Origin of the sequence: Actinophytocola sp., assembly GCF_049647105.1 — a bacterium.
Taxonomy (GTDB): Bacteria; Actinomycetota; Actinomycetes; order Mycobacteriales; family Pseudonocardiaceae; genus Actinophytocola.
In genome coordinates, this window is the sequence record NZ_JBARWZ010000009.1 from 1 (window position 1) to 57,671 (window position 57,671).

General features: G+C 69.6%; 48 protein-coding genes and 2 pseudogenes (1 of these 50 running past the window's edge). 17 read left to right on the plus strand and 33 right to left on the minus strand.

Annotation, left to right across the window (positions count from 1 at the left end):
- A pseudogene (locus tag WBA97_RS00555) lies at nt 1-103 on the plus strand (IS5/IS1182 family transposase); the annotation flags it as partial.
- A gap of 63 nt (nt 104-166) precedes the next feature.
- On the opposite strand, the gene WBA97_RS00560 reads toward WBA97_RS00555, so the two are convergent.
- From WBA97_RS00560 to WBA97_RS00600, 9 genes are all read right to left on the minus strand, one after another.
- Entirely contained in the window at nt 167-349 is a 183-nt protein-coding gene (locus tag WBA97_RS00560; RefSeq protein ID WP_424228618.1) for a hypothetical protein, read from the minus strand.
- A gap of 35 nt (nt 350-384) precedes the next feature.
- Entirely contained in the window at nt 385-687 is a 303-nt protein-coding gene (locus tag WBA97_RS00565; RefSeq protein ID WP_424228619.1) for a hypothetical protein, read from the minus strand.
- Between the two features lie 78 nt (nt 688-765).
- Nucleotides 766-1,128 carry a DUF1330 domain-containing protein gene (locus WBA97_RS00570; protein WP_424228620.1) on the minus strand — a complete coding sequence of 121 codons (363 nt, stop codon included), beginning with the start codon at nt 1,126-1,128 and terminating at the stop codon, nt 766-768.
- Nucleotides 1,129-1,345: 217 nt separating this feature from the next.
- A complete protein-coding gene (locus WBA97_RS00575; protein ID WP_424228621.1) occupies nt 1,346-2,716 on the minus strand; it encodes an NAD(P)(+) transhydrogenase (Re/Si-specific) subunit beta in 1,371 nt (456 codons plus the stop codon).
- Nucleotides 2,713-3,030, minus strand: a complete 318-nt coding sequence (locus WBA97_RS00580) for an NAD(P) transhydrogenase subunit alpha (protein ID WP_424228622.1) — start codon at nt 3,028-3,030, stop codon at nt 2,713-2,715. The genes WBA97_RS00575 and WBA97_RS00580 overlap by 4 nt, the downstream gene beginning before the upstream one ends.
- A complete protein-coding gene (locus WBA97_RS00585; protein WP_424228623.1) occupies nt 3,031-4,161 on the minus strand; it encodes an NAD(P) transhydrogenase subunit alpha in 1,131 nt (376 codons plus the stop codon).
- A gap of 208 nt (nt 4,162-4,369) precedes the next feature.
- Nucleotides 4,370-5,800: a hypothetical protein gene (locus WBA97_RS00590; RefSeq protein WP_424228624.1), complete on the minus strand. Its 1,431-nt coding sequence runs from the start codon at nt 5,798-5,800 to the stop codon at nt 4,370-4,372.
- Nucleotides 5,797-6,672, minus strand: coding sequence for an ABC transporter ATP-binding protein (locus tag WBA97_RS00595; RefSeq protein ID WP_424228625.1), 876 nt, complete (start codon nt 6,670-6,672; stop codon nt 5,797-5,799). Before WBA97_RS00595 ends, WBA97_RS00590 begins: the two co-directional genes overlap by 4 nt.
- On the minus strand, nt 6,660-7,235 hold the full coding sequence (locus WBA97_RS00600) for a TetR family transcriptional regulator (protein WP_424228626.1): 576 nt from the start codon (nt 7,233-7,235) through the stop codon (nt 6,660-6,662). Before WBA97_RS00600 ends, WBA97_RS00595 begins: the two co-directional genes overlap by 13 nt.
- A gap of 145 nt (nt 7,236-7,380) precedes the next feature.
- Between WBA97_RS00600 and WBA97_RS00605 the strand changes: the two genes are divergently transcribed.
- Complete coding sequence (locus WBA97_RS00605) at nt 7,381-7,800, plus strand: hypothetical protein (RefSeq protein WP_424228627.1); 420 nt, start codon at nt 7,381-7,383, stop codon at nt 7,798-7,800.
- A gap of 193 nt (nt 7,801-7,993) precedes the next feature.
- On the opposite strand, the gene WBA97_RS00610 is transcribed toward WBA97_RS00605, so the two are convergent.
- The 5 genes from WBA97_RS00610 to WBA97_RS00630 form a co-directional block, all read right to left on the minus strand.
- Complete coding sequence (locus WBA97_RS00610; RefSeq protein ID WP_424228628.1) at nt 7,994-8,242, minus strand: hypothetical protein; 249 nt, start codon at nt 8,240-8,242, stop codon at nt 7,994-7,996.
- Nucleotides 8,242-8,841, minus strand: coding sequence for a VOC family protein (locus WBA97_RS00615; protein WP_424228629.1), 600 nt, complete (start codon nt 8,839-8,841; stop codon nt 8,242-8,244). Before WBA97_RS00615 ends, WBA97_RS00610 begins: the two co-directional genes overlap by 1 nt.
- Nucleotides 8,820-10,502 (minus strand): (2,3-dihydroxybenzoyl)adenylate synthase, encoded by a 1,683-nt coding sequence (locus WBA97_RS00620; RefSeq protein ID WP_424228630.1) that lies wholly within the window; start codon nt 10,500-10,502, stop codon nt 8,820-8,822. The genes WBA97_RS00615 and WBA97_RS00620 overlap by 22 nt, the downstream gene beginning before the upstream one ends.
- A complete protein-coding gene (locus WBA97_RS00625; protein ID WP_424228631.1) occupies nt 10,499-15,739 on the minus strand; it encodes a beta-ketoacyl synthase N-terminal-like domain-containing protein in 5,241 nt (1,746 codons plus the stop codon). Before WBA97_RS00625 ends, WBA97_RS00620 begins: the two co-directional genes overlap by 4 nt.
- Before the next feature lie 96 nt (nt 15,740-15,835).
- Entirely contained in the window at nt 15,836-16,921 is a 1,086-nt protein-coding gene (locus WBA97_RS00630; RefSeq protein ID WP_424228632.1) for a cation:proton antiporter, read from the minus strand.
- Between the two features lie 19 nt (nt 16,922-16,940).
- On the opposite strand from WBA97_RS00630, the gene WBA97_RS00635 reads away from it, so the two are divergent.
- Entirely contained in the window at nt 16,941-17,195 is a 255-nt protein-coding gene (locus WBA97_RS00635; RefSeq protein WP_424228633.1) for a hypothetical protein, read from the plus strand.
- Nucleotides 17,196-17,203: 8 nt separating this feature from the next.
- Here WBA97_RS00635 and WBA97_RS00640 read toward each other — a convergent pair whose 3' ends face one another.
- Together WBA97_RS00640 and WBA97_RS00645 are read right to left on the minus strand one after the other, a co-directional pair.
- The gene (locus WBA97_RS00640; RefSeq protein ID WP_424228634.1) at nt 17,204-18,553 is read right to left on the minus strand and encodes an NAD(P)/FAD-dependent oxidoreductase; all 1,350 of its coding nucleotides are present in this window, start codon (nt 18,551-18,553) and stop codon (nt 17,204-17,206) included.
- Between the two features lie 183 nt (nt 18,554-18,736).
- A complete protein-coding gene (locus WBA97_RS00645; protein ID WP_424228635.1) occupies nt 18,737-20,155 on the minus strand; it encodes an MFS transporter in 1,419 nt (472 codons plus the stop codon).
- A 163-nt stretch (nt 20,156-20,318) separates the two neighbouring features.
- On the opposite strand from WBA97_RS00645, the gene WBA97_RS00650 reads away from it, so the two are divergent.
- Complete coding sequence (locus WBA97_RS00650; RefSeq protein ID WP_424228636.1) at nt 20,319-21,227, plus strand: LysR family transcriptional regulator; 909 nt, start codon at nt 20,319-20,321, stop codon at nt 21,225-21,227.
- On the opposite strand, the gene WBA97_RS00655 is transcribed toward WBA97_RS00650, so the two are convergent.
- Complete coding sequence (locus WBA97_RS00655) at nt 21,224-23,104, minus strand: FAD-dependent monooxygenase (RefSeq protein WP_424228637.1); 1,881 nt, start codon at nt 23,102-23,104, stop codon at nt 21,224-21,226. The genes WBA97_RS00650 and WBA97_RS00655 overlap by 4 nt on opposite strands.
- A 453-nt stretch (nt 23,105-23,557) precedes the next feature.
- Here WBA97_RS00655 and WBA97_RS00660 point away from each other — a divergent pair, with 453 nt between their 5' ends.
- Together WBA97_RS00660 and WBA97_RS00665 are read left to right on the plus strand one after the other, a co-directional pair.
- Nucleotides 23,558-25,417, plus strand: coding sequence for a BTAD domain-containing putative transcriptional regulator (locus WBA97_RS00660; protein WP_424228638.1), 1,860 nt, complete (start codon nt 23,558-23,560; stop codon nt 25,415-25,417).
- A gap of 100 nt (nt 25,418-25,517) precedes the next feature.
- A complete protein-coding gene (locus WBA97_RS00665; RefSeq protein WP_424228639.1) occupies nt 25,518-26,033 on the plus strand; it encodes a hypothetical protein in 516 nt (171 codons plus the stop codon).
- Here WBA97_RS00665 and WBA97_RS00670 read toward each other — a convergent pair.
- The 4 genes from WBA97_RS00670 to WBA97_RS00685 all read right to left on the minus strand — a co-directional run bounded on the left by WBA97_RS00670 (nt 26,000) and on the right by WBA97_RS00685 (nt 29,581).
- Entirely contained in the window at nt 26,000-26,236 is a 237-nt protein-coding gene (locus tag WBA97_RS00670) for a hypothetical protein (RefSeq protein ID WP_424228640.1), read from the minus strand. The two genes, WBA97_RS00665 and WBA97_RS00670, sit on opposite strands and share 34 nt — an antisense overlap.
- A 302-nt stretch (nt 26,237-26,538) precedes the next feature.
- Entirely contained in the window at nt 26,539-27,840 is a 1,302-nt protein-coding gene (locus WBA97_RS00675) for an FAS1-like dehydratase domain-containing protein (protein ID WP_424228641.1), read from the minus strand.
- A complete protein-coding gene (locus WBA97_RS00680; RefSeq protein ID WP_424228642.1) occupies nt 27,837-28,817 on the minus strand; it encodes an NAD(P)H-dependent flavin oxidoreductase in 981 nt (326 codons plus the stop codon). The genes WBA97_RS00675 and WBA97_RS00680 overlap by 4 nt, the downstream gene beginning before the upstream one ends.
- Nucleotides 28,814-29,581 (minus strand): enoyl-CoA hydratase-related protein, encoded by a 768-nt coding sequence (locus tag WBA97_RS00685; protein WP_424228643.1) that lies wholly within the window; start codon nt 29,579-29,581, stop codon nt 28,814-28,816. Before WBA97_RS00685 ends, WBA97_RS00680 begins: the two co-directional genes overlap by 4 nt.
- A 108-nt stretch (nt 29,582-29,689) precedes the next feature.
- Here WBA97_RS00685 and WBA97_RS00690 point away from each other — a divergent pair, with 108 nt between their 5' ends.
- Complete coding sequence (locus tag WBA97_RS00690; RefSeq protein ID WP_424228644.1) at nt 29,690-30,505, plus strand: enoyl-CoA hydratase/isomerase family protein; 816 nt, start codon at nt 29,690-29,692, stop codon at nt 30,503-30,505.
- Nucleotides 30,506-30,508: 3 nt separating this feature from the next.
- Nucleotides 30,509-30,976, plus strand: coding sequence for a PaaI family thioesterase (locus WBA97_RS00695; protein ID WP_424228645.1), 468 nt, complete (start codon nt 30,509-30,511; stop codon nt 30,974-30,976).
- Between the two features lie 54 nt (nt 30,977-31,030).
- Here the strand turns inward: WBA97_RS00695 and WBA97_RS00700 are convergent, their stop codons facing one another.
- On the minus strand, nt 31,031-32,092 hold the full coding sequence (locus tag WBA97_RS00700) for an LLM class F420-dependent oxidoreductase (protein ID WP_424228646.1): 1,062 nt from the start codon (nt 32,090-32,092) through the stop codon (nt 31,031-31,033).
- A 114-nt stretch (nt 32,093-32,206) separates the two neighbouring features.
- Between WBA97_RS00700 and WBA97_RS00705 the strand changes: the two genes are divergently transcribed.
- A complete protein-coding gene (locus WBA97_RS00705; protein WP_424228647.1) occupies nt 32,207-33,358 on the plus strand; it encodes a thiolase family protein in 1,152 nt (383 codons plus the stop codon).
- A 29-nt stretch (nt 33,359-33,387) separates the two neighbouring features.
- Complete coding sequence (locus WBA97_RS00710) at nt 33,388-33,987, plus strand: TetR family transcriptional regulator (protein WP_424228648.1); 600 nt, start codon at nt 33,388-33,390, stop codon at nt 33,985-33,987.
- Nucleotides 33,988-33,999: 12 nt separating this feature from the next.
- Here the strand turns inward: WBA97_RS00710 and WBA97_RS00715 are convergent, their stop codons facing one another.
- Nucleotides 34,000-35,112, minus strand: a complete 1,113-nt coding sequence (locus WBA97_RS00715) for a CaiB/BaiF CoA transferase family protein (protein ID WP_424228649.1) — start codon at nt 35,110-35,112, stop codon at nt 34,000-34,002.
- A 133-nt stretch (nt 35,113-35,245) separates the two neighbouring features.
- On the opposite strand from WBA97_RS00715, the gene WBA97_RS00720 reads away from it, so the two are divergent.
- The 3 genes from WBA97_RS00720 to WBA97_RS00730 are packed head-to-tail and all read left to right on the plus strand — an operon-like array spanning nt 35,246 to nt 38,004.
- The gene (locus WBA97_RS00720; RefSeq protein WP_424228650.1) at nt 35,246-36,406 is read left to right on the plus strand and encodes an acyl-CoA dehydrogenase family protein; all 1,161 of its coding nucleotides are present in this window, start codon (nt 35,246-35,248) and stop codon (nt 36,404-36,406) included.
- Between the two features lie 42 nt (nt 36,407-36,448).
- On the plus strand, nt 36,449-37,216 hold the full coding sequence (locus WBA97_RS00725; RefSeq protein ID WP_424228651.1) for an SDR family NAD(P)-dependent oxidoreductase: 768 nt from the start codon (nt 36,449-36,451) through the stop codon (nt 37,214-37,216).
- On the plus strand, nt 37,213-38,004 hold the full coding sequence (locus WBA97_RS00730; RefSeq protein WP_424228652.1) for a crotonase/enoyl-CoA hydratase family protein: 792 nt from the start codon (nt 37,213-37,215) through the stop codon (nt 38,002-38,004). The genes WBA97_RS00725 and WBA97_RS00730 overlap by 4 nt, the downstream gene beginning before the upstream one ends.
- Before the next feature lie 18 nt (nt 38,005-38,022).
- Here the strand turns inward: WBA97_RS00730 and WBA97_RS00735 are convergent, their stop codons facing one another.
- Genes WBA97_RS00735 through WBA97_RS00770 form a run of 8 tightly spaced genes read right to left on the minus strand, consistent with a single transcriptional unit; the run spans nt 38,023 to nt 49,388 of the window.
- Complete coding sequence (locus WBA97_RS00735; protein WP_424228653.1) at nt 38,023-38,979, minus strand: acyl-CoA dehydrogenase family protein; 957 nt, start codon at nt 38,977-38,979, stop codon at nt 38,023-38,025.
- A 20-nt stretch (nt 38,980-38,999) separates the two neighbouring features.
- The gene (locus tag WBA97_RS00740; RefSeq protein ID WP_424228654.1) at nt 39,000-40,172 is read right to left on the minus strand and encodes an acyl-CoA dehydrogenase family protein; all 1,173 of its coding nucleotides are present in this window, start codon (nt 40,170-40,172) and stop codon (nt 39,000-39,002) included.
- Nucleotides 40,173-40,175: 3 nt separating this feature from the next.
- A complete protein-coding gene (locus WBA97_RS00745; protein ID WP_424228655.1) occupies nt 40,176-41,681 on the minus strand; it encodes a class I adenylate-forming enzyme family protein in 1,506 nt (501 codons plus the stop codon).
- Nucleotides 41,678-43,756 carry an acetate--CoA ligase family protein gene (locus WBA97_RS00750; protein ID WP_424228656.1) on the minus strand — a complete coding sequence of 693 codons (2,079 nt, stop codon included), beginning with the start codon at nt 43,754-43,756 and terminating at the stop codon, nt 41,678-41,680. Before WBA97_RS00750 ends, WBA97_RS00745 begins: the two co-directional genes overlap by 4 nt.
- A 53-nt stretch (nt 43,757-43,809) precedes the next feature.
- Nucleotides 43,810-45,426 carry an ABC transporter substrate-binding protein gene (locus WBA97_RS00755; RefSeq protein ID WP_424228657.1) on the minus strand — a complete coding sequence of 539 codons (1,617 nt, stop codon included), beginning with the start codon at nt 45,424-45,426 and terminating at the stop codon, nt 43,810-43,812.
- Nucleotides 45,427-45,463: 37 nt separating this feature from the next.
- Nucleotides 45,464-46,507 (minus strand): oligopeptide/dipeptide ABC transporter ATP-binding protein, encoded by a 1,044-nt coding sequence (locus WBA97_RS00760; protein ID WP_424228658.1) that lies wholly within the window; start codon nt 46,505-46,507, stop codon nt 45,464-45,466.
- Nucleotides 46,504-48,450, minus strand: coding sequence for a dipeptide/oligopeptide/nickel ABC transporter permease/ATP-binding protein (locus tag WBA97_RS00765; protein WP_424228659.1), 1,947 nt, complete (start codon nt 48,448-48,450; stop codon nt 46,504-46,506). The genes WBA97_RS00760 and WBA97_RS00765 overlap by 4 nt, the downstream gene beginning before the upstream one ends.
- Nucleotides 48,447-49,388, minus strand: coding sequence for an ABC transporter permease (locus WBA97_RS00770; protein ID WP_424228660.1), 942 nt, complete (start codon nt 49,386-49,388; stop codon nt 48,447-48,449). The genes WBA97_RS00765 and WBA97_RS00770 overlap by 4 nt, the downstream gene beginning before the upstream one ends.
- Nucleotides 49,389-50,072: 684 nt before the next feature.
- On the opposite strand from WBA97_RS00770, the pseudogene WBA97_RS00775 reads away from it, so the two are divergent.
- Nucleotides 50,073-50,222 (plus strand): annotated as a pseudogene (locus WBA97_RS00775) (transposase); the annotation flags it as partial.
- Nucleotides 50,223-50,330: 108 nt separating this feature from the next.
- The gene (locus tag WBA97_RS00780) at nt 50,331-51,101 is read left to right on the plus strand and encodes a hypothetical protein (protein WP_424228661.1); all 771 of its coding nucleotides are present in this window, start codon (nt 50,331-50,333) and stop codon (nt 51,099-51,101) included.
- A gap of 39 nt (nt 51,102-51,140) precedes the next feature.
- Here WBA97_RS00780 and WBA97_RS00785 read toward each other — a convergent pair whose 3' ends face one another.
- Nucleotides 51,141-51,290: a hypothetical protein gene (locus WBA97_RS00785; RefSeq protein ID WP_424228662.1), complete on the minus strand. Its 150-nt coding sequence runs from the start codon at nt 51,288-51,290 to the stop codon at nt 51,141-51,143.
- 224 nt (nt 51,291-51,514) lie between these two features.
- On the opposite strand from WBA97_RS00785, the gene WBA97_RS00790 reads away from it, so the two are divergent.
- Nucleotides 51,515-52,675 (plus strand): MFS transporter, encoded by a 1,161-nt coding sequence (locus WBA97_RS00790; protein ID WP_424228663.1) that lies wholly within the window; start codon nt 51,515-51,517, stop codon nt 52,673-52,675.
- Nucleotides 52,676-52,978: 303 nt separating this feature from the next.
- Complete coding sequence (locus tag WBA97_RS00795; RefSeq protein WP_424228664.1) at nt 52,979-55,804, plus strand: AAA family ATPase; 2,826 nt, start codon at nt 52,979-52,981, stop codon at nt 55,802-55,804.
- 658 nt (nt 55,805-56,462) lie between these two features.
- Here the strand turns inward: WBA97_RS00795 and WBA97_RS00800 are convergent.
- Nucleotides 56,463-57,671, minus strand: partial view of an IS4 family transposase gene (locus WBA97_RS00800; RefSeq protein ID WP_424228665.1) — the 3' portion only. It continues 120 nt past the right edge of the window; only the last 1,209 of its 1,329 coding nucleotides appear in the window; its start codon lies off the right edge, out of view; it ends in the stop codon at nt 56,463-56,465.

Genomic DNA, 57,671 nt, shown 5'->3' on the forward strand with positions numbered 1-57,671 from the left:
CCTCCACCTCGCCGCAGCCTTCGTCACCGTCCGCTGCCTCATCCAAGCCGCCCGCCACACCCACCGCTGGGACACCCGCCCCACCGTCCGCCGCCTCAAGTAACCCCTATTGCCGGAGCCTCTAAGCCCGGCAATCTTGCCGGACGACGCGAAAGTGGCCCCGGTATCAGGGGCGGCGCCCGGCGAACCGGAGCACGAACGCGACCAGGAGGAAGCCGCCGATGAGCAGGATCACCGGTATCAGTCCCGACATGGGAACCCTCCTGACAACGTTGGCAGACAGGAAATCATGGTATCGCGTCAGCTGACGTGCCCGGAGCGGGAGGAGGTCGAAGTCGTCGGCGGGCACCTGTGGAACGCCACGAGCAAGACCCACGGGCAACGTCAGGCCGGAGCGGTGGCGTTGTTCTGTTTCAGGGCGTTGAGGGCGCGCCAGAAACCGTCGAACAGGTCGCGGAGCTGGACGAGCCAGGTGAGTGCGCTGGCCAGTGCCTTGCCGAGCGCCTTCATCATGCTCGCGACGATCCGGACCACCTGGGCGATCTTCGAGGTGGCCTGGGCGACGACGAGCGGTGCGGCCGCTCCCACCGTGCAGGCGAGTTCGATCGCCCAGCTGACCAGCGCGCCCGCGAGCGTCGAGAGCAGGTCGCGGACCGCGACCCGGATCCCGCCGACGACCTCAGCCATGGCCATGGTGATGCCCGCGATGCCGTGCGCACCCGCGACAAGGGCTGGCGAACGGTCAGCGCGACCTCGAGAACCCGCTCAACGCCACGGAGTGGTCGCCTGCAACACGGTCTCCGTCAGCGCTTGGGCACGCAGACGGGCCACGTCGAGGTACCCGGGATCGGCGACCATCCGGCCGAAAGTGTCCCGGTCGGGATACCGCACGACGACCACCGCGTCCCAGGTCTGGTCGGGCTCACCGACCAGCACCGTCGACGCGCTGCCCGCGTAGAGGACCTTGGCGCCGTAGCGCGGCAGGATGTCACGCAGCCGCCGCGCGTACTCCTGATAGGAGGCGAACCCGCCGTCACCGAAGCGCAGGAGGTTCAGCATCACCACCGGACCGCCCGGGTCCTCGTCGTGGAACCGCGTCAGGCCGATGTCATCAGGGTCGACTGCCACCCGTCGAGCCTCGCGTCCCATCCTCGTGCCAGGCATCGGCGATTTCACCAGTCTCCGGGTTGTCTCCAACCGCGACGCCGCGGCCACGCGGAAATTGTCGGGGGGTCGCGGTACAACCCGGAAGACGTGCCGCTGATCCGCGGTATCGCGAACGGCTGGTGCGAAGCCATGTCCGCCCTGTATGACAGATCGCCCGCTCGCGGACACCCAGGCCGGCTCACAACGCTTTGACCGCCGCGACGAGCGTGCCGAGTGAGTCCTTGGCGTCGCCGAACAGCAGCGTGGTCTTCTGGTCGAAGAGCAGTTCGTTCTCGATGCCCGCGAAACCGGGCCGCATGGAACGTTTGAGGAACACGACCGCGTCGGCGTGGGCCACCTCGAGGATCGGCATGCCGTAGATGGGCGAGCCCGGCGCGGAGTGCGCCGCCGGGTTCACCACATCGTTGGCCCCCACCACGAGCGCGACGTCCGCGGTCCGGAACTCGGGATTGACCTCGGCCATCTCCTTCAGCTTCTCGTACGGCACGTCCGCTTCGGCCAGCAGCACGTTCATGTGCCCGGGCATCCGGCCCGCGACCGGGTGGATCGCGTACACGACCTCGATGCCGCGCCGCTCCAGTTCGTCGGTGAGGTCGCGCAACGTGTGCTGTGCCTGCGCGACCGCGAGCCCGTAGCCGGGCGCGACGATCACCTTGCGGGAGTATCCGAGCAGGATCGCGACGTCCTGCGGGCCTGCGGACCGCACCGGCCGGTCCGACTCGGCGGTGCTGCCCAAGGTGGACCCGCCCGCGAACGCACCGAACATGATGTTGAGCAGCGACCGGCCCATCGCGTCGGCCATCATCTTGGTCAGCAACGTGCCGGACGCACCGACGAGCGTGCCCGCCACGATCAGCAGCGTGTTGCCCAGCACGTAACCGCTGGCGGCGACGGTGATCCCGCTGAACGCGTTGAGCAGCGAGATGACGATCGGCACGTCCGCCCCGCCGACCGGCAGCACCAGGAGCAGCCCGAGCCCCAGCGTCAGCACCGCGAGCACCATGGCACCGGGCACCGAGCCGGACATCGCGACCCAGACACCGGCGGCGAGCGAGCCCGCGACCGTCGCCACGGCCACCCACCGCATGCCGGGGAAGATCATCGGCCGGCCGGTGACCAGTTCCTGGAGCTTGGCGAAGGTGAGCAGCGAACCGGAGAACGTGATCGCCCCGATGAGGATGGTGAACGCCGTCACCGCGAGGTGCGCCAGCCCGTCGCCGGTCCCCTCGGCCAACTCCAGCAGCGCGACCAGTGCGCCCGCCGCGCCGCCGACACCGTTGAACAGCGCCACCATCTGTGGCATCTGGGTCATGGCGACCCGTTGCGCGGCAACGGTGCCGATCGCCCCGCCGACCGCGATCGCCACGAGGACCCACACCAGCCGGTCCGGGCGCTCGGCGGCGAACACCACGAGCACCGCCACCACGGCGCCGGCCGCGCCGATCAGGTTGCCGAGCCGAGCGGTCTTCGGCGAGGACAGTCCTTTGAGCGCGATGATGAAGCAGACGGCGGCGACCAGGTAGAGCAGCGCGGTCCAGGTCTCGTTCATGCACGGGGCTCCCTGTCCTCGGCGGTGGCGCCCTTCCGTCCCCGGGAGCGGAACATCCCCAGCATCCGGTCGGTCACCACGAACCCGCCGACCAGGTTGACCGTGGCGAGGACGATCGCGACCAGCTCGAGCACGAAGATCGTCGTCGACTCGGTGTGGGCGGCGACCGCGATGGTCCCGACCAGCACGATGCCGCTGATCGCGTTGGAGCCGGACATCAGCGGGGTGTGCAGTGTGCTGGAGACCTTCGAGATCACCTCGTAGCCGACGAAGATCGCCAGCACGAAGATCGTCAGCAGCGCGATACCATCCACTTAGGACAGCTCCTCTCCGAGTAGTGCGCGGGTGGGTGCGTGCCGGACCTCGCCGGCGTGGGCGACGCAGCAGGCGGCGATGATCTCGTCGTCGAAGTCCGGGCTCAGCTCGCCGTCGGAACGCATGAGCAGCGACAACAGGTTCACCACGTTGGCGCTGTAGAGCTGACTGGCCTGTGCCGGCAGCTGGCTCGGCACGTCGCGGCCGCCCCACACGAGCACGTCGCCGACGATGACCTCCTCCCCCGGCTTCGCACCTTCGACGTTGCCACCGGACTCGGCCGCCAGGTCCACCACGACCGAGCCCGGCCTCATCGCGGCCACCATCGGCCCGGTGACGAGCAGAGGCGCCGGCCTGCCGGGCACCGCGGCGGTGGTGATCAGCACGTCCGCGTCGGCGACGTGCGGAGCGAGCAGCTCACGCTGCAGCCGGGACCGTTCTTCGGTCATCTCCCTGGCATACCCGCCCGCACCGTCCAGCGCCGGCAGTTCCACATGGACGAACTCCGCGCCGAGACTGCGCACCTCCTCCGCCGCGGCGGAGCGGACGTCGTAGGCACGCACGACCGCACCAAGCCTGCGCATCGTGGCGATGGCCTGCAGTCCGGCGACACCCGCGCCGAGTACGAGCACGGTGGCGGGCCGGATGGTGCCGGAGGCGGTCATGGACAGTGGCAGGAACCTCGGCAACCGTTCCGCCGCCACCAGCGCGGCCCGGTAGCCCGCGACGAAAGCCTGTGAGGACAACGCGTCCATGGCCTGTGCCCGGGAGATGCGCGGCACCAGCTCCATCGCGAACGCGGTGTGGCCCGCGTCGCGCACCGCGCGGACGTGATCCAGCTCCTGGCCCGTCGGCAGGAAGGAAACGGTGATCGCGTGCGGCGCGAGCTCCGCCACCCTCCGCGCGTCGAACGGCTGCACGGACAGCACCACCCCGGCGCCCGCAAGGGCCTCGGGGGTCACGACGGCGCCGGCCGCCCGGTACTCGTCGTCGGCGAACCCCGAGGACACTCCCGCACCCGGTTCGACCGCGACGTCAAGGCCCGCACCGGTCAGGCGCTCGACAAGACCGGGGACGAGCGCGACGCGCCGCTCACCAGACCTCGTCTCGGCAACCACGGCGATCTTCACTGTCGCTCCCCCTTTGGTCAGGCGGCACCAAGACCATGAGGAACGCCGTCACGAAGGACGGTCCGGGAAGTGAGCGCCACCGACACGCCGTCCACTCCGAACCGACCCACCGTCCCGGCGGGTGCCGACCAGACTTCCCGGCGCTCCTCCGATCAACATGCCGCACCGCGACGTTTCACGCAACCGCCGTACGCGGCAGGCTTGCCCGTCAGCCGCCGCCGAGCCGGCGCAGGGCCTGCCTCGCCATCAGTGTCGCGGCGAGTGTGGTGAGTCCGGTGCCGATGAGCAGCCCGGTCAGGTTGGGGTGCCAGAGGGTGTCGACGGTCCAGTAGTGCGGCAGGGCTCGCAGGGGCCGGTGGACGGGGCCGGGCAGCCACCACATGGCGGGCGCGATCCCCGTGGGGAGCAGGCCGAGGATCTTCAGCCATGCCAGGCCTTCCACCTTGTTGGCCGCGATCGCGGTGGTGGCGAGGGTGATCAGTGGCGCCTGGGCCGCAGCCAGCGCCAGTGCGGGCAGGATGCCCGGCAGGCTCGGCGCGAGACCGGAGACGGGTACGGCGACGACGAGCATGAGCATGGCCACCGCGGCGACCGCGATCGCCCGGTAGGCGAGGTAGCGCGGCGCCCCGACCGGGCTCACGCGCAGGACCAGTACTGTGCGGTCGTCGAGGTCGTCGAGGACCAGCAGCGCACCGACCATGCCGATGATCAGCGGTACGTGCAACACGACCAGTGCGGCGAGCAGGATCGGCTGGTACGGCGTGACGTCGAACCCGAAACGGGCGTGCACGTAGGCCACCAGCGGCGGATAGCCCAGCCGCAACGCGATCGCGAGCAGGACCGGCCCGGCGAGCACCACTGTCACCAGCGCACTCCGCACCGAGGTACGGCGGTCGATACCCGCCAGCGCGGCGAGCCATCCGTGCGGACGCCACCGCGTCCGGTGTCCGTGTATCCGGCTGGTTCGCACCCGGTCCGTGCCTGCCGTTCCGCTGGCGAAGCGTCGGCGGGCGAGCCAGAGGGCACCGGCGATGGCCGCCAGCAGATAGCCGATCATGACGGGATCGAGCCCGGCACGGATGATCTCCGCGGCCCCGGTGGTGGGCACGATGAACAGCAGCGGATGGTCACCGACGCCGGTCAGGTGGGCCAGCGGCGCCGCGATGAGCGGCGCGAGCGGCAGCGGAGCGACGGTGAGGAACCCGGTGAGCGACCGGTGCCGCACGGCGATGGCGGCGTTGAGTGCCAGGAACAGCACCGCCATCAGGGTGACGCCCGGCAGCGCCGCGACGAGGTTCATCCCGGCGGCCAGCGTGACCGGGACGGCGGAGACCACCGAGAGGCCGGTCAGGCAGGCGATCTTGGCGCCCAGGTACTCGCCGAACCGCAGGGGGGTGACCGTCAACGCGGCGAGCGCGCCCTCCCCGCGTTCGAACAGCACGAGCGCCGCGATGAAGAACGAGCCGAAGGTCGCGGTGTCGATGGTGAGGACGACCGGTCCGGCAACTCGCGCGACCGATGCCGGCATCGCCGACAGCGCCAGTGTCCACACCGCGGTCATGGCCAGCGCGACCACGGGGACGCGGTACCGCCACTCCACGGTCCACTCGAGAACCAGGGCCCCGCGGAGCCGGTTCACCGCAGGCCACGTCCCATGACCGCGACGAACACGTCGTCCAGCGTGGCTTCCCGGGTGTGGATGGTCTCCACCTCGTGCTCCCGCAACAGCGCGGAGAAATCCGCGTCGGCAGCGATCCCGGGAAGCGAGAACTCCTTGCGTCGCAGCACGTTCTCGTCCCGATACTCGACCACCACACACGGCTTGCCGTGGGCGAGACGGAAGTTGCGCGGGGTGCCGACCGCGGCGATACGTCCGTCCACCATGAACGCGACCCGGTCGCAGAGCTGCTCGGCGGTGGCCATGTCGTGCGTGGTGAGGAACACCGTCCGCCCCTGCCCTGGCTGGTGTCGGATGAGGTCGCGGACCAGGGTGGCGTGCACCGGGTCCATGCCGGAGGTGGGCTCGTCCAGGAACAACACCCTCGGGCGGTTCACCAGTGCCCGCGCCAGGTTCAGCCGCATCTGCATGCCCTTGGAGAACTCCCCCGCCAACCGGTCCGCCGCCGCGCCGAGGTCGACCAGGTCGAGCAGGACGCCGGGCTCGTCGACCGGTCCCCGGTAGAGGGCGGCGAACGCGGCGAGGTTCTCCCGCGCGGTGAGCCGGGAGAAATGCGCCGGCAGCTCGAAACCGACACCGATGTGCTCGAAGTAGTCCCGGCCCCACCGCGCCACCGGCCGCCCCAGTACGTCCGCGCGCCCCTCGTGCCCACGGATCAGACCGGTGAGGATCCGTTGCGTGGTGGACTTCCCGGCCCCGTTAGGCCCGAGAAACCCGAACACCTCGCCTTCGGTGACGGTGAACGAGATCCCGTCGACGGCGTTGGTCGCGGCACCGCGGTAGCGCATGCGCAGCTCGTCGACCACAATCACCGGGTCCGTCACGACCGCCATCCCTCCTTCAGCACCCGGAACGCGTCGTCGATCAGGTCCGGCAGCTCGGCGGCGCCGTCGCCCGCCACCCATTCCTCCAGGGCGGTCGTCAGCGCGGCCAGGCACGCCGAGGCCAGGACCCGCGTGGCGAAACCCGGCTCGCCGTCCTCGAGTGCCCCGGCCAGGAGCTCCCGCGTGGCGAACTGGTTCTCCCACAACCGCGCCCGCAACGCCGGGGTTCGCAACGACAACCGGGTACGCACCAGCAGCGGCTCCCGGACCGCCGGGTAGATCGCACCCAAACCCTCGCGTATCGCGAGATGGATCCGCTCCACCGCCGGCTCGGTCCGTGGCCGCGCCCGGATCGCCGCCACCAGCATCGGGTCGTAGGAGTCGCTCAGCACCACGTCTTCCTTGGTCGGGAAGTACCGGAAGAACGTCATGTGCGACACCCCGGCCGCCGCCGCGACCTGCTCCACTGTCGTCGCCTCATACCCGCGTTCGGTGAACAACCGAAGCGCCTGCTCCTGCAATCGCTGCCGGGTCTGCGCCTTCTTGCGTTCCCGCCAGTCCTGTCCAGTCATCCAACCTCCTGTTAGTCGCTAACATGTTAGCGACTAACAGTGCGCATGGGCCAGTCGATTCAGTGAACTCACCGCGCGTGTCCAACGGCGGCCGTGCAAGGTGGGCCCTCAACCGCGAGGCCAAGACGAAGGGAGACACGAGACGATGACATCCGGAAGGCGCGCCGCCATCGTTGCCGCCATGGGCCGGTTCGCCACCGTCGCCGCCGCGGGGTCGGCGCAGGCGGAGCCGCACGCCGCGTTCGCCCCCTACCTGACGCCGGGCCCCAACGGCTGGCTCGTCAACGGCGACGTCCACCGAGACGGCGACACGTGCGGTAACGCGAGCGCCGTGGCCAACGTCTGCAAGGAGACCGGGTGGTTCGACGAACTGGCCGCCTCCTTCGAGCAGACGTTCGCATGGGAAGCATCACCGCGACCGGCGGATGCCTCGGAAGCGGCGAGTACTACACCCAGACCCGCCTCAACGGCACCACCGAAGCCCAGTCCGACACCGTCAGTCTCAGCTGCTGACGGCGATCAAGACCTCATCAACTGGACATCCGGGGTAGTGGCACCTGCGTGATGCTGGTGGCCGCCTCCTCGGGCGCCGTCGGTCATAACGCCGTCCAGGGCGTCACCGGGAACCTGTCTGCCAACTCGGTCACCACCGCGCTCACCGGCATACCACCGTCTGCGCGTGACTGAAGGCGAGCACGTCGAACGTGCTCGCCCCGGTGCCCGCGGCCCCCACCGAGCAGCGGAGGACGCGATGCCCCTCAGTCGTCGTCGGCCAGGCGAAGGACGTCGTGGTCGAAGCGCTCGATGTGCCCGACCATGCCGCCGGTGAGCGCGGCGAACCAGATGGACGGCCGCACTTCGGTGTGCCGCCGCTCGAGTGTCACAGTCGGTTGCGGGCTGACCGCCTCCAGGTAGTCGCCCGCGGGACGCACGTCCATGCCGGCGAGCCGGGCGGTGGTCACAATCGGCTCGAACTCGGGTGTGTCGAGGATGTACATCGTGGGCATCAGCTGGTCACCATTCCGATCTGGTCACGCACCATCGCCGCCTTCCGCTTCCACATCTGCGAGACGGACGGTTTGTCCATCCGGGACACCTCGGCCAGCGCGCGGACGGTCAGGTCCGCGTCACGCGCGTCGACCGCACCGAACGTCCGAAGTGGATGGACGATCTCGAGTTGGATGCCGTTGGGGTCATCGAAGTAGATGGACTCCAGCAACTCGTGGGTCAGCGGCGGCGTCACCCGCACCCCGTGCGACTTGATCCTGTCGCGCCAGGCGAGCATCTCCTCCTCGGTGTCGACGTGCAGCGCGATGTGTCGCGCGAGGTGCATCAGCTCGTCGGGGACCTGCTCTTCCGGCAGGTCGAAGAAGTAGAAGAACGCGAGGTAGTTCCCGCCGCCCAGACCGAGGAAGTAGTGCACGAAGTCCGGGAAGTCCTCGCTGAGCCAGCCAACGCCAGTGACGGCGTGGGTGAGGGGCAGGCCGAGTACCTCGCGGTAGAAGTCGGCTGTCTCGCCCGGTTTCCAGGTGACGTGCGCGAGGTGGTCGACGCCGTACAGGCGCAGACCGGGTCCCGCCGTGATCAGTTGCCGACGGTCATCCATGTGTCCTCCTTGTTGTCGGTCTGGCCGGTCCGGTCCGGTTGGGCGAATCGCAGTCGAACCGCCTTGCGGTCGACCTTGCCCACCGCGGTGAGGGGCAACGCGTCGAGGGACTCGACCTGCTCGGGAACCTTGTAGGCGGCGACGCCGCGGGCGAGATAGGCCGCGCGCACCTCGGCCAGCGTCGGCACGGCACGGCCGACCAGTACCAGGCACACCCGCTCTCCGTTGCGGGCGTCGGGCACCGGGACCGCCAGCGCGTCGGGCGCCCCGAGCACCTCCCTGGCGAGCTGTTCGACCTCTTCGGCGGACACCTTCTCCCCACCGCGGTTGATCAGGTCCTTGCGCCTGCCCTCGACGACGAGGTTGCCGCCGGGGTCCACCCGCACCAGGTCGCCCGTCCGGTACCAGCCATCCGGGGTGAACGCGCGCGCGTTGTGCTCGGCCGCACGGAAGTAGCCACGCGGTGTGTACGGGCCACGGGTGAGGAGTTCACCGGTCCGCCCTCGCGGGACCGGCACGTCGTCCTCGTCGACGACCAGCACCTCGTCGCCGGGGCTGATCGGCCTGCCCTGTGTGCCGAGCACGACCTCCTCGGGGTCGTCCAGCCGTGTGTAGTTGAGCAGCCCTTCCGCCATGCCGAACACCTGTTGCAGCCGGACTCCGAGGACGTCCGGCACCGCGCGTGCCAGTGCCGGGTCGAGTACCGATCCCCCGACCTGCACGACACGGAGACTGGACAGGTCCGGCCCTTCGGCCCGGGCCGCCACCACCCAGCGTTGCGCGATCGCGGGCACCAGCGAGGTCACCGTGACACGCTCGGCCGCGATGGTCGCGAACGCGCGGCCCGGCTCCGGCGAGGCGAGCAGGACGACCCGGCCACCGACCGCGAGCGTGCCGAGGATGCCGGGACAGCCCAGCGGGAAGTTGTGTGCCGCGGGCAGTGTCACCAGGTAGGTGGTGTCCTCGCCGAACTCGCAGACCTCGCCGCTGCGGCGGAGGTTGTACTCGTAGTCGTTGTGGGTGCGGGTGATCATCTTGGGTTGCCCCGTCGTCCCACCGGACAGCAGGAACAGCGCGGGGTCGTCGGGGCCAGGTGCCACGGCGTCGAGCCATTCCCTCCGCGCCGCCACGTCGCCGCGGACCCGCAGCATCGCGGCCAGGTCGAGGTGACCCGGTGCGACCGGGGAGCCGAGCACCACCGGTACGCAGCCCGGGGCATCCGCGGCGATCGCGGCCGCCATCGCCTGGTGGTCGTGATGCCGCAACACGTCGGGGACGACGATCATCCTGGCGGTCGCGTGCCGGACGAGATAGCCGAGCTCGTGTTCCCGGTGGGCGGGAAGTGCGAGGACCGGCGCGACGCCGGCGCGCGCACAACCCAGCACGAGGGCCACGAATTCCCACCGGTTCGGCAGCTGGACGACGACCCGGTCACCGGCACGCAGACCGGCGTCGAACAACGCGTCGGCGAACGCGTCCGCGTGTTCCGCGAGCTGCCGGTAGGTGAGTCGCGTGTCGCCGTCTACCAGCGCGACGCGGTCACCGAACCGTCCCGCCCAGTGCCACATCCAGTGCCCCAGCGTCCGGTCCCGCCAGTAGCCCGCGGCGCGGTACCCGGCCGCGGTGGCCTCCGGCCACGGCACGATGTCCAGCGTGGTCACACGCCCACCACCGGTCGGAACTCGTCCTCGTCCTCACCGTCCACCGGGGCCAGCAGGCCGTGGACGAACTCGGCGATCGCCGTGACCGTGGGGTGGTTCCACAACAGCGTGGTGGGCAGGGAAAGCCGGAAGATCTTCTCCAGCCGGCGCCGGATCACCAGCGTCATGACCGAGTCCAGCCCCATGTCCGCCAGTGGCCTGCGCAGGTCGAGCTCGTCGGGCGCCAACCGGATCTCGGCGGCTACCTGGCGGGCCACCTCGGCGACGAGCAGGGTGCGCAGTTCACCGGGTTCGAGGCCGCTCCACTCCGTTCCCGTGCCGGCGTCGCGGACGTCCCCGTCGGTCCGTTCGACGACGATCTCGTCGAGCAGCGGCAACGTGTGCATGCCCGGCTCGACGGGAATCGGGCGGAACACCGCGAAGTGGGTTCCTTGGTGCCGCGCGGCGAACTCCCAGCTGCGGAACGCCTCGGCGAGTGTGATGTCGGCGGTACCGCGTGCGTTGAGCTCCAGGTCGATCAGCTCCGAGGAAGTCGACATGCCGAGCCCGCGCCAGGAGGTCCACCCGAAACTGACGACATCACCGCCCCGGTGCGCCGCGAACGCGTCGAGGAAGGCGTTGGCCGCGCCGTAGCTCGCCTGTCCCGGCAGGCCTAACAGGTAACCACAGGACGAGAACAGCGCGAGGAAGTCCAGGCTCCCCGGCGGGAACAGCTCGTGCAGCACCATCACCCCCTCCGCCTTGGGCGCGAGGACGGTGCGCAGCGACTCCTCGTTGAGGTCGACGAGCATCCGGTTGTCGAGCACGCCCGCCGCGTGCACGACACCGCGGATGGGTGGCAGGCCGAGCGTGGCGGGATTCAGTTCCCGCGCCGCGGATTCGCCGTCGGTGATGTCGGCCGCGACCACCGCCACCGTCACCCCGAGTGCCTCGAGCGCGCGTACCTCGGCGATCTGCCTGTACAGCACGGGATCGACGACGGCGTCCCAGTCCGCACGCGGCGGCAGGCCACGCCGGGAGGCGAGCATGATCCGGCGGGCGCCCTGACCCGCGAGCCATCGCGCGGTCTCCAGGCCGAGCGCGCCGAGACCACCGGTGACGAGGTACGTGCCGTCGAGCCTGCAGCTGTGGCCGGCACCGTCCGCCGCACGCTCGACAGGAACGAGCCGCGCCCGGGCCACCCCTTCCGGCCCCAGCGCCAGCACGTCCTCACCGGGACGCGACCACAGGACGGTCGGCAGGAAGCTCGCCGACGCGACGAGGTCTGCGGGGTCGAGATCGATGACACCTCCCCACAGGCCGGGGTGCTCGCCGCCAATGATCCGTCCGACTCCCCACACGGAGGACTGGCCGAGTGCGGTCGTGCTCCTGCTGTGGCGGACGCCGGTCGTCACCGCCCACAGCACCGGCGCGTCCTTGCCTCGGGCCGCGAGCCTGCGCGCGGTGTCGGCGAGCTGCCACGCCGCTGTACCGGCCGCCGCGGCCGCATTCGTCTCGCGGACGGCGGGGACGACGAGAACCGCGTCCACCCCGTCGAGCGCACCGAGGTCCGCCGGGGTCGCCACCGTTCGCACGCCGACGCCGTCCGCGCGCAGGGCGCTGGTGACCGGTTCCGCCGCGCCGGCCGGTCCGATAACGACGACCTCCCGCAGGTCCGGTCCCGGGTCGTGCATCTCGAGCGGACGCCAGGCCAGTTCGTGCGTGAGCCTGCGCGGGCTCACCGCCGTTCCCGGGTCGCCTTCGAGGAAGCCGTAGCGCAGCCTGCCCAGCTCGGCGACGACGGTGCCGTCGATGTCGGCGACCGTCACATCGACGGTGTCCAGTCCCGCTGTACCCTCGGCCACGCGGACGCTGACCAGCACGCGGGCCGGGCACTCGCCGCGGAGGGCGACCCGTCCGATGGCGGCGGGCATCCTCAGCGCCGGCTCGCCCGCGAACACCACCGAGGCCATCGACAGTGCCGCGTCGAGCACCGACGCCCAGCTGGTGGGCACCTCCGTCGCGTCCGGCCCCGCGGCGACCACGGCGAACAGCTCCTCGCCGTCGCGACGGTGCAGTTCCTCGATCCGCCACGGGAAACCCATGGCCGCCACGCCGATACCGGCGAGCCGGTCCGCGACGAAGTCACCTGGCAGCGTCTCCGGGCACCCCGCGAGGCAGCCGGAGGCGGACAGGATGCCGGAGGGCGCGGGGCTCGTCGCGTCGGTGGCGGCGGTCGTGTGGATCAGCCACGCCTCCTCCCCCACCGGCCGCGATGCCAACCGGACAGTCCCGTCCTGCCACGTGACCTGCAGTTCACGCGGTGCGGCCACGGACACCGGCACGCGCAGGGCGACGTCAGCGAGAGCCGGCCTGCCACCGGGTCCGGACGCAGCGGTCAGGAACGTGTTCACCAGCACGGCGGCTGGAATGATCTCCGTGCCCTGAACCGGGTGGTCGCCCGGGTAGGGGCGGCAGGTCTCGTCGAGGTGGGTGCGCCAGAGCCGCAGCGGGGTCGTGCCCGCCACCGTGGTGCCGCCGCCGAGCAACGTGTGCGTGGCGACGTCGTGCTGACGCACACCGGCGGTCCGCGCGGTCGTCGTCTCGCGCCAGAACCCGCGGTGCTGCCAGCTCGTCGTCGGCAGGTCGACCAGCTGCCGACCACCGAACTGCCCGCCGAGGTCGACGGTCACGCCCTGACAGTGCAACTGGCCGACGTTGGTGAGCAGCGTCGCGACCTCGGGCCGGTCGCGACGCAATGTGCCGACCACGCAGGCGTCCTCGATGCCGTTCCGCGTGAGGACTTCCGCGATCGAGTGGGTGACGACCGGGTGGCTAGACACCTCGACGAAGGTCCGGTGCCCGTCCTCGATCGCCGCCGCGACCGCGGCGGCGAACCGGACGGGGTTGCGCAGGTTGCCCGCCCAGTACTCGCCGTCCCGGACGGCGTCCGTGCGTGGCTCCGCCGCGGCGGTGCTGTACAGCTTGATCTTGGGCTCGTGCGGTGTCAGGTCCGACGCCGCCGCGACAAGGTCGGCCAGCAGGGGGTCCATCTGCGGGGAGTGGAACGCGACATCCGAGGCGACGCGACGGACCATCCGCCCGAGGCCGGTCCAGGCCTCACACACCTCCCCGACCGCTCCAGGCGTGCCCGCGACGACCGTGGAGGCGGGCGCCGCCGAGATGGCGGCCGTGACGTCGGTCCTGCCCGTGAGCAGGTCGGCCACCTCGTCGAACGGCAGGTCGACCATCGCCATGGCGCCCTTGCCCGCCACCCGCTTCAGCAGTGCCGACCGGCGGCACACCAGCCGGGCACCGTCGTGCAGGTCGAGTGCGCCCGCGGCGACGGCGGCCGCGATCTCGCCGACGGAGTGCCCGATGATCGCGGCGGGCGCGACGCCGTGCTGGCGCCACATGGCGGCGAGCCCGACCTGCATCGCGAAGATCATCGGCTGGATGATGTGCACGTCGGTCAGGTCGTCGCCGAGCAGGACACCGCGCGGGGTGACGCCCAGCTCGGCCCGGAAGACCGGGGCGATCTCGGCGAGCACGGCGGCGAACTTGGGCCGCTCGGCGAGCAGTTCCCTGCCCATTCCGAGCCACTGCGAGCCATGTCCGGAGAACACGAACACCGGCCCCGGACCGACGTCGCCCGGTGACGTGCCGAACGCCGAGTCCACGGGCTCCTCGCCCGCCGCGATCCGGCGCAGTCCGGAGACAAGCCCGGCGTCGTCGGCGGCTACGAAGGCCGCGCGCTGGGCCAGGTGCGCACGCCGGTCCGCGAGTGTGTGACCGACCGCGGACAGGGGCGCGGGGTGCTCGGCGAGCCAGTCCGCGAAGCCGGCCGCGTTGTCACGCAGGGCGGCCTCGGTGGCGCCGGACAACGCGAACAGCCGTGGCGCGTCGTCCACCGGAACCGGTGGGGCCGGCAGCGGCTCGGGAGCCGCTTCCAGGACGACGTGGGCGATCGTGCCGCCGTAGCCGTAACCGGACACCCCTGCCCTGCGGGGGTGGTCGGTGTCCGGCCAGCCGGTGCGTTCGGACACCACGCGCAGGCCGGAGGTCTCCCACGGGATCGCGGGGTTGGGCTCGGTGAAGTTAAGGCTGGGCGGGATCTCCCCGTGCCACAGCGCGAGCACCGCCTTGATCACCCCGGCGACACCCGAACCGGCCTCGAGGTGGCCGATGTTCGACTTCACCGACCCGATCAGGCACGGGTCGTCCGGGCCGCGGCCCGCGCCGAACACCTGCGCCATCGCGGACGCCTCGATCGGGTCGCCCGCCCTGGTGCCGGTGCCGTGTGCCTCGACGTAGTCGACCGTGCCAGGATGGACGCCGCACGAACGGTAGGCCTGGCGCAACAGGTGTGCCTGGGCCGGGCCACTGGGAGCCATGATGCCGTTGGTGTGACCGTCCTGGTGCACCGCGCTGCCGCGGATCACCGCGAGCACCCGGTCACCGTCACGCCGGGCGTCGGACAGTCTCTTGAGGACGACAGCCCCCGCGCCCTCACCCCGGCCGTAACCGTTGGCCGTGGCGTCGAACGACTTGCAGCGACCGTCAGGAGAGATCGCCCCTGCCGCGTCGAGCACCATCGTGAGACCGGGCCCGGCCATGATGTTCACGCCGCCGACGATCGCCACCGGCGTCTCGCCGGAGGCCAGCGCCTGCCCCGCGAGGTGCAACGCGACGAGGGAGGAGGAACACGCGGTGTCAACGGCGAAGCTGGGTCCGCGCAGGTCGAGGGCGTAGGAGATCCGGTTGGCGACCGCGCACATGGACGCGCCGATCCCGGTCCACGCCTCGATACCAGGCAGGTCTTCCAGCAACCTGCGACCGTAGTCGTCCGAGCCCACTCCGATGTAGACACCCGCGTCCGTGCCCGCGAGGCCGCCGGGTGCGATACCCGCGTGCTCCAGCGCCTCCCAGACGACCTCGAGCATGATCCGCTGCTGTGGATCCATCAGCTCGGCTTCGCGGGGCAGGACTCCGAAGAAGTCCGCGTCGAAGCCGGTGATGTCGTCGAGGAAGCCACCGAAGCGGGTGGTCTCCCGCAGCACGGCGGCGTTTTCGGGACTCAGGTCCGCATAGGCGGCCCAGCGCTCCTCCGGGATCTCCGAGATCGCGTCCCGTCCGTTGACGAGCAGATCCCAGAACCGCTCAGGGGAGTCGGCGCCGCCCGCGAAGCGGCACGCCATACCGACGATGGCGAGCGGCTCCGGACCATCACCGCTGTCATGTCCGGCATATTCAGGCATGGTGGGAACGTCCTTCCAGTACCTTCGGCTCGTCGTTCACGAATCCGCGCACCGCTGCGGGTGCCTCGGTGTTTCGCGGCGGAATTCGAGCCGACGTCAAACGGATGTCGAGGAGACCTCGTCCTCGGCGGTGGTTCTCGGCGACGTGGCCGCGGACGATGCCGGCCGTGCCAGACCGGTCTCGCGTTCGGCCGCCTCAAGCCATTCGGGCATCGAGGCGCGGTACACCGGCATGGACATCGCCGTGGTGACGATCGCGGTGACCACGAGAATGGCGAACAGTTGTGTCGTGATCAGGCCGTAGGACATCCCGATGTTGATGAACACCAGGATCATCAGGCCGCGTGCGTTCATCAGCCCGCCGATCGCCGAGGCCTGGCGCCACGTGCCGCCCTGCCACCGTGCGACCAGTGCACAACCGCCGTACTTGCCGAGTACGGCGACCACGAGGATCACCGCCAGCGGAAGCACCATCGACCAGTCGCCGAGCCCGTCGAGCTGAGTGTTCAGCCCGGAGAAGGCGAAGAACACAGGCAGCAGCAGGATCGAGTTCAGGTCGGTCAGGCGGGTGCGCAACTCGTTGCGCAGCACCGGGAGGTGCGGCATCGCAAGACCGGTGATGAATCCGCCGAATACGGAGAACACGCCGATCGCGTCCGTGTAGTAGCCGGCAGCGATGACGAGTAGCAGCACCACCGCCATCTTGTCACGCCGGAGCGTGCCGTCGCGTTCGATGCCGCGGGCGAACGCCTTCAACGCGCGCTTGCCGACCGTCAACATCAGCAGGGCAAACAGGGCAGCGCCGCCGATCGTGATCGCGGCACCGGTCGGGTCACCAGCCGAGGCGACGGCGATGATGACCGCCAGGATCCCCCAGGCCGCCGCGTCGTCGATCGCGGCGGCGAGCAGCGTGAGCCCGCCCATCGGCGTCTCCGCGATACCCCGTTCCTGCAGGATTCGTGCCAGCATAGGGAAAGCGGTGATCGACAACGCGCCGCCGAGGAACAGCATGAACTCCCAGCGACCGGTGTCCGGATCGGACAGTGTGCGGTAGAACAGCGCAGCCGCGGCCGCGCCCAGCACGAACGTCGGCAGGATGCCGGACACGGCGAGCACACCCGCCCGTCGCGTGGCCCGGCGGTCGAGCGTGCCGTGGTCGATGTCCAGTCCGACGAGGAACATGTAGAACGTCAGACCGATCGTGCTCAGCGTAGAGCACACCCTTGGTGTCGGCGTCGAAGAGGCTCGCCTGCACGCCCGGTGCGACCGCACCGAGCAGTGTCGGGCCCAACAGGACACCGGCGACCATCTCCCCGACCACCCTCGGCTGTTTCACCAGCAGCGCGAGACGGCCGCAGATGGTCGTGGCCGCCAGCACGACCAACAGAGCGGCCAGCACATGGACGGCCAACTCGAGATTCGTTCCCACAACGTCTCCAAGTTCTGCGTTTCCTGAGTCGGCCGTCAGGACGTGGCCAGGGCGACTTCCTGCTCGTTCTCCTGCTCGGCCTGGTTCAGGTGCTCGTAGAACGGGCATCCCCACGCGGGCTCGAACGGTGCGAAGGTGTCCCACCTGGACTGTTCACGGAGCTTGTGGGTGAGCACGTTCTGGCCGGCCCAGAAGTCGCCGGACAGCAGGCGGACCAGCCACTTGTTGGAGGCCATCTCGTCACCGGCCAGGTCGAAGCCGACGGACTTGAGGAAGGGCCGCAGGTTGTAGTCGAAGTCGTAGTACGCGTAGATCAGACGTGCGTAGACGTCGTAGCCGGTCTTATAGAAGTTGGAGTACGCCTCCTGGAGTTCCGCGGCACGCGTGGGCGCGGACAGGAGTTCGTCGACCGTGTCGGCCGCGCGCATCCCGGTCGTCATCGCGAGGAACGCCCCACCGGAGAAGATCGGGTCGACGAAGCAGGCGGCGTCGCCGACCATCGTCCAGCCCTCACCCGCGATGGTGTCCGAGTAGTAGCAGTAGTCGGTCTCCACGTGCAGCCCACCGGCCGGCCGGGTGCCCGTGATCCGGGCGCTGATCCGGGGCGCGCGAGCGACGTGCTCGTCGAACAGGGTCTCGGCGTCACCCGCGCGCAGCACCGCCTGCGGCATGACGGCGCCGACACTGATCGTGTGCGGCCAGATCGGGATCGCCCAGATCCATCCTTCCTTGTGGCCGTGGATCTGGATGTCGCCTTCCCAGCCGGGGTTGTGCCGTTCCTCCACGCCGGTGAGATGGCGGTACACGGCGACCATGCGCAGGCCCTCGATGTACTTGCGCAGCCCGAAAGTCTGGGCGACCTTGCTCGCGCGGCCGCCCGCGTCGATGACGTGGCGGGCGCGCACGTCGTGCGACCGGCCGTCGCGCTGGTAGCGCACCCCGACGACACGGTCGCCCTCCATCAGGAGTTCGCGCACGGTGGCGCCTTCGACGAGCGTGGCACCCTTGTCGCGAGCGAAGTGGGCGAGTGTGCGATCGAAGTGCGCCCGCTCGACCTGGAACGTGGACGGGTGCCTTCCCGGCCCCTGACCCGCGAACGGGATGCGTCCGTACTTGCCCGTGCTGCCGCCACTGAACTCCGCACCGTGCTTGACGACATATCCCTGTGCGCGCACCAGGTCGAGCGCGCCGAGCTGCTCGAGTAACGCGTTGGTGGGCGGGAGCATCGACTCGCCGACGTGAAATCTCGGCATGGTCCGGCGTTCCAGCAGGAGCACCGAGCGGCCCGCGGCGGCCAACCGGGCGGCGGCGGTCGAACCACCGGGGCCCGCGCCGATCACCACCACGTCGAACGCGTCAGGGTCCCTGTCGAGGTGATCAGTCATCGTTGCTTCCTCCAGGAATCGCTCCGGCCGACGGCACGGCCTCTCGCATCCCACAGTCCCGGGGGTGTGTCGAGGAGATGTCGAGCGACTGTCGAGGAGGACTCCAGCGGGATGCCCATTACCGACGAGCACAACGAAAGCGGCCCGCCACCTCTCGGGTGACGGGCCGCTTCGGTTGCAGTGTCAGGACTTCCGACCGACGAAGGTGCCCACGACCACCGCACCGGCCAACAGGACGATGCCCGCGACGACGAGTGCGAGCTGTGCGCCGGCGGTCGTCGTGTCACTCGCGCTCAGCAACGCGCCGAGCACCGCGACGCCGAGTACCGCACCGGTCTGGCGGGCGGAGTTGAGCGCACCGGAGCCGACTCCCGCCAGCTCTTTGGGGACCGATCCGACAACCGCGGTCAGCAGTGACGGGATCGCGAAGGAGACACCGAAGCCGAGCACAAGGAGCCCGGCCATGGCGATCACGACCTCCCCCGCCGAATTGCCGTCGAACATCACCTGCGCCAACGTCCCGGCAGCCATCATCACGAACCCGATCGTCGCGGGCACCCTGGCACCGATCCGCGCGACCAACCTGCCGGTGAAGATCGGGTTGAACGCCGTGGGAATGGTCAACGGGAGGAACGCGAGACCCGCGACCGACGGCGAAAACCCGTGTGCGTCCTGGAAGAAAAGCGACAGCACGAAGAGCACTCCGGTGAGTCCGAAGTTGACGATCGCACCAGCGATCAGGCCGGCGGGGAAGACCGGGTCACGGAAGAGGCGGCCCGGCAGCATCGGGCCTCCCCGGTCGGTTTCCGGCCTGCGCTCGGCGACGACGAACACCACGGACGCGACGACGAACAGACCGAGCGCGACGATCACCTGAGGGTCGGCCCAGCCCAGCGGACCGCTCTGGATGAGGCCGAAGGTGAGGCCGCCGAGCGCGACCACCGCCGCGACCTGACCAGTCAGGTCGATGCCCCTGCCCGCCTTGCGCGCGGTCTCCGGTGCCCGCCGGGTCGTGATCCACACACAGATCAGGGCGACCGGCACGTTCACGACGAAGATGGCCCGCCAGCCGAACGCGTCGGTGAGCAGTCCGCCGGCGATCGGGCCCGCCACGAGGCCGGACCCACTGAGCGCCGCCCACACACCGAGTGCCTTCGCACGGGCCTTCGGATCCGCGTAAGTGTTAGCGATGAGCGCGAGCGACGTCGGCACGAGCAACGCGCCGGCGATGCCGAGCAGTGCGCGCATCGCGATGAGCATGCCCATCGACACGGCGGCGGCGCTGATCGCCGAGAGCGCGGCAAACGACCAGAGACCGATGAGAAACACGCGCCTGCCACCGAAGCGGTCGGACAACGCACCGGCCGTCAGCAGCAACGCGGCGAAGGTCACCGTGTAGCCGTTCGACACCCACTGCAGAGCGCTGAGGCCACCGGAAAGGTCGTCACCGATAGCAGGCAGCGCCACCGTCACGATCGTGGTGTCGAGCATGACGAGGAAATAGCCCAGGGAAAGCGCGAGCAGCAGGAGTCCGTTGCGATTCCCCGCTGCGGCGGCTGGTGGAACCGCATTCGTGCTCGCCGGTGTTTGTTGCGTGGTCATGAGTCGCTTTCTCCTGAGAAATGATCTTCGGAATTCAGGTCCGGCCACGGTCGCGGTGACGGACCGTCACACCCCACCTTTCCAGCGGACGGCCGTGGACAGAAGCAGGCAGTTACGATGGCTTGGATCGGCGTGACCGATGGATCGGACGGGAGTTCCTCTCATGGAGTTGCGGCACCTGCGGGCGTTCCGCGTGGTCGCGAGGACCCTGAGCTTCACCAGGGCCGCGGCCGAGCTGCATTACGCGCAGTCGAGCGTGACCGAGCAGATCCAGGCGCTGGAAAACGAGCTCGGCTCGCGCCTTTTCGACCGGCGGGGCCGCAAGCTGGAGCTCACCCCGGCGGGAGAACGCCTCATCGAGTACGCCGACCGGGTGCTGTTGCTCATCGAGGAGGCACGGTCCGCCGTAGTGGACGATCCGGACGAACCGTCCGGGGAACTCACGGTCGGCGCACTCGAAACGCTCTGCGCACACCGTCTGCCATCGGTGCTCAGCCGATACCGAATCGATTACCCGAAGGTGAAGGTCACGGTTCGCGAGGGCAATCGCGGCGAACTGTACGGCGCCGTGCGCCGGGGTGAGCTCGACGTCAGCCTCACGTTCGGCAACCCGCCCGCGGACGAGACCCTGGCGAGCCGCACCCTCGCCCACGACCGGCTCATGGTCGCCACCCCGATCAGCCACCGGCTCTCCTCGCTGGAGGAGGTCCGGATGCTCGACCTGCGCGGTGAGTCGTTCCTGGCCACGGAACCGGGTTGCGGCTTCCGCGAGATGTACGACCGGGCCGTCAGCGGACTCGGCCCGGACGGGCCGGTCATCACCGCCGAGGTCACGAGCCTCGCGGCCCTGTGCAGCTGCGTCGCGTCCGGCATGGGCTGCGCGCTGCTGCCAGAGATCGCGATCAGCGGCCACGTGGCGCGCGGTGAGGTGGCCGCGATCCCGCTGGTCGACGCGGAGTCGAGGACCACCGTCACGATGACGTGGCTGCGGCGCTGGGAGCGCAAGAGCGCGCTCGCCGCGTTCCTCGAGACAGCCGGGAACGTCTTCACCGGCCTGGAGCAGCCGGTCTAGCACGTCGGGCGCTGCCCTGACGGCCAGGCGACGACGACGTCGACACGGCCGCTCACGAGCGCCACATGCAGGCGAGTGGCCCAGTCGTCCTCCTGCTCGTCATGCCGTACCCGCAGCGCCCAGCCGTCCGGGCCGTCGAGGAGGACCGCACAGCCGGACTCCGTGCGGATCCGGTCCGCCCATTCCAGGCCGTGCTCCCAGTTCTCTCCGGCGCCGTGCAGGTGGACCGCGACGGCACCACGTGCTCGCCACCGGACCGCCGCCACCACCACCTCGTCGCCCCCCGGGCGCCACGCCGAACCGACCGGGCAGGCCAGCCCGACGCACACCGCCACCGTGCCGGCGAGATCATCGATCAGCACATCGACCGCGGGCAGCACGAGATCACCGTCGGACATCAGCACGACCAACCGGGCACCGGACGCACGGACGACTTCCGGGGCGCGGTCGACGTCGGCCGGGTCGACGACCACACCCAGTACGCGGTCACCGCTCGCCGTCCGTGCGGCCGCGGTTCGGCAGCACTCGCTGTCGGCATCGCGCCAGTCGACGAGGACCAGGTCGGCTCCGGCCACTTCCGCGGCGTGCCGTTGCTGTCCGGCAGCATGCCCCAGCCGGCCGGCGATTCGCCCGGTGAGGGTCACCGGACCGAGTCGCAGCGGCATCGTGAGCGCATGGGTCACCTCCGCCGCGGGCGGCGCGGCGGCGCTGCCGGACAAGGTCGCGAACTCCGCCTCGGCCTCGCGGATCCGGTCACCGTGCCGACGCAGCAACCCCGCATAGCCGATCGCTCCCGTGCGCGTGATGAAGTGCGCGCCGAACCGGTTGGGTGGCAGGTCCATCCGCCGACCGAAAGTCGCCCACCAGCGCATGCTTCGTTCGGCGAGCGCCTGCGTCCGTGCGGCCAGGGGTTTGCGCCGCACCTCGTACCGGGCGAACGCGTCACCTCGGCAATCGGCCTCGGTCAGCGCACCGGCCAGTGCTACCGCGTCCTCCATAGCCAGCTTGGTCCCCGATCCGACGGAGAAGTGGGCCGTGTGGGCCGCGTCGCCCAGCAGCACGGCACCGCCGGTCCACCAACGGTCGTTGCGCACGACGCGGAACGAGTTCCACCTGCTGTTGTTGCCGATCAACGCATGCCCACCGAGGTGGTCCACGAAGATGTCGGCCAGCAGCTTCCGTGACAGGTCGTCGGTCTCCTCCGACGTGAGATCACCGGTGTCCGACATGCCCGACTCACGCCACGTCTCGTCGTCTGCCTCGACGATGAAGGTGCTGAGGCCGCCGCCGTACGGGTAGGCGTGCGCCGCGAAGGCGCCAAACCTGGTCCGCACGAACGGGAAGGTGACGGCATCGAAGGCCGCCTCCGTGCCGAACCAGATGTACTTCGCGCCGGCCGTGCCGATCGAGGTGCCCAGATCCGCCGCCCGCGTGTCGCGATTGACCGAGTTGACCCCGTCGGCGACGACCAGCACCTCGCCTGGACCCAATTCATCGTCCTCCGCCGGATCGGCGGACCACTCACTGTGGAAGTCCAGCTCCACACCGGCCGCCAGCGCCTGCTCCTGGAGGATGCGCAGCAACCGGTGCCGCGAGATCGCGGTGAAGCCGTACCCGCCGTAGCGAAGGCGGCGGGACGGCACCCTGATCTCCATGTCGGACCACGAAACGCTCGCCTCCTGGATGAGCGTGTACGTGTGCGGGTCTGCCGCGCGGAACGACGACATGGTCCGGTCGGAGAAAACGACACCGAAGCCGAACGCGTCGTCCGGTCCGTTGCGCTCGCGTACCCGCACCTGTGTCGTGGCATCGCGGAGTCGGAGAAGCCTGGCGAGAAAGAGACCTCCCGGTCCACCGCCGATCACATCGATCCGCATGCCGCGCATGGCACCTCCACGTCCTGGTTCAACCGCACAAGGTCCTGGTGTGCCGTCGAGTGGACGTCGAGCCGATGTCGAGCCGATCCCCTACGACCGGAACGAAGACCGTCGACTACCGGCAGTTCCGATGTGATCGATCGGTCAGGCCGATATCGGCGACGGCGAACCCGCCGATCGGCGCATCCGATACCTCCTTATGGCACAATCTGGCCGATCAAGAGAACACCCGTACGCGTGACTGGTATCACAGATATCTCCCGGCGAGTATCTTTGTCCGTTTTATCCTCCCGTTTGAATGCGTTGCGACCGGAACTCACTTCGGGCAAACTGAGTCGGCTGACAGGAAATTTGGGGGCATGAGATCGTCAGACCGAGGGCATTGGCGCCGACTTAACGGAAACTGCGTGTCGTGCTCTACGCTGACTGATGTCGAGGGGACCTGCGCACGATATGCACATTGAATTACTGGGGCCATTGAGAATTTATCGTTACGGCAGCGAAGTTTCACTGCCCGCGAAAACTCAGAAGGTCTTCGCCGCACTTGTTCTCAACGCCGGTTCGATCGTGCCCACCACACGCCTGGTGGACGAACTGTGGGGCGACCAACCTCCGGTGAGCGCACTGCGAACCGTGCAGACCTACGTGTACCACATCAGGAAACGCCTGCAGTTGGACGACAGCGGGGCCAACGCCGACGATGGCCGATCTTCGTTGATCACCCGGCCAGGGGGCTACGAGTTCCGGCTCGCGCCCTCCGCGATCGTCGACACCATCCGGTTCGACGGGCTGCTCGAACGAGCTCGGTTGCTCGCGCGGGACGGAGCGCCGGCCGAATCGGTGAGCACCATCCGGGCCGCGCTCGACCTGTGGCACGGACAGCCGTTCACCGGCCTGGAGACCGGCCCGTTGCTCTCGGTGGCACGGGTACGGCTCGAACAAGCACGCAGGAGTGCGCTGGAACAACGGGTCGAACTGGAACTCCAGCTCGGCCAGCACAAGCAGCTCATCGACGAGATGTACGCACTCGTCGCGGACGATCCGAGCCACGAGAGCTTTTCCGTCCACCTCATGATCGCGTTGCACCGCAGCGGCCGACGGGCGGAATCCCTGAATGTCTACCACCGATTACGTCGTTATCTCGCCGAGGAATTCGGTGTCGTCCCCTCCGGCACCGTGCGGCAGACCTTCCAGGAGATCCTTGACGACAGCGAGACGACATCGTTCGAGCCACCTCGGCCCATCACCACCCGGCCGAGGCGATCGCCGCTTCCGCCGTGCCCGCGACCGGTGGGCCGGCATGCGCAACGAAGCCAGTTGCGTGCCGCACTCGCACGACCGGACCAGCCGAACACCTTGCGCGTGGTCGAGATCGTCGGTGAACCAGGTGCGGGCACCACCTCGTTCGCGCTCCACGCCGCCCACGAACTAGGCACGACTTTCGGTGACGGCTGTCTGCTGCTGGACCTGAAAGGTGTCACCGACGACGGCCCGGTGGCCGCACGCACCCTGGGTGAGCGTCTCACCGCCGCTGGCGTGCCGATGACGAGTTGCGCCGACCTCGACGACGTCGCCGAGCAGTTCCGCGGATGGAGCCGGACACGCGAACTCCTGCTCGTCGCGGACCACCTGGCCACACCGGCCGTGTTGACCACGATCCGGCCGTCCGGACCGAACAGCGCACTCGTCGTCATCAACCAGTCCCCGGCTCTCGGCCAGGTCGGTGACGATGTCGTCGAAGTACCGCCGCTCACCGCCGCGGAAAGCCTCGCACTGCTGACCACCATCGCCGGCGCGACCCGGGTCGAGGCGGATTCCCGTGCCGCCGCCCGGCTGGCCGAACTCTGCGCGGGAAATCCGCTCGTGTTGAGCGCGGTCGCCAGATGGATGACGTGCCGACCACACGTGCCGGTCGCCCGACTGGTGCGCGAACTGGAGACGGACCCGCGCAAGCTCGCCCGGTTGTGGTGGGCGGGACGCTGTCTGGAGGACAGCGTCCGGGAACGCGTACGTCATCTCACCGACGCGGCCACGGAGACACTGGCGGCGCTTCGCACGGGAACCGACACAAGCCTGGCGGCGGTCGCGACCCGGCTGAGCAGAGAAGCCAAGACCGTCGAAGCAACACTCGAGGACCTCACCGACACCCACCTCGTCGAGGAGATCGACGCCGACGAACCCGACCGCCGATTCCGGCTGCGCGGCATGGCCCGGCTCGTCTCACCATGGATCTACACGTCCAAGATCAGTCCGCCACATCCACACGCGTTCACGACGAGCAACACCGCACCCGACGAACCCGTTCGTGACTGAACTCCCCGCAGCGGGTCGCTGGCCGGCGCTGAGGACATCGGCACACCGGAGTCACCGCCCGTCTCCGACCCCGTCGGCAAGGACTGACGAGCACCACCAGATGCCAGCACACCGCTGCTCGTGGGACGAACTGCAGACGGTGGCGTGGGCGGACGACGCGGTCGCCTGGCTCTCCGGTCCGTCGGAGGGTGGCAATGGTGAGGTGCTGGTGGCCTCCCTGGCCGGCGGCGAGCCACGCAGGGTGCTCGACGGGGAATACAGGGTGCTGTCGTTCTCCACCGACGGGAACTTCCTGCTCGCCGACCAGCGTGCCGTGGACGGCGCCCCGGCGGTCGGCAAGGCGGTAGTGGTGCCGGCACGGGGCGGGGACGCGATCCCAGTGGCGGCGGGTGACATCACATACCCGGCATGGGCGCCCGACGGGCACGCGATCGTCTACGTTGAGGCGCCAGGCACGCTACGGGTCGTCGGTAAACCCGGGGACACACCCCGCGATCTGCACCAGCAGCCGGACATCCGCGCCGCGGACCTCGACAATATCGACTGGGTGCCGGGCACGATGCTCGTCAGCCTCGGCGAGGATCACCCCGTCACCTTCGGTGTCAACGGAACGTAACGTCGGCCGAGTGCGGTGTCGATGTGGGGGAAGTCCGCCGCGATGATGGCCTGCGCTTGGACGGTGAGTAACTCACGCCAGGTCGGCCCGCTACGGCGGGGCGCCGGGTCGACGCCCGCGTCGTGCAGGATCTGCCAGACCGTCGAGCTGGCGATCCTGTGGCCGAGCCGGGCCAGTTCGCCCTGGAGCCGCCGGTGACCCACCGTGGGTTTCCCTTGGCGAGCCGCAGCACCAGAGATGTGATCGCAGTTTGTGTCGGTGGACGTCCGGTGCGTCGACGCCCGGAGTAGTCCCACCTACCGGCCACGAATCTGCGATTGCCAGGCAAGCAGGGTGCCCGGCGCCACCGGGAAGACCTCCCACCACCGCCGACGATCCACCAACCCGGGCAAGGCGGCAAACCAGAACCGATCCGCTGGCTCATAGCGGACCGGACCCGCCAGCTGCCGCCGGACAGCCTCACCCTCGCTCTACCAGCGACGATGACTTTCGAGCGGCACACGGATCAGCGGGAGGAACCCTGCCGCCGCTTGGCATCCAGTTCGGCGTGGCGTGCCATGATCTCCCACACCTTCTGCTGGGCCTCGGCAGGCGGCTGCGGCAGCAGCGACCTGCCGTGTTCGCGGCTACGCAACGCGATCGTGGCCTCCCCGCGTGCGGTCTCCTCGTCGCGCTGGTTGACCGCGCGCAGCTCGATGTCGACGAGGTTCATGTCGTTCTCGCGCCGCTTGCCGCTCACCGCGCCCGTGACGTACTGGATGTCGCCCGCGTAGTTGAACTTGCGGATCTCGTCGTGCTGGCGCACGACGAATCCCTCGTCCCCCATCCAGTCGGTGAGCCGGTGGTGGAGCCAGCACTCCCGCAGCACGCCGTAGTCGTACGCGCGCGGGTTGCCGATCGCCCTGGCCCACGCCGAGTCCCAGTGGACCCGTTGGGCGACGTCGGGGACGCCGTACTCGTTGTCGACGTAGAAGGCGGGGATGCGCATGCGGTTCTGCCAGTTGAGCCGGGAGGTCTTAAGGCCGTAGGGCACGAACCCGTAGCCGCCGGCGTGGAACACGATCATGTCGGTAGTGGTCAGCGGGCCCTTCGCGAGCGTGCCCAGCGACTCGCCGACCTGGACGTCCTCGAAGAAACGCGGGTCGGTGCCGCGCACCGACCCAGCCTCCTCGGCGAAGACCTTGTCCAGGTCGGCGATGTCCTCGGCGGTGTAGGCGGGTGTCGGCACGTCCTTGTACTTGCCGGTCTCCCTGGCCTTCTTGCGCGCGGTGAGGATGATCAGTGTCCGGTAGATCCCGACGACCTCACCGTGCTGGTTGAACTTGACCTCGCGGTTCACCCGGATCACCGACCGGCCCGCGAACTCGGACTTCTTGACCTCGACCGAGTCGAGGCCCTTGTACGAGTACAGCCGGTCCCCCGCGTGGATCGGCCGGTACCACTCCCAGGTCCCGCCCGAGACGAAGGCGTGGATGCCCCGGTAGCTGCCGCCGCGCAGCTCCTTCGGCAGCCGGTCACCCAGCAGTGGCGTGTTCAGGACCGCGGCCATGATCTGGGGTGCGACCTGCCCGCCCCAGCGAGTGGCAGCCCCGTGGTCCGGATCGGTGTACAGGGGGTTGTCGTCGCCGTAGCCGAAGGCGAAGTTCCGGATGGCCTCTGGCGTGGCGGTGCCGAGGTGGGCGAGGTCCCGCACGGCGGCGACGGCACCGGCGGCGGCCCGGTCGCGCTCGATGTCGGCGTCGTCGATGTCGAAGTCGGTCGCGTCCTCGAATGCCTGCTGTGGCGAGGTCGCCGGTTCGGTGCTCATGCCTGCTGCCTTTCGTGGTGAACCGGCCACGCCGGTGTGGAACTGGCGGCGACGTACTCGTCGGTCAGCCGGGCGACGACCTCGTCGAAGTCGAGGACCTCGTCGACCAGCTCGATGCCCTGGCCCGCCGACCAGATGTCACGCCATGGCCGAACGTCCGCCGGGAGGTGCGAGTAGTCGCCCTGTCCAAGGGGCCGGGCGAGCCCGGCGAGGTCGATGTCCAGTCGCCGCAACGATGGGAGCAGCCAGCTGGCTGGCACGGTCGCGACGGCACCGGTGAAGTTCAGGTCGGCGGCGGTGCTGTCGACCAGCATCTGTTTGTACTCGGCCGGCGCCATCGACTCGTGAGTGGCGATGAAGCGGGTGCCGACGTAGACCAGGTCGGCGCCGAGGACCTCCGCCGCACGGACCGCGGCCCCGGTAGCCACCGCCCCGGCGAGCACGATGGTGCCGCCGAACATCGAGCGCACCTTGGGAATCAGGGCGAGGTGGGAGACCGTGCCGGCATGTCCGCCACCGCCCGCGCCGATGCAGATCATCCCATCGACCCCGGCGGCGGCCGCCTTCTCCGCGAAGCGGATCGACGTCACGTCGTGGAACACCCGCCCGCCCCAGTCGTGCACCCGTCTGGTGAGCTCGGTCGGGTCTCCCTGTGCGGAGATGACCAGCTCCACCCCGTACCGGCGGCACACGGCGAGGTACTCGTCCAGCTGTGGCAGCAAGGCACGGGTCATCCCGACCGCGACCGGACCGATCCGGGCGCCGGGGTGCCGCTCGCGGTGGTCGTCGAGGCTCGTGTGGATCGTGCGGAGCCAGTCCCCGAACTCTGCCACCCCGCGCGCGTTCTGGATCGGCAACGCCCCCACGAGCCCGTTGCGGCACGCCGCGGTGACCAGCTCCGGCCCGGACACCAGAAACATCGGCGCACAGATCACCGGCAGGGCAAGGGTTTCTCGCCACTGGACGGATGAGGTCATGTGCCACGCACCCGTGTCCGCGCGCCACGGAAACGACCGCGCTCCAGCGCGGTGAACACGCGCTCGTAGCCGTCGGCCATGGCATCGGCGAATGGGCGGGACGCGTCCAACCGCACCTGTTCGCGGATCTCCCGCAGCGCGTCGGGGTCGTTGCCGGCGAGGGTGCGCGCGTACGCGCGCACATCGGAGACGAGCGTCTCCGGCTCGGAAAGGAACTGGGCGAGCCCGTAGCCGTAGGCGTCCGCCCCCGAGATCGGTCGCGCGCTCAGCAGCAGGTCCAGCGCGCGCCCGGTGCCGACAAGGTTGGTCAAGAGCCACGCGGTGCCCAGTTCGGCCACGAGGCCGACCTTGGCGAACGCGGTCGTCCACTTGGCGACGGGCACGGTGAACCGCACGTCGGCCATCAACGCATGCGCGAGTCCCATCCCCGCGACCGCGCCGTTGACGGCGGCGATCACGGGTTTGCCCATGCGGAAGGCGACGTCCCGCGGCTCCGCCACGGCGTTGCGCCTGACCTCGGCGATCTCCAGCGTCTCCAGCCGGGTGAAGTCGGCGCCCGCGCAGAACGCCCGGCCCGCGCCGGTGACGACCACGACACGCACCTCGGGGTCGGTGTCGCCACGGCGCAGTGCCGCCAGGTAGCGCGAGTGCATGTCGCCCGCGAAGGCGTTGAGTCGTTCCGGTCGGTTCAGCGTGATCGTCGCGATGCCGTCCGCCACGTCGTAGCGAACGGTCGCTTCCGGTTCGGCTTCCGTGTCGACCATGCCCAGTAGTGTACCGATCGGTTAGTCTGATGCAACGCACGCAGCGAAAACTCCCAGAGATGCGCTATACCGATCAGTACACAAAATCGTGATGGACTGGAGTGTGGCATGGCCGACGACACTGACCTCGACCTCGACGGGATGTCGGTCCGGCTGGACGGCGGCGTTCTCCGGATCACGTTGAACCGCCCCGCCCGCCGCAACGCACTCAGCTCGGAGAGCACCCGCACGGTCGCCGAGGTGCTGGCCGGACTCGGCCGTGCGGACACCGCGCGCGCGATCGCGATCACGGCGCAGGGTGACCACTTCTGCTCCGGCATGAACCTCAAGCGCGACCGGTCGCAGACCGGTGAGCGGCCGCGACCGACGGCTACCCACCGGAGCATCGACAGCGGCCCGCATCGCCTGATCAGCGCCCTCGCCCAGGTCGAGATCCCGGTGGTGACCGCGGTCCGCGGGCACGCGTCGGGGCTCGGCTGCTCCCTCGCCCTGGTCGCCGACTTCTGCGTGACCAGCAGCACGGCCGTGTTCTCGACCCCGTTCGCGCGACGGGGCTTCACACCCGACTCGGGCAGCACCTGGCTGTTGCCGCGGCTGGTGGGCACGGCCCGTGCCAGGGAGATGCTGATGCTCGGCAGGCAGGTCGGCGCCGAGGAGGCGGCGGCGTGGGGGCTCGTGAGCCGGGTGGTGCCCGACGCCGGGCTCGACGCGGCCGCCGAGGAGCTCGTGCAGGAGCTGGCCCAGGGCGCAACGACGTCACTCGGGCTCGTGAAGTGGCTGCTGGACCGCAATGCGACGGGTTCACTCGTGGACGCGTTGCGGATGGAGAGCCTCACAGAGGACGTCGCGACGCGGTCGCTGGACTTCAAGGAAGGGATCATCGCCTTCGCCGAGCGGCGAGCCCCGCTGTTTCGAGGGAACTGAACGATGACCGAAGAACCCCTGCCCACGTTCGGTACCGTCTCCGGCCTGGAGTTCCAGCGCGCGGTGGCCGACGGCGCCATCCAGACACCGCCGTTCCTTACCCTGATGGGTGTGCGCATCCGGTCGGTGGCACCGGACGGGGCCACCGTGTGTGACGTGACCCCACGGCCCGAGTTCACGAACTCGGGTGGGCGGCTGCACGGTGGCTACCTGACCGCGCTGATGGACTGCGCCACCGCGACGGCCGCGCACTCGCAGCAGTCCGCAGGCGTCGGGACACCGCACATCCACGCGTCCTACCGGTTCCTTGCCGCCGCGGACCACCGGGGACCGCTTGTCGTGACGGCCAGGCCGACCCACGTCGGCCGATCCATCGTGCACGCCACCGCCGAGATCCACGACGGGCGCGGCAGGCTCCTCGCCGCAGGCGAGACGATCCACAAGGTCCGGCACATCCGGAGGACCGGCTGACCGCGGTCACGCCACAGGCGAAGCCGGTCGGGGCGGCGAGCCTGTCCGCCACCGTCATCCGGAAAGGACAGTCAGCTCCCTGACGGTCTCGAAGTCCCGGACCCGGCGGGCGTGGTCCGCGGCAAGCGGGCGGAGGTTGAGTGTCGTCGCGCCGGCGACGGCGAACGCGGCCAGGCGTGCGGCCACGACCTCGACCGGGCCGACCAGCGCGACACCTCGGACGAGCGCGTCCGGCACCGCGGCGGCCGCCGCCTCCCGTCTGCCCGCGAGGTAGAGGTCCTGTACCTTCTCCGCCTCACCGCCGTAGCCGAAGCGAGCGACCAGCGAGGTGTAGAAGTTCTTCCCCCGTGCGCCCATCCCGCCGATGTACAGCGCCACGTGCGCACGCACCTGGCGCAACGCCGCCTCTTCCTCGTCGCGGGTGCCGACCACCGCCAGGTAGCTCGGCGCGACGATGTCCAGCGACCCCAGCGACGGGTCACGCTTGGCATGCCCGGCACGCAGACTCGGGCCGAACACCTCATCGGTGGCCTCGGGGAGGAAGAACATCGGCTGCCACGCCTCGAACAACTCCGCGGCGAGCACGACCGCCTTGTCCCCCATCGCGGCGAGCATCATCGGCACGCGTGCCCGCGCCGGCGTGTTGATCAGCTTCAACGGCTTGCCGAGCCCGGTGCCGCCGCGGTCCGCGCCGAGCGGTACCTGGAAGTGGACGCCATCGTGCTCAATCACCTCCCTGCGCCACACCGCCCGGCAGATGCCGGCCACCTCGCGGGCCCGGCCGAGCGGCGCGCGGTAGGCGACCCCGTGGAAGCCCTCGACCACCTGCGGGCCCGAGGCGCCGATTCCCAGCGTGAACCGCCCGCCGGACACGTGGTCCAGACCGGCGGCCGTCATCCCGAGGAGGGCGGGGGTGCGTGAGTAGGTGTTCAGGATCGACGACGCGAGGCCGATGCGGTCGGTCGAGGCGGCCAGGTGACCGAGAATGCTCACCGCGTCGAAGGAGTACGCCTCCGGCACGAACAGGACGTCGACGCCTGCGGCCTCGTAGTCCCGAACGTCGCGCGCCACCTCCGTGAAGGCGCCGCTGTACGACAGCGGCATACCGATCCGCATGAGACCTCCACCCAGTCGGGGCCTATCCATGGACTACTTGTGTACCGGTCGGTATGCTGACCGTAGCATGACCGTGCTGCTCGACGGCGTGCCCGAGCGAAGGAGAACCATTCCATGCCACCTCGTGAGGCCGTCATCGTCGATGCGGTGCGCGCCCCTATCGGCCGCAAGAAGGGGGCGCTGGCGGACGTGCACGCCGTCGACCTCTCCGCGCTCGTGCTCAACGAACTGTTGCACCGCAACGAGCTCGCGGCCGAGCTCGTCGAGGACGTCTACTGGGGCTGCGTCACCCAGCTCGGCGACCAGTCGAGCAATGTCGGGCGGTTCGCCGTACTCGCGGCAGGCTGGCCGGAGCACGTCCCGGCGGTCACGATCAACCGCGCGTGCGGGTCGAGCCAGCAGGCGCTCGAGTTCGCGGCCAACGCCGTGCTGTCGGGCCGCGCCGAGATCATCGTCGCGGGCGGTGTGGAGACCATGAACCGGGTGCCGATCGGCTCCGCGCGCAAGTTCGGCGAGCCGTACGGGCAGACGACGCTGGACCGCTACGGTGTCGACGACTTCAGCCAGGGCATCGGCGCCGAGATGATCGCCGACCAGTGGGGTCTGCACCGCGAGCAGCTCGACGAGTTCGCCGCCCTCTCCCACGAGCGCGCGGCGGCCGCGATCGACTCGGGGGCGTTCACAGCCCAGCTCGTGCCGGTCGCGCTGGAGCACGCCACACTCGAGTCCGACGAAGGGCTCCGGCGCGGCACGTCCGTGGCCACGCTCGCGGGGCTGCGACCCTCCTTCCGCGAGGGCGGCAGGATCCACGCGGGCAACTCGTCGCAGATCGCCGACGGCGCGGCCGCGCTCCTCGTGACGACGCCGGAACGGGCGGCACAGCTCGGCCTCACCCCGTTGGCACGCTTCCACTCCGGCGCCGTCGTCGGCGACGATCCCGTCAGGATGCTGACCGCGCCCATCCCGGCAACGGCGCGGGTACTGCGGTCCTCGGGACTGACGATCGACGACATCGGCGCGTTCGAGATCAACGAAGCCTTCGCACCGGTCCCCCTCGCCTGGCTCGCCGAGACCGGCGCGGCCCCGGCGCGCGTCAACCCGGTGGGCGGTGCGATCGCGGTCGGGCACCCGCTCGGCGCGTCCGGCGCGATCCTCGCTACCCGCCTGGTACACCACATGCGCGACAACGGAATCCGTTACGGACTCCAGTCGATGTGCGAGGGCGGCGGGACCGCCAACGCAACGATCTTCGAGCTGATCGCATGAGCGGGGACGGGACCAACGATAATCACACCATGGCCACGGATCCGCCCAAGGAGACCACCGGCGAGCGCGTCATCCGCATCGCCACCCAGCTGTTCGCCGAGAACGGATATGACGCGACCGGGGTGCAGGAGCTGTCCGAATCGACCGGACTCGGCCGGGGAGCCCTGTATTACCACATCAAGAACAAGCAGGAACTGCTGCGGAAGATCGCCTTGCGCCTGCTGGAGAACGCCAACCGGGAAGCCCGCCGCATCCTCGCCAGCGGTGGCACGGCGGAGGACCGCCTGCACCGCATGGCGACCCATCTCCTGACCGACCTCTCCACCAACCGCAACGCGTGGATCACCTCGATGCGGGACTGGAAGGCCCTCGACGAGCCGCACCGCTCCCGGGTCGGCCACCTGCGTGACGAGTACGAGCAGTACTGGCAGACCTTGTTCGACGAGGGGGCGGAGTCCGGAGTGTTCCGACCGGTCCATCCAATGCAGCGTCGAGCGGTCGTCGCGATGTTCACGAGCAGCTACCGGTGGATCGAACCGAACGGCTCGCTCAAGCCGGCCGAGATCGCCGACCTGTACGTCTCGCTGTTCCTCGACGGGTTGCGCGCACCGCACACCGCAACGGACTGACCGCCGCGCCGGTCACTCACCGGCGGGAGGCGCCGCGGCGACCCCGGTCGTCTCCCGCTCGCCGGTGCCGGCGCGCACGCCGACGCCCCAGCGCACGAGGAGGTCATCTGCCTCGGCCGGCTCGTCGACGAAGCCAAGGGGCAGCTTGGCGACCCAGCCTTCGCCGCCTGGCGTCGGTGCGAGGACTTCGCGCGCGATCATCTGCGGGTCATGGCCCGCCTCCGCCAGCGAGAGCACGGGCGCGAGGCACGCGTCGACCCCGCTCGCCTCCGCCGCCCATTCCGCACGCGTGCGTGTGCGGATGGCAGCCGCGATCACCGCACGCAGGCGTGGCCAGTTCGCAGGCTCCTCGCGGCCTGCCCGGTCCTGCTCGGACAGTCCGATCAGGTCCGCGAACCGCGCGAAGAACTTGTCCTCGAGTGCACCGACCGCGACGTACTCGCCGTCCGCGGTCTCGTAGGTGTCGTAGTAGGGCGCGCCCGTGTCGAGGCGGTTGGTGCCCGGTTCGTCCGACCACATGCCGAGGCCGCGGTACTCGTGCAGCATCGTCGTCAGGTAGGTGGTGCCGTCCACGATGGCCACGTCGGCGAGTGCGCCCACACCCGTGTGCGCGCGGCCGACGAGCGCCGCCAGGACCGACACCACGAGGTACATCCCCCCGCCTGCGAAGTCCCCGAGCAGGTTGGCGGGCGGCACGGGCTTCTCCCCCGCACGGCGTGCCAGGTGCAGGGCGCCGGTGATCGCGATGTAGTTGATGTCGTGCCCGGCACGTGGCGCGAGAGGTCCCGTCTGCCCCCACCCCGTCATGCGGGCGACGATGAGCGCCGGGTTGCGCTCCCGCATCCGCTCGGGGGCGAGCCCGAGCCGCTCGAGCACGCCGGGCCGGAAGCTCTCCACGACCACGTCGGCCTTCTCGATCACCGCCAGTGCCAGCGCGAGGTCCTCGGCGTCCTTGAGGTCCAGTTCCAGCAGCGAACGGTTGCGCACCATGGCGGCGGTGGACTGCCCCCGCCTGGTGACGGTCAGCACCTCGGCGCCGAGATCGGCCAGCAGCAGGCACCCGAACGGTGCGGGACCCAATCCCAGGAACTCGACGACCCGGATACCCGTTAGCGGTCCCGTCATCCCAACCTCGCATCCACCCGACCGGAACGACCCGGAACGACGACTCTGTGTCTGTACCGACAGAACGGTACAATAGTTTCGGCAGAACGAGTAGCCTCCATCTGCAGGCACGAGCTAGCCGAGGGGACCGCACATGAGGGAAAGTTTTTACCAGGAAAGTCATGATGACTTCCGCGACCTGGCCCGGTCCTTCGTCTCGCGCGAGGTCGAGCCGAACCTCGAGAAGTGGGATGAGGACCGACTGATCGGTCGGGAGGTCTGGCGTGCGGCTGCGGCCTGCGGGCTGCTCGGGCTCCGTACACCGGAGGAGTACGGCGGCGCGGGCGTACCGGACTACCGGTACCGCTGTGTGCTCACCGAGGAGCTGTCCCGCGTCGGCGCGGCGGCGTTCGCGTCCAGCCTCGCCATCAACGAGGACATCGTGTCCGGCTACCTGATCAACCTCGGTTCGGCGGACCAGCAGCGCCGGTGGCTGCCCGGCATGGCCGAGGGTGAGGTCGTCGCGTCGATCGCCATGTCCGAACCGGGTGTGGGGAGCGACCTGCGCGGCATGTCCGCCACCGCCACACGAACGGCCGATGGCTGGGTGCTCAACGGCGCGAAGACCTTCATCACCAACGGCGGCAGCTCCGACGTGGTCCTCGTCGCCGCGCGGACGGGAGAGCACGAGGGACGTCCCCGGTTCTCCCTCCTCCTCGTGCCCACCGACTCCCCCGGCTTCTCCCGCGGTCGCACCCTGCGCAAGCTCGGTCTCCACGCGCAGGACACCGCGGAACTGTTCTTCGACGACGTCGTCGTGCCGCTGGACAGCCTCGTCGGCGAACAGGGCCGCGGGTTCCACCACCTGACCCACCAGCTCCCGCTGGAGCGGCTGTCGATCGCGTGGCGTGGCCTGGCCGGCGCGGAGGCGGCGCTGTCCTGGACACTCGACTACGTGCGGGCCCGCACGGCGTTCGGGCAGCGCATCATCGACTTCCAGCACACCCGGTTCCGGCTCGCCGAACTGGTGACCGAGGTGGACGTGACCCGGGCCTACCTCGAGAACCTGGTCTCGCGGCTCAACGCCGGTCACCTCGACGCGACCACCGCGGCGAAGGCGAAGTGGTGGGCCACCGAGCTGCAGCAGCGCGTGGTGACCGCGTGCCTGCAGATGCACGGCGGCTACGGGTACATGGACGAGTATCCGATCGCCCGCGCCTTCGCGGACGCCCGCGTGCAGACCATCGTCGGCGGCACCACGGAGATCATGAAGGAGATCATCGGCCGCGAGCTGGCTGCTGGTCGGTCCACGTAGTCCTTCCCCTACGAGAACCACTACGAGAACAAGGACGATCTCATGGAACTTCGCAACGCGGCCGCGGTCGTGACCGGAGGCGCCTCCGGTCTCGGCGCGGCCACCGCGGCCGCCCTCGTCGAGCAGGGCGCCCGGGTGATCATCACCGACCTCCCGACCTCCGGCGGCGCCGAGACCGCGGCGCGACTCGGGCGGCACGCACGCTTCGTGCCCGCCGACATCACCGACGAGGACACCCTCGCCGCACCGTTCGACGCGGCGCAGGAGCTCGGGGACCTCCGCGCCGTGGTGCACTGCGCGGGCCGTGGCGGGGACCGGCTGCGGATCATCGACAAGGAGCGCAAGCCCGCGCCCCTGCGGAGTTTCGTCGACGTGCTGCAGGTGAACCTGATCGGCACCTACAACGTGCTGAGGTTCGCCGCCGCGCGGATGAGCGGCAACAGCATCGAGCAGGGCGACCGCGGCGCGATCGTGCTGACCGCGTCCGCCGCGGCGTTCGAGGGCCAGATCGGCCAGACGTCCTACTCCGCATCCAAGGGGGCGGTTCACGCGATGACCATCGTCGCGGCCCGTGATCTCGCCAGCTGGGCGATCCGCGTCAACACGATCGCCCCCGGCGTGTTCGACACCCCGATGCTGGCGCGCCTGCGCGAGGACATCCGCGCGGGCCTCGCCGCGACGGTGCCCCACCCGAAGCGGCTGGGCGCTCCCGGCGACTACGCGGACCTCGCGACCGCGTTGCTGCGCAACGGTTATGTGAATGGCGAGACCATCCGGCTCGACGGCGCGATCCGGATGGCACCGCGATGAGCGACCAGACCACTGCGGACACCGGAGAGCCGGAGCTTGTCGTCAGCACGCACGGCGAGATCCTGCTGCTCGAGATCAACCGTCCAGGGCAGCGCAACGCGATGACGCGCGATGTGGCCGAGGCGGTCGACGACGCACTGAGCAGGCTCGACGCCGACGGCGCGCTGCGGGTCGCCATCCTCACCGGACGCGGCGGCACGTTCTGCGCGGGCATGGACCTCAAACGCCACGCGGCGGGCGAGCGCGCGGCGACAGCCGTACGCGGGTTCGGTGGCATCGTCGAGGCTCCGCCGGGCAAGCCGGTCATCGCCGCGGTCGAGGGCTGGGCGCTGGGCGGCGGGTTCGAGATCGTGCTGGCCTGCGACCTGGTCGTGGCGGGCGCCTCCGCCCGGTTCGGCCTCCCCGAGGTCAAGCGCGGACTGCTCGCCAGGGGCGGCGGCATGTTCCGGCTGCCCCGCCGCGTCCCCCAGGCGATCGCGCTGGAGCTCCTGCTGACCGGCGACCCGATCGGCACCGAGCGGGCGAACGCGCTCGGCCTGCTCAACAACGTCGTGCCCGACGGGCAGGCGGTCGAGTCGGCGTTCGCGCTCGCGCGCCGGATCGTCGGCAACGCTCCCCTGTCGGTGGCGGCGTCGAAGGCGATCGCGCTGGCGTCCGCCGACTGGCCACTCACCGAGGCGTTCGAGCGCCAGCGGGCCTTCTCCGACCCGGTGTTCGGGTCGGCGGACGCGAAGGAGGGCGCGCGGGCCTTCGCGGAGAAACGGCCGCCGGTCTGGCAGGGCCGCTGACGCGCACCGCCCCGCACGCTAGGGACTCCCGGCAAGGATCGCGGTCTGCTCGGGGCGGGGCAGGAAGCTCAACGCGAGGAACCGGGCGCGCTTGAGCAGCCGGTGCGCGCCGTGCTCCCAGGTGAAGCCGATGGCACCGTGGTTCTGGATATTGGCGCGGGCGTTCGCCGACGCCGCCGACTCGGTGTACCTGCGGGCCGCGGCGACCCGGTCACGGGCGTCGGGCCGGTCCTCGTCGACGCTCACCGCCGCGAGGTTCGTCACCGCCGTCGCGGCGTGGGAGCGGATGGCCATCTCCGCGCAACGGTGCGAGATCGCCTGGAACGCGCCGATGGGCTTGCCGAACTGCTCACGGATCCGCGCGTACTCCACCGACATGTCCGTGGCCGCCACCGAGATCCCCGCCAGCATGGCCGCGACCAGCACCGCCGCACGCGACAGCTCGCGTGCGGCGCCACCGCCGCCTGTCTCGGCGAGGACAGGCAACCCGTCGAGCCGCACCCGAGCGGCGGTGACCGCCGGATCGAGCGGGCTCACGTCCTCGACGATCGCGGTCTCGGCCACCGACACCAGCCGCAGCGTGCCCGCGCGCTCGTCGACGAGCAGCAGGACCGAGGCACCTCGGACGTCGTACGCCACCAGCGGTTCGGCAGCACTGTCCTGAGCGAACCCGAGGCCCGCCCACGCGCCACCGCCCGCGAGGCCGGCCGCGAGGCCTGTCTCCCCCTCGGCCGCCGCGACCCGGATCCCGATGCTCGTGGCGAGGAAGGGACCCGCGGCCGCCGCGGCACCGATCTCGGCGTACAGCTGTGCCTCATCGGCCAGTGCGCCGCCGAGACCGCCCGCGGACTCTTCCAGTCCCAGTGCCAGCCACCCCTGGGCCACCCCGTCGCGCCACACCTGTTCCCGGTGTGCGAGTACCGCTCGTGCGGCGGCGGCGAGCTCCCGCTGTTCCTCGGAAGGAAACAGGTCCATGGCATTTCTCCTTCGGTCGCTCAACCCCTGGGGAGGCCGAGCACACGCTGTGCGATCACGTTCCGCTGCACCTCCGAGGTACCGGTGCCGATCGTGTGGGCGAACGAGTACAGGTAGGGCGGCACGAACCGCTGGGCGTCGTCCGTCCCGTCCACCGTCAGCCCGTCGCGGCCGAGCAGGTCGGCGCCGGTCTCCTTCACTCGCTGCGACAGCTCCGCGTAGAACGGGCGGATCATCGAGCCCGCCGCACCCGGCACGCCGGTGCGCTTGGTCTCGGAGACGAAGGCCAGGGCGAGCGCGTGGAGGGCGACGCCCTCTGCCGCCAGGTCCGCGATCCGCGCGGCGACCTCGTCGTTGGACAGCAGGGGACGGCCCCGCCCGTCGACCCGCGTCCGCGCGAGGTCGGTCACCCGGTCGATGAGGGTGCGCAGGCGGATCACCATGCCGAGGGTCATCGTGCCGCGCTCGAAGCCGAGCGTGGTCATCGCCACCCGCCAGCCGTTCCCGAGCCCGCCGACGAGATCACGCACCGGAATCCGCACGCTGTCGTAGAAGACCTGCGCGAAGTGGGTGCCACCGTCCATCGCCCGGATCGGCCGGATCTCGATGCCCGGGGACCGGAGGTCGACCACGGCGAACGAGAGACCCCCGTGCCGGGACGCGCCGGGATCGGTGCGCACCAGCAGTTCCTGCCAGTCGCTGTGCAGTGCGTGGGTCGTCCAGATCTTCGTGCCGGTGACGACCAGGTCGTCGCCGTCGACCATCCCCCTGGTCCGCAGCGCGGCCAGGTCCGAGCCCGCCTCCGGCTCCGAGAAGCCCTGCGCCCAGACCTCGTCCCCCCGCAGGATCGGGTCGAGGTGGGCACCTCTCTGCTCGTCGGTGCCCTCGACGATCAGGACGGGCCCGGCGTGGCCGAGTGCGATCGAGAAGACACCGGCGTCGGGCGCGTCGAAGCGCGCGCACTGCTCGAACCACAGGATCTGCTCGACGAGACTGAGCCCGGCGCCCCCGAGTTCCTTCGGCCAACTGACCCCGGCCCACCCGCCGTCGTACTGGCGTCGCTGCCACGCCCTGTCGAACTCCGCCATGGCCACACCCGACGGTGGCCGAAGCTCCCCCGGCAGGTTGTGGGTGAGCCAGTCGGCCGCGCGCTCGGAGAACCGGCGCTCCTCCGGCGTGAGTCGCAACCGCACGCCTCACGCCTCCTGTTCGAGCAGCCGCCGCAACAGCGGCGCACTGACCTTGAGCGACGGAGTGCGGGGCAGCTCGTCGACGACGTGGACCCGCACGGGCACCTGGTAGGGGGTGAGCCGCTCCCGCGCGAACGCCGTCAGCGCCTCCTCGCCGACCTCGGCACCGTCCTCGAGCTCCACGGCCGCGACCGGCACCTGGCCGAGACGGGCGTCGTCGAGGCCGATGACGCCCGCGTCGCGCACCGCGGGGTGTTCCTTGAGCGCCTCGGCGACCGTTCCGGTCGACACCTTGAACCCGCCCCGGATGATCACGTCGTCGGCCCGCCCTACGATCCAGAGGAACCCGTCGGCGTCCAGTCGCGCACGGTCGGCCGTGCGTACCCATTCCGCGCCCCGTGCACCCAGTTGAGCCGCCTTGACCTCGAGCAGGCCGGTCTCGTCGGTGTCGAGCGGGTCGCCGGTCTCCTCGCCGACGATCCTCAGCTCGACCCCCGGGTGCGCCCGGCCGACCGAACCACGTTTCGTCGCGGCGAACAGGCGGTGGTCCTCGATGGTCCAGCCGGTGATCCCACCCGCGAACTCGGTCGCGCCGTAGACCACGAGGATGGGGATGCCGTACCGCTCCTCCCACGCGAGCTGGTCGGCGACGGTGATGGGTGCGGTGCCGACCAGCACACTGCGCGCGAACGACAGCCGCTCGGGCGGCACACCCTCGGCCATCACCATGCGCAGGGCTGCGGGTGGCAGGGTGATGGCTCTCGGCCGGTGCTCGGTCACCAGCGCGAGCCAGTCGTCGACGGCGAACCGTTCCAGCAGCGCGATCTTCCGTCCTGCCTGGACGTTGAGCAGCAGCGTGAAGATGCCGCTCACGTGGAGCAGCGGCGCCATGACGATGGCCACGCTGTCGCGCAGGCGCGGCTCGTTCGATCCCCGCTCGTAGTGGGCCGCGCCCGCGTAACCGGCGTCGAAGCCCGAGTAGGTCAGCGGCACCCGCTTCGGTGGTCCGGTCGTGCCGCTCGTGAGCATGAGGATCGCGGTGCCTGGCGAAGCGAAGTCCTCGGCGTCGTCCCGCCGCAGCGGCTCGAGCAGCGCCACACCGTGCTCGTCGACCGCGATCGCGAGCAGGCCTGCCTCGGCCGCCGCCGCGCGGATCCCCGGCCGGGCCCAGTCCTCGCGGTCGGCGAGGAGTACCGCGGCGGGCAGCCTGCCGATCTCGGCGGCGAGCTGCTCGTCCGGTTGCATGCCCGAGACGGTGACGAGTGTCTGGCTGTGGGTGAGAAGTGAGAGAACCGCCGCGACGGTGCCGGGGCGGTTGCGCATGATCATCGCGACCGGTGCCTGCGTGGTCACGTCCTGCGCGGCCAGGATCTCCTGCATCGCGTCGCCCTGCGCACGCAGCAGGCCCCAGTTGTACCAGCGCCCCGTGAACTGGAGCGCGTCCGCAGCCGGGTCGATCGCCATGATGTCCGCGATCCGCCCGGACACCGAGTAAGCGCCGCGCACCGTCACCTGGACTCATCTCCACTCAGCACCACGAGTGCGTCGACGGCGATCACCCGGTCCGCCGTGGCGATGAGCGGGTTGACGTCCACTTCGGACACCGAGGGTTCACTCGCCGCGAGCCGCGCGACGGCCATGACGGCGTCGACGAGTCCGGCCCGGGCCGCCGCGGTGAGACCACGGGGGTGATGCACCAGGCGGCCACCCCACAACCGGTCGACCATCGTCTCGGCGCGGGCGCGGTTGAACGGGACGACCGAGAGCTGTGACTCGGCCATGATCTCGGCGCTCACGCCACCAGCGGCGAGCGTGACGACCGCACCATGGACCGGATCCCGCAGCATGCCGAGCATCAGCTCGATGCCGGCCGGGATCTGCTCGGCGACGAGGACGCGGTACGCGGCGTCGGGCGCGGGCCGGTGGGCCTCGGCGATCCCGACCAGTCGCCGGTAGGCAGCCGCCGCGTCGGTGTCGCCGCGCACACCGAGGATGACCCCGCCGACATCGGACTTGTGTGGCAGCCACGCGGCGTCGATCTTCAACACCGCGGGACCGGCGAGCCGCGCCACCGCGGCCACCGCGGCGACGTCGTCGTCGACCACCGCCTCCCTCGGCACCCCGATGTCGTACCGGGAGAGGAGCCGCTTGGCGTCGAACTCCGGCAGTGCCCCGGCGCCGGCACTCACTGTCGGCACCCCGGCGGCCGCGACCTCGGTGAGATCGAAGAACCGGGCAAGGTCCTCGGCCTCGACGAGCTTGCCAAGGACGCGGACCATCGCCGCGCCGTCGGCGAAACACGTGAGTCCCCTGGCCGCCATCTTCTGGAGCACGTCCGGCTGGTGCGCGAGCGCGAAGAACGGTTTGGCGGTGGCGTCCTTGGCCAGCAACAGCATCTCCCGGTGGGCGTCCGGCAGTGTCCGTGCCACCGTGCTGTACGCGATGAGGTCGAACTCGTCGGTGGCACCGATCTCCTCGAGCACGGCGGCCGTCGGCCGGAGATCGTTGACGAGGTTGCCCGTGATGTCCACGGGGTTCGCCGCCGTGCCGAACGAGGGCAGGTGCTCGGCGAGCCGGGCCCGCAACCCGTCGCTCGGCGCGGGCAGCGCGAGTGCCGCCTCCTCGGTGACGTCGGCCATGAGCGCACCTGCCCCGCCACTGCTGCTGACCAGGACGACACGGTTGCCGCGAGCCCGCCTGCCTGCGGCGAAACCCCGGGTCACGTCGACGAGTTCGCGGATCGTCTCGACCATCACGATCCCGTTCTGCTCGCACCCGGCACGGAAGGTGGCGTACGAACCGGCAAGGGCGGCGGTGTGGCTGACCGCGGCCGCGCGGCCGCGTTCGGTCCTGCCCACCTTGAGCAGGACGATCCGCTTGCCCGCTTTGGCGGCCATGCGCCCGGCACGCATGACGTCCTCTGCCTTCTTCACCCCTTCCACCACCATGGCGATGACGTCCGGCGAGTCGTCGGGGCTGCGGAGGAGCGCCTGCGCGAACTCGCCGGTGGAGACGTCGAGTTCGTTGCCCGTGGCCATCCAGAAGCCGACCCGCGCGCCGTCGTCGCGGAGCAGGCTCACCGCGCCGATGCCCACCGAGCCGCTCTGCCCGAGCAGTGCGATGTTCCCCCCGTCCATCTCGAACGGGATGCGGGTGAAGGTCGCCTTCAGACCGCGGCGGAAGTTGGCGAAACCGAGGCAGTTGGGGCCGAGCAGGCGGATGCCCGTCTCCTCGACGACCCGGGTCAGCTCCTGTTGCAGGGCTTGCCCGTCGCCGCCGACCTCGGCGAAACCCGACGAGTACACGACCGCGCCCTGAACCCCCGACTCGGCACCCTCACGCAGGACGGCCGGGATCATCGCGCTTCCCGCCGCCGCCAGCACGAGGTCCACCTGCCTGCCCACCGACGAGATCGTCGGGTAGGCGGGCAACCCCAGAATGCTGTCGTACCTGGGGTTGATGGGGTAGATGTCCCCTCGGAAGCTCGCCGCGAGTTGTCCGATGAGCCTGCCCCCGACCGAGTCCTCCTTCTGCGAGGCGCCGACGACCGCTACCGATCGAGGATTCAGGAACGCTGCCAGTGTCACGTGCTGATTCCGCCCTTCTCTGCTGTCCGGTGTTTTCGTGCGCGACGACCGTCCTACTGGGCGAGCCACAGGTAGTGCGGGCGCAGGCTCCAGTCCTCCGGCGCGAAGAACGGCTCCTGGGTCGCCATGACCTTGTCCGAGGCGGCCGCGATCCGTGAGCGCAGGCTGAGCGGGAAGATCACCCCCCGCTCGATCACCTCGGACTGCAGTTCCTTCATCACCGGCGCCCGGTCGTCGGCGGGCAGGGTCAGCGAGTCCAGGTACTTCTGCTCGAGGTCCGACAGGTCCGTCAGCTTGAAGGGGTTGTACGGGCTCTTGTTCGAGACCGTCCTGGTCCACCATTGGTCGATGTCCACCGCCGTGGGGATGAGGTAGGTCGCGGCGGACTCGCCGTTGCGCTGGGCCGCGGTGAACTCCGACGGCGGGAGATCCTTGATGTTCACCGTGATGCCACCTTCCGCCAGCATCTGCTGGATCGCCACGACCGCGGAGGCGATGGAGGTGGTGCTCGGCATGTCGAACGAGAACCCGTCCGCATAGCCCGCTTCGGTGAGCAGCTTCTTGGCCTTGGCGACATCGGGCTTGCGCTGGTCGAGTGCCTCGTCGCGCCATGGTGTGGTCGGCGAGGCGAAACCGCCCGCCGGCAGTCCGCTGCCGCCGAGGACCGACTGGTTGAAGCCCTCGCGGTCCAGCAGCAGGCCGATCGCCTGGCGCACCCGTTCGTCAGCGAGCGCGGGGACGAGCTTCCCTCCTCGGTCGAGGATGACCAGCGACGTGGCGATGGTGAGGTCGGAGAACACCCGGTTGTCCGCTGCTTCGACGGACGCCTTGTTCGCGTCTGGCACGTAGGTCATGAGGTCGATCTGCCCGCTGGTGAAGGCGTTCAGCCGCGCGGTGGGATCGGCGTAGATGCCGATCTCGACGGTCTGGACCTTGACCGCGTCGGGGTTCCAGTAGTCCGGATTCGCCGTGTACACCTGTTTGGTGCCCTCGACGAACTTGCCCGCGTCCCAGCGCCACCCACCGGAGCCGGCCGGCTCACCGGAGAGGTCGCGCTTCTCCTGGATCGCCTTGGGGCTGACCATCATCCCGGCCGGGGTGGACATGTTGTAGTAGAAGTTCGGGTAGGGCCGCGTGAAGTTCACGACCGCGACGAACTCGCTCTCCACCGTCACCGACTCGATGAGCGAGTACATGTTGGCGTTCGGGCTCGTGGTCGTCTTCGCCGCCCGCTCGAGGTTGACCTTGACAGCCTGCGCGTCGAACGGCGTGCCGTCGTGGAAGGTCACGTCGTCGCGGAGGGTGAGGCGGGCGCTGGTGTCGCTCGGTTCCTCCCATTCGGTGACGAGCCACGGCACCGGCTCGTGGTCGTGGTCGATCTGGAAGAGCGTGTCGTAGGCCGGCTGCAGGTTCTGCCCCTGGATGAGCGTGACCGCCACCGGGTCGAAGGAGTTGTTGGAGATCCACGACCCGATGCGGAGCGTCCCGGTCGGCTTGTCGGGCGCTCCGTCCGTCTTCACCATGGTCTTGAGCGGCTCGGCGCTCGTGTTCTCCAGCGGGTTGGTGCCGCCCGCCGACTCGGTGCCGCCGCCACAGGCGCCGGCCGTCAGTGCCAGCGCTGTGACCAAGGCGCCGAGACCAACGGCGCGCCGGGTGACCCGTGGGTGCATGGAGGGTCCTCTCATCATGAATGTGATGTCGATGTGATCAGTTGTGACTTCCGGGTGTGGCGTCGGCTGCCGCGTGACACGCGACCGTTCCCCCACCACGCACCGGCGTCGGCTCGGGGAAGGTCTGCGTGCACTCGACCATCCTGAGTGGACACCGGGCGACGAAGGGACACCCGTTCGCTGCCGCCTCGATGCCCGGCTCCGGCTTTCGCTGGGGCTGGTCGGCGGCAGCCGTCGTGCGCAGGGCTCGTGGGGTGGGGTCGGGTACGGCGTCGAAGAGCAGCCGGGTGTACGGGTGCTGGGGTGCGCCGCACACGCGGTCGGCCGGACCGACCTCCATGATCCGGCCGCGGTACATCACCGCGACCTCGTGGCTCGCGTGCCGCACGACGGCGAGGTCGTGGGCGATGAACAGATAGGAGATGCCGAGGTCACGCTGGATGTCGGCGAGCAGGTTGACGATCTGGCCCTGCACCGAGACGTCGAGGGCGCTGACCGGTTCGTCGAGGATGATCAGCTCGGGGTCGACCGCGAGCGCCTTGGCGATCGCCACGCGCTGGCGCTGTCCGCCGGACAGCTCGTGCGGGTACCGGCTCAAGTGCGCGGAGCTCAGGCCCACCATGTCGAGCAGCCCTCGCACCCGTGCCTCCCGCGCCGCACCGCGGAGCCCGAAGTGGACACGCAGGGGCTCGCCGAGGATCTGCCGGACGTCCATCAGCGGGTCGAGGGAACCGAGCGGGTCCTGGAACACCGCCTGGACGGCTCTGCGGTAGGCGGCCGGCGGGCTGCCCCGGAACCGGTCGACCTGGAACCCGGCCGCCGTGATGACACCGTGCTTCGGTTCGACCAGGCGCAGGACCGCCCTGCCGATGGTGGTCTTGCCCGACCCCGACTCGCCGACGAGGCCGACGGTCCGGCCACGTGGCACACGCAGGCTCGCGTTCGTGACGGCGGGGACGACGGACCGGGGCGCCCATGAACGCCGACGACCACCCCGGAACTCGATCGACAGGTCGTCGATCTCGAGCACGGTGTCGGCCGCCGTACCCGCGTCCGCGGTGAGGAGGTGCGCGTTCGTCATTTCGTGCCCGCATCCACGCGGTCCCGGCCGACGCTGATCCCGGCTAGTCGCAGCTCGTTGGACCGGACACATCGGACGCTCCTGGTCCGGTCGGCCGCGACTGTGAGCGGAACGGGTTCACCACGGCACGCGTCGACGGCGAAGTCGCACCGGTCGGCGAAGTGGCAGCCCTCCGGCCAGTCGACGGGCTGCGGCACGACACCTCGGATGGACCGCAGCGGCGCCGACGACGGCTCGTTGCGGGGCACCGAGTCGAGCAGGCCCTGTGTGTAGGGGTGTTCCGGCCGGGTGAAGACTGTCGCGACCGGGCCGTACTCGACGAGCTGACCCGCGTACATGACGGCCACGGTGTCGGCCACCTCGGCGACGACGCCGAGGTCATGCGTGATCAGGAGGATGGCCAGGCCCCGCTCGTCGCGGAGACTGACGAGCAGGTCCAGGACCTGCTTCTGCACGGTCACGTCCAGAGCGGTGGTCGGCTCGTCGGCGACCAGCACCTCGGGGTCACAGGACAGCGCCATCGCGATCATCACCCGCTGCGCCATGCCACCGGAGAACTGGAACGGGTAGTCCCGCAACCGCTCCGCCGCTCGCGGGATCCCGACGCGCTCGAAGAGCTCGACCGTGATCCGGTCCGCCTCCGCGCGCGAGACCGTGCGATGCGCCATGATCGCCTCACGCATCTGGTTCCCCACGGTGAACGTCGGGTTGAGACTGCCGAGCGCGTCCTGGAACACGACACCGACCCGGTTCCCCCGGATTGCACGCATCCCGGCGAAGTCGAGGCCGTCGATGTCGTCGCCACCGAGACGGATGCCCGACGCCGTCACGATGCCGGGGTAGGGCACCAACCCAAGCGTGGACATCGCGGTCACGCTCTTGCCGCTGCCCGACTCGCCGACGAGGCAGAGCAGCTCACCGCGCCGCAACCGGAAACCGACGTTCCGCACGACCTCGACCCGGCCCGCGCCGTGGTGGGGGAACGACACGGTCAGGTTCTCCACCTCGAACGCCACCGGACGCTCGGGCGCCACCGGCTCGACGGTGACCTCGTCCCGGGGCGGTGCCTTGCGGACCACGTTGAGACCGAACCGTCCCGTCGTGATCTCCCGGCTGAACAGGTCGCGCAGACCTTCGCCGATCTGGTTGATGCCGAGCACCGTCACGAGGATCGCCACCCCGGGCGGCACCGCGAGGAAGAAGTTCTGCCGGATCGTGGCCTGGGCGTCGGCGAGCATCGAGCCCCAGCTCGCGGTCGGTTGGGCGACGCCGAGACCGAGGTAGGACAGGGTGGCCTCCGCGATGATCGCGGTGGCGAACATCAGCGTCGCCTGCACGATGACCGGCGGGGCGATGTTCCTGAGGATGTGCCGGAACAGGATGCGGCCCGCGCCGACACCGGAGACCCGGAGCCCGTCGACGTAGAGCTCTTCCTTCTCCGACAGCACCTCACCGCGCACGAGGCGCAGGACCGACATGGCGTACACGATCCCGACCACGGCCATCGCCTTGCCAAGCCCCGGCCCCACCGCGGCGATGACGGCGATCGCGAGCACCAGGAACGGCACGGACATCACACCGTCCACGATCCGCATGACGATCCGCTCGAGCCAGCCACCGGCGTACCCCACGACAAGTCCGCACGGGACGCCCACCAGCAGCGCGATGCCGACGGCCTCGGCGGCGGCGAGCAGGGCGACCTGGCCACCGAAGAGGACCCTGGCGAGCACGTCGCGTCCATACCGGTCCGCGCCGAGCCAGTGCTCTGCCGACGGCTGCGCCATGCTCTGCGCGAGCACGCCGGTGTTCGGGTCCGACGGTGCCAGCACCGGCGCCAGGATCGACGCCAGCACGATGAGCAGGACGATCACACCCCAGACCAGCAGGCCCCGTTGTGTGAGGACGCGCGCCACGAAGCGACTGCGTCCCGAAAGCTCACTCACGTGGTCCTCACCTTCGGGTTCAGCCACACGTAGGAGAGGTCGACGACGAGGTTGACCAGCACCACCACGACGACCGCGAACAGCACCACCGCCTGGATGATGCTCGGGTCGTACCGCAGCACGGCGTCGATCGTCAGCGAGCCGAGACCGGGCAGGGCGAACAGCCGCTCGACCACGATCGCGCCGCCGAGCAGGTGGGCCACCTGGAACGACACCGACGTCACCACGGGTGACGCCGCGTTGCGTGCCGCGTGCTTGAGCACCACACGACGACGGGAAAGGCCCTTGCTCAGCGCCGTTCGCGTGTAGTCCTGTTGCAGCGCGAGGATCATGCTCGACCGCGCCTGCCTCGACAACGCCGCCGCGACGCCGAGTCCGAGGGCGAAGGAGGGCAGGAGGATCGACTGCAGCCACCCGCCGAGACTCTCCGTCAGCGGGATGTAACCGGTAGCGGGGAACCAGCCAAGCTGCAACGCGAAGAGGTAGATGATCAGCATCCCGACGAAGAAGCTCGGCGCGGCCTGTCCCACGGTGGAGACCATGACGACCCCGCGGTCGGTCCGGGTGCCCGCGACCACCGACGCGAGCACGCCGGAGCCGACCCCGAGAACGAGACCGAAGACAAGCCCGCCGACGGTCAGCGACAACGTCACCGGAAGCGCGGCGAAGAACAGTTTGCCGACCGACGCGCCCGTGTAGAACGACGTCCCGAAGTCGCCGTGGAACAGCCCGGTCAGCCAGTCCCAGTACTGCTCGAACCCAGGCCTGTTCAAACCCAACTGGTCACGCAGCGTATCGATCTGGTCCTGCGTGGCGTTTCCGCCGAGAATGATCTCCGCCGGGTCGACATCAGAGGCCAGCGACAGGAAGTACGTGCAGCTCACGACGACGAACACGAGTGGGATCGCGGTGAGCAACCTCATCAACACGGCTCGCATCGAGCTCCCTTGCCAGACGGAAGAGCCACCTACGGTGGGGTGCAGGTGTGTCGCGTGGACCGAAGCCCGAGACCGCCTCAGTATGTGTTGTACCGTTCAGTCAGTCAATACTTCGAGCCCGGCGGCTGCCGTACACAAGAAGGTGCATGTACAAGGCTCTGAGCCGCTTTATCAACTTCGGACAGTACGCAGTTTTGTACCGGACAGTCAGTTCCACATCGCCTCGCCACCGGCCTGGTGGCCGGGCATCCGGTGGCTCCCGCGCGTGCGGTCAGCCGCCGACGGGTCGCAGCACACGGGTAAGTCTCACCCCGGTAGCGACAACGGAAAGCAACGACGTGCGACACGGATCAGCTTGACGTCGACGCCGGGCTGGGCGGCGAGGTCGAAGTCCAACCAGGTGGGCGCGGGACCAACGGGTGCGGTAGTGCCAGTACTCACGGGTCCACTGCCAGATAGTGGTGAGCCAATCGTCTCCCCAAACGGCGACGATCGCCCAGCTTGGCCGGGGCATGCCACTGCGGGGCTGCGTCACCTGTGACCGCTAAAGCGGCCAGGCAGCGCCTCGGTGGCAGCGGGGCGCCGGCTGCCGAAACCGCCTACTCGCCCGCAGGTGCGCCTCGCCAACGCCAATGCGTCTGGGGTTCCCGGCAGAACCGGGACAGTCGGGAGCCAGATGCCAGTGCTGGGTTGATGGACTCCCCGTCGGTCAAGAGCGCGGACACCGTCGGTGCCGACACGCGAGGCTATGACGCGGGCAAGAAGTCCAACGGCCGTAAGCGGTTCATCGTGACCGACACGCTCGGGTTACTGCTGGCCACGCGGCCCAAACCATGCCAGTTCACCACCGCATAGAGTTCTCAGACACGTCGACTTGGTCGAGCGGTCGGCAGGAGCGTTGGAGAAGTACTGCCCGCGTAGCTGCTGTCCTTGGGTGGTGGCGTGCGGGTAGCCGTAACGGATGGCTTTGTCGAACTCGATTGCCTCGGTCCAGCCGCCGTCGTTGCCGCGGATCCAGCGCCATCCGGCGTTGCCGTGAAACCGGCAAGTCATCGCGAATATCTGATAACGATCTGCCGGTGGTGCGGACATACTGCTGGTGTGACACGGGATGACTGGGTGGCCGAGGGGTCGCGGGAGTTCGCGTCGTTGCGGGGCAGGCGCATCGATTCGTGGGTCGGCGTGGAGATGGCCCTGCGAGAGGATGTGGCGGGCAGCGGACCCCAGTTCAGCGAACCGGCGGTGCCCTGCCTGCAGTTGTGGGGCTTGCAAGCATCCCTGAACGATGGCAGTGCGTTGAGTGTGGGCTCGTATCAAGACGACGCGTGCTTCGGCCTGTGGACCGACCAGGAGCGCGAGTTCCAGGACAAGCTCCGGGATCGAGGACTATGGGACGGGATCTACCGCTGGAGGCCGTTGACCGAGCTGCCGACCGGCCAGGTCGACCAGGTGGCTGTATTCGTTGACGAGGTCGACGGCGTGTTGGCCGAGGTGGCGCTGCGGATCGGTGGGCGTCCGCTGCTGTTGATCGCTGGCGAGCTGTGGGAGACGTCCGAGGGTGGGCTGGAGTTCCACCGGCTTGACGAGTCGGTCCTGGTGTTCACCGATCCTGCCGCGGCTGGGCATCTTGACTGGATTCCGTCCCGTCAAGGCCTCGTCCGGATCCATGACAGCGGCAGCGGAAGTGTGGGCTCGTGTGCTGGCGGCGAGTAGTGCTGTAATCGACGACGGTGGGGTCGGGCCGGAACGCGTTTACCTAGTGACGACGGTGCCGTGCCAGGCAGCAATCATCGCAGGCAGCCAATCGGTCAGTGCGCACAGCGCGGTCGGCGGGTTGAGCGTGGTCACGTGGAGCCATTGGTCGTCGGTGACGTCGGGGAAGCCGGTGAGCCGTGAGGTCACCGCGCTGACGTTGATCCGCCCGGGGACGAGCCTCGGGGCGTCGTGACTCGCGTTGAGCGAGCCGCGTCACGCTGTGAGCATCAGCACGGGTGACGGCACGGAAATGCTTGGTAGGATCGATTCAGTAACTGCTGGATCGTCGCGGTCACTGTCGATGCGGGACATGTCGACAGGAGCTCCTTTTGACCGCCACCATTGCCACGCCTCGGGGAACCGCGGCCGCTATGAGCGCGCTCGCCTTGGGTGGGTTCGGTATCGGCACCACCGAGTTCGCCACCATGGGTCTGCTGCCGCAGATGGCGTCCACGTTCGACATCTCGATCCCGGCCGCCGGGCATGCGATCAGCTTCTACGCACTCGGGGTGGTCGTCGGCGCGCCGCTCATCGCCGGGCTGGCCGCGCGGCTGCCACGCAAGGGTCTGCTGATCGGGTTGATGATCGCGCTGGCGTTGGGCAACGGACTGTCCGCGATGGCGCCGAACGCGACGCTGCTGATGGCTGCCCGGTTCCTGGCCGGGTTGCCGCACGGCGCGTTCTTCGGCATCGCCGCGGTGGTGGCGACCACCCTCGTGCCACCAGCACGGCGGGGCACGGCGGTCGCGCGGGTCATGGTCGGCCTCACACTCGCCAATCTGGTCGGCGTGCCGCTCGCGACCGCCGCCGGACAGCAGATCGGATGGCGCGCCGTGTACTTCGCGGTGGCCGTCATCGCGATCGCCACCGCGTGCGCACTGGCCAGATGGCTGCCCCTGGTGCCGGCCGCACACGACGCGAGCCCGGCAGCCGAACTGCGCGCGTTCCGCCGACCGCAGGTGTGGTTCGCCCTGCTCACCGGCATGATCGGCTTCGGCGGCATGTTCGCCGTCTACTCCTACATCTCCCCCATCACCACCGAGGTCACCGGGCTCACCAACGCCGCCGTGCCGTGGGTGCTGGCCACCTTCGGGCTTGGCATGACACTCGGCGCCACAGTCGGCGGCCGCTTCGTAGACCGGTCGGTCACGGGCACCGTCTTCGGATCGCTGATCACGGTGACGGCCGTGCTCGCCCTGTTCGGCCTGACCGCCACCGTCCCGGCGGCAACGTTCGGCTCGGTATTCCTCATCGGCCTGGTGTCACAGATCCTCGCCTCCGCGTTGCAGGTGCGGCTGATGGACGCCTCCCCGGACGCGCCGTCGCTCGCATCCTCGTCGAACCACTCGGCACTCAACATCGCGAACGGCGCAGGCGCCTGGCTGGGCGGCCTGGCCATCACGGCCGGCTGGGGCTACGCAGCCACCGCCTGGGTCGGCGTCGCACTGAGCCTGGCCGGCCTCACAGCGGCCATCGTGTCGGCAAAGGCCGGTCGAACCGCGCCACCAGTTCCCGAACTGGCAATGGCCTGAGCCCGCCCGCCGACGCTGTGACGGCGGCCTCTCATGCCGCGGAGCGGACATACCCGGGATTCCGAGGAGCCGTTGGGAGCGGACCGCCGTCGGGAACCTCGCGGGCTGGTATCTGATGAGCGCTTCCGTACTCCTGGGTATTAGCCGACGGAGACACGATGGACCCGCCGATTGATCATGAAGTGCTCGTCAGGCGGGAGGGTGCGGGCGGTTTGGGTGCCCAGCGGAGCGCATCCGGCGTTCAGAGCGGCGCGGACCCAACCACCGTAGACCCTATCCGGCGTGAACCGAGGGAGGCGGATAGTGGCCACGGTCCGGGTTCGAACCTTCCTTCCGTTGGTCGGTCGTACCAGTGAGCTCGACGATGCGCGATCGTCGTTTGACACTGCTCTGTCCGGCCGCGCGGCCACACTCCTGATCGAAGGTGAGCCCGGCATCGGGAAAAGTCGCCTGCTGGGTGAGCTCGTGGCCGACTCCCAGGCCCGAGGATTCACGCTGCTCGCCGGCTCCGCCTACGAACTGGGGAACCGCCCGTTCGGCATCTTCCGGGAGATCGCCATGGCCAATGCCGCTGACCGCGGCAGCCAGACCTTGCGTGCGTTACTGGATTCGACCACGGCAGGCCGTGCGCAGGGGTCGGACGAGACCTTCGTCGTGATCGAGGCGATCCTCGACTGGGTCGAGCACCGCTGCGCACGCACACCGACCGTCTTGGCCGTGGAGGACCTGCACTGGGCGGACTCCTCCACGTTGACCGCGATCGACGCGCTGGCACGCCACATGCACGATCGCCCCTTGCTGATCATCGGCACGCTTCGTTCGCTGCCCAAGTCCCAGGAGATCACCCGGCTGCGCGACAACCTCACCACGGCAGGCGGACGGACTCTGCGGCTTGCCGGCCTGTGTTCCCTGGCGACCGTCGAGCTGCTCGAGCGGGCTCTGGACGCGCCGCCTGGTCAGCGGCTGCGTCGACTGGCCGACGCCGCGACCGGGAATCCGCTGTTCATCCTCGAACTGCTCAACACCTTGCAACAGCAGGGCGCGTTGTGCGCTGATGGCGGTCGGATCGACACGTCGGTCGACCGGTTCCCCGACGATCTGGGCCAGATGTTGCTGCTGCGGTACAGCTTTCTGCCCGAGTCCACACTGGACCTGTTGCGGATCATGGCGGTCGTCGGCACCTCGTGCGAGGCGAGCGAGCTGACCGCGATCAGCCGACGGGAGGCGGCGGACCTCCTCGCCGTGCTGCGGCCCGCGCTGACCACCGGTCTGGTGGACGGGTCCAGTGACCGGCTCACGTTCCGGCACGACATGTTCCGGCAGGCGCTGTATGACGACGTGCCGGTGGCGCTGCGCAGGACCCTGCACCGCGATATCGGTCAAGCGCTCGAGGTCGCCGATGCGCCGGCCAGCCGGGTCGCCGAGCATCTCGCGATTGCCGGCGAGAGCGACCAGCACGCGGTGACCTGCTACTGGCGCGCCGCCCGTGAGTGCGGCAGGCAGTCGGTACCGTTGGCGGTGCGCTGGTACGAGCACGCGCTCAACGTCCTGTCCGATCAGGATCCCTTGCGGTCGGCGCTGATCACCGAGCTCGCGCCGCTGCTGGTGCTGTCCGGGCGGATGTCCGAGGCGGAGTCGCTCGCTGCTACTGCGCTGCACCTGTCGACCAAGCAAGCCGCCCGGGTTCGGCTCGGTACGGTGCTGGGACACGCGCTCGTCCGTCAGGGCAGATGGCGCGAGGCAGGCGACCAGATCGCGTTGGCCGTCGAGGGGTGCGCCAACGTGCGAGACCGCGACATCGCGTTGGGACCGACGACGTTCCACCGACTGGTGACCGGGCAGGTGACCGACGCGGTGGCGCAGGCTGAGCGCTCACTCGCCGCTGTCGCGGGACTGGCCAACCCGGTTACCGAGGCCACCGCGCTGATGACCCTTACCCTGGGGGCGAGTGCCTGCGGTGACGTGGATCGGGCGCGTGAGCTGGGTGGCCGTGGCGTGGCTGTGACGAGTTCGGTCACCACCCCGTTTGCCGGGTTCCTGATCGCCGATGTCTGCCTCGGGATCACCCAGGTGGACGCCGACAACCTCGCCGGGGCACAGGTCACGCTCCGGCAGGGCCTTGCCAGGACGACGCGTGCGGGCATCGCCACCGTATTGCCTTACTACCAAGCGAATCTCGCCATTGTCGAGTTCCACGCAGGCAGTTGGGACGACGCCCGTGTCGAGGCCGACGGGTGCGTCGCGCTGTCGAAGGACACCGCGACTCGATGGAATCTGCATGCGATCGCGATCCTGGCGCGGATCGCGATCGGCAGTGACGACCTTGACGCGGCCGAGAGCCTTCTTGCCGTTGCTGACAATGACCTTCGGGTGTCCGGACCGGTGATGGGCGCGGACTGGGTCCTGTGGGCGAAGTCGCTGTTGCTGGAAGCCCGGCAACGGACAGCGGAAGCGGCGACCGTGGCCGCGCAGGCGTGGGATGTACTGCCTGAACTGCGTTTCCTGCACACCAACTGGTTGGCACCACCCGACACCGTGCGCCTGGCGCTGGCCGGGGGTGATGTCCGTCGGGCTCGCCAGGTGACCGAGGAGACCGAGGCCGCCGCGAAGAGGTTCGGCACCGACAGTGCGACCGGCGCGGCCTGGCGCTGCCGGGCGCTGGTGAATGATGACCCGAGCGCGGCGGTGCAGGCCGTTGAGGCGTACCGGACCGCGCCTCGGCCGGTGGAGTACGCGTTGGCTTGCGGGCAAGCAGCGGTCATGTTGGCCGACGCGGGCGCGACGAATGACGCCCGGCCGCATTTCCATGAGGCGATCGGCATGCTGGACGAGCGCGGTGTCGTGCGGGAAAGCCGCCGGATCACTGCTGCCTTGCGCGGTCGCGGAGTCCGCCGCGGCACCCGTGACCGCCACCGTCGCGCCACCACGGGCTGGCCCTCGCTCACCGAGACCGAGCGATCCGTGGCCCGGCTCGTGAGCGAGGGTCTCACCAACGCCCAGACGGCCGAGCGGATGTTTGTGTCCCGCTACACCGTCGAGACGCACCTCAAGCACATCTTCACCAAGTTGGACGTCACATCCCGTACGGCGCTGGCCGCAGAGATCTCCCGCCGTCAGACCCAGATGTAGAGAGACCACCCAAACGGGAAATTGGGTCGGCAGTCGAACGGCCGAAAGGTCGCAAAGCCGACGGTCACGCATCCCATCGGGTCTGGAAACCACCCGATAAACTGCCACCGGCTCGCCGCTGCCAGCGTGCCGGTCGACTGAGTGGCTGTTGCGCCGGACGGTGTTTCCGCCGCTGCCGAACTCGCCAGCGGAGCCGCGAGGATCCCAAGGGCCAGGGCGGCAGGTACGAACATCCGGAGGTGTCTGCGCAGGTTCATCGGTTTCTCCCTGTTCTGTTTCCATTGTCAGAGTTGAATTGATCGCGGAGCCCAGCGTTGGCGATCTTGTAGCGCTGGCGTGTATACGAGAGTCTCGTGCGAGCGGCGGAACGAGACATCCCTGACATCAGGTAGATGAACCCGGCGCCAACTTCCCGTCGATGTTCCACGCGGTGGCCAAGGGCCAATGCCACGTAGCGTAAGTTGATCATGCGGCTCGGGGTTTGAGCTTGTGGATCTTGATCGTGGCGGGTGCTTTGTGGCGTGTGCTGGCTGGTTCGCCTGGTTTCTTGACGCGGTAGGTGTTGTGACGGGCGCGTTTGACGGCGCGTGGGCAGGTGCGTTCGCGGCGTTCGGGGATCAGGAGTGCGGCGATGGCGGTCAGGTGCGCGGGGAGTTGGTCAGTCCAGTCCGGAGGGGGGAATGTCCGCCGTGCCGGTGGCGGTTCGGCGGATCAGGCGCAGGGCCTTGGTGAACGAGATCCGGTCGGGGTCCAGGTCGGCGGCCGCGGAGGCCAGCGCGGTCAACTCGCTGATCGCGTGGTGGACGATCAGGTAGGCCCAGATTTCCTGATGCGCCAGGTCGGGCAGTCGTGAGCGCAGGACTCGTCCAGGCCCGCGTAGATGGGTTTTGAGCTGGTCGTTTCCGGTTTCTTCTTCCCACCGCTGGTGGTAGGCCGCGGCCAACTCGTCGGCACGGGCTCCGTTGTCTCCGCCCGGATCGGTGATGGTGGTCAGCAGGACGATCAGCTCACCGGTGCCGCTACCGACCCGATCCGGTATGTCGTACTCGACCACCCGGGCCAGGTGCACGACCGGCAGTCCGCGTTCGTCGAAAGCCTCGGGAACAGTGTTGATGTCTGTCAGGTCCACCCCGTTGCGCGCGGCCGTGAGCAGATGTTCCCGGCGGCGCCCGCGGATGGTTGGTTTGATCAACGCCGTGAGGTAGGTCCCCTCGGCCAGCACCCGGAGCACGGGCAGGTCGAGTTGAGTCGGAGCGCGCCACACCAGCGCCGCGCCCGTGGCCTGCGCGGTGTCCCAAGCTTGCCAGGAGTAGAAGTTACGGTCCGCGGTGAGCAACTCGTCACGGCGCAGGCGGGAGTAAAGCCGTTGCGCGAGGGTCTTCTCCCCGACCCGCCAGGCGTCGACCTCGGCAGCGACGAAGGCATGCGTGCCGCACTCGGCCAACGCCACCACCCGCGCCTTCGGGAACGCCGACCGGTTCTCCCCCGACCCGGCATACCCGAACTCGGCGGCGTTCTCCTTGCTGTCGGGCACATCGACCTCGAACCCGTCGATCGCCAACAGCCGCCAACCACGCAGAAACGACCCGCGCGCAGTACCCAACGCCGCCGCCCCAGCAGCCGGCCCGGCATCCCCGCCGACCGGCCCACAAGTCCGCTCGAACAACTCAGGAAACACGTTGCGTCCCAACCGTTTCCGAGCCTGAGTAATCGCGCTGGCCGTCGGAACCGACCACGACGCGTTCCAGCAGTTCCACCGATCAAGCGACCCCGTAACCCTGGTCGCGACCTCCTCGTAATCATCATCGGGGAACAGACACAACCCCAACGTCAGATACGTGACCACATGCGCGGGCAACTTGCCATC

Coding starts and splice junctions, on each gene's coding strand:
- WBA97_RS00565 (WP_424228619.1), bottom strand. CDS start 687: ATGGCTGAGGTCGTCGGCGGGATCCGGGTCGCGGTCCGCGACCTGCTC.
- WBA97_RS00575 (WP_424228621.1), bottom strand. CDS start 2,716: ATGAACGAGACCTGGACCGCGCTGCTCTACCTGGTCGCCGCCGTCTGC.
- WBA97_RS00595 (WP_424228625.1), bottom strand. CDS start 6,672: ATGGCGGTCGTGACGGACCCGGTGATTGTGGTCGACGAGCTGCGCATG.
- WBA97_RS00600 (WP_424228626.1), bottom strand. CDS start 7,235: ATGACTGGACAGGACTGGCGGGAACGCAAGAAGGCGCAGACCCGGCAG.
- WBA97_RS00605 (WP_424228627.1), top strand. CDS start 7,381: ATGACATCCGGAAGGCGCGCCGCCATCGTTGCCGCCATGGGCCGGTTC.
- WBA97_RS00610 (WP_424228628.1), bottom strand. CDS start 8,242: ATGCCCACGATGTACATCCTCGACACACCCGAGTTCGAGCCGATTGTG.
- WBA97_RS00615 (WP_424228629.1), bottom strand. CDS start 8,841: ATGGATGACCGTCGGCAACTGATCACGGCGGGACCCGGTCTGCGCCTG.
- WBA97_RS00625 (WP_424228631.1), bottom strand. CDS start 15,739: ATGCCTGAATATGCCGGACATGACAGCGGTGATGGTCCGGAGCCGCTC.
- WBA97_RS00630 (WP_424228632.1), bottom strand. CDS start 16,921: ATGTTCCTCGTCGGACTGGACATCGACCACGGCACGCTCGACCGCCGG.
- WBA97_RS00640 (WP_424228634.1), bottom strand. CDS start 18,553: ATGACTGATCACCTCGACAGGGACCCTGACGCGTTCGACGTGGTGGTG.
- WBA97_RS00645 (WP_424228635.1), bottom strand. CDS start 20,155: ATGACCACGCAACAAACACCGGCGAGCACGAATGCGGTTCCACCAGCC.
- WBA97_RS00650 (WP_424228636.1), top strand. CDS start 20,319: ATGGAGTTGCGGCACCTGCGGGCGTTCCGCGTGGTCGCGAGGACCCTG.
- WBA97_RS00655 (WP_424228637.1), bottom strand. CDS start 23,104: ATGCGGATCGATGTGATCGGCGGTGGACCGGGAGGTCTCTTTCTCGCC.
- WBA97_RS00660 (WP_424228638.1), top strand. CDS start 23,558: ATGCACATTGAATTACTGGGGCCATTGAGAATTTATCGTTACGGCAGC.
- WBA97_RS00665 (WP_424228639.1), top strand. CDS start 25,518: ATGCCAGCACACCGCTGCTCGTGGGACGAACTGCAGACGGTGGCGTGG.
- WBA97_RS00675 (WP_424228641.1), bottom strand. CDS start 27,840: ATGAGCACCGAACCGGCGACCTCGCCACAGCAGGCATTCGAGGACGCG.
- WBA97_RS00680 (WP_424228642.1), bottom strand. CDS start 28,817: ATGACCTCATCCGTCCAGTGGCGAGAAACCCTTGCCCTGCCGGTGATC.
- WBA97_RS00685 (WP_424228643.1), bottom strand. CDS start 29,581: ATGGTCGACACGGAAGCCGAACCGGAAGCGACCGTTCGCTACGACGTG.
- WBA97_RS00690 (WP_424228644.1), top strand. CDS start 29,690: ATGGCCGACGACACTGACCTCGACCTCGACGGGATGTCGGTCCGGCTG.
- WBA97_RS00695 (WP_424228645.1), top strand. CDS start 30,509: ATGACCGAAGAACCCCTGCCCACGTTCGGTACCGTCTCCGGCCTGGAG.
- WBA97_RS00700 (WP_424228646.1), bottom strand. CDS start 32,092: ATGCGGATCGGTATGCCGCTGTCGTACAGCGGCGCCTTCACGGAGGTG.
- WBA97_RS00705 (WP_424228647.1), top strand. CDS start 32,207: ATGCCACCTCGTGAGGCCGTCATCGTCGATGCGGTGCGCGCCCCTATC.
- WBA97_RS00710 (WP_424228648.1), top strand. CDS start 33,388: ATGGCCACGGATCCGCCCAAGGAGACCACCGGCGAGCGCGTCATCCGC.
- WBA97_RS00715 (WP_424228649.1), bottom strand. CDS start 35,112: ATGACGGGACCGCTAACGGGTATCCGGGTCGTCGAGTTCCTGGGATTG.
- WBA97_RS00720 (WP_424228650.1), top strand. CDS start 35,246: ATGAGGGAAAGTTTTTACCAGGAAAGTCATGATGACTTCCGCGACCTG.
- WBA97_RS00725 (WP_424228651.1), top strand. CDS start 36,449: ATGGAACTTCGCAACGCGGCCGCGGTCGTGACCGGAGGCGCCTCCGGT.
- WBA97_RS00730 (WP_424228652.1), top strand. CDS start 37,213: ATGAGCGACCAGACCACTGCGGACACCGGAGAGCCGGAGCTTGTCGTC.
- WBA97_RS00735 (WP_424228653.1), bottom strand. CDS start 38,979: ATGGACCTGTTTCCTTCCGAGGAACAGCGGGAGCTCGCCGCCGCCGCA.
- WBA97_RS00755 (WP_424228657.1), bottom strand. CDS start 45,426: ATGCACCCACGGGTCACCCGGCGCGCCGTTGGTCTCGGCGCCTTGGTC.
- WBA97_RS00760 (WP_424228658.1), bottom strand. CDS start 46,507: ATGACGAACGCGCACCTCCTCACCGCGGACGCGGGTACGGCGGCCGAC.
- WBA97_RS00770 (WP_424228660.1), bottom strand. CDS start 49,388: ATGCGAGCCGTGTTGATGAGGTTGCTCACCGCGATCCCACTCGTGTTC.
- WBA97_RS00790 (WP_424228663.1), top strand. CDS start 51,515: ATGAGCGCGCTCGCCTTGGGTGGGTTCGGTATCGGCACCACCGAGTTC.